The following is a 57,671-nucleotide window of genomic DNA, read 5'->3' as shown; positions in this document are numbered from 1 at the left end:
AATATGCTTTACGCTAGTCGTTTGTCATTGTATAATGTCTAGAGTAGTATGAGCATTTCTATTTATTCTCATTTGTTTACTAGTTTCTGTGGCATGTCCCATGTTGCAGACTTATTTTTTGAATACAATTCGCTCTTACTCTGGGAAGGGGGTGAATCGGCGAATGAGGGAAATGAGCTATCAATCTTCTAAGCAAGATTCTCAACAAACGAAGCAATTTAGAGGAGGAGACAAAAAGGTTATGAAGAAAAGATTGGCGCTGCTGCTTTCCGTAGCTATGGCGTTCTCCATGTTCGCTAACGTAGCTTTCGGTGCCGAAGCAGCTAAGACGACACAAGAAAAATTCAATGCGTTGAAAGAAGCTGGCATATTTGCCGGATTCCCAGGAACTGACGATGCAAAACTGGAGCAAAACACGACTCGCGCTGAGTTCGCGAGAGTAGTTGTTAAAGCTCTCGGCTTGAAAGAAGTAGAAGGCGTCTACTCTTACAAGGACAAAAACTACGGTCCTAAGCACTGGGCTGCTAAGTACATCGAAGCAGTTACTGCAGAAGGCTTGATGCAAGGTATCAACGCTTCCAAGCAACTGTTCGGTACGAACGACAACATCACGGTTCAAGAAGCAGCTAAAGTTCTCGTTCTTGGATATAAATACGATATCCCAGAAAACGCAGAAAACAGCGCTTCCGACTGGGCTAAGAAATACTTCCAAGCTGCAGTTGACGCAGGCCTGTTCTCCAAGGATGCAAATCCTAAAGCGAACGCAACTCGCGGTCAACTCGTAGAAGCGGTTTACGCTGCTGACGAAGCTGCTAAAGGACCTAAAGTTGAGTCCGCAAAAGTTATCGACGCGAAAAACGTTGAAGTAACTATGTCCGACAAGGAAGTAGTTAAAGTCGAACTGAAAGAAGAACTCAAAGCCAATGAAGAAAGAGAAATCAAGTTCGAATACAAAGGCAAAGAGTACACTACGAAGGTTACTTATGTTGTAACTTCGGCTCAAAAAATCGAGTCCGTTACAGCTGAAAACCTGAAAGAAGTAGTTGTTACTTTCGACGGCACTGTAGATCCTAAGTCCGCTGAGAAGAAACAAAACTACGAAGTTAAAGATGCTAAAAACATCGAAAGCGTAAAATTGTCTGAAGACAAAAAATCCGTAACGATTCTTCTTGCGGAAGAAGACTCTTCTACAATGAAGAACCAAAAAGAAATTGAATTGAAAGTTAAGGGCGTTCAAAACGAAGATAAGTCCAAAACTTTCGATCAAAAAATTAAATTCACGCCAACCGACGTGAAAACACCTGAAGTTAAAGAAGTTGTAGGCTTGGGTACAAAAGCATTTAAAGTTGTATTCTCTGAGCCAGTTAAGAAAACAAATATTTACACTTCCAGCAACTACAAAGTTGACGGAAAAGCAGTAAGCGCACGTGTGACTTACTCTTATCCAAACGTAGCTATTGTGGAAGCTAATTTGTCGGTAGGCGAGCATACATTGTCGGTTAGCAATGTTGAAGATTTCTCAGGTCTGAAAATTGCTCCAGTCGATTCGACATTCACTATTTCTGAAGATACAACTGCTCCAGAAGTAGTATCTGCAAAAGCCAAAGATCCAATGGAACTTGAAATCGAATTTAACGAAACGGTTAAATCGGTCGGCAAAGTTTATCATGGCAATTCCAGTAACACTGGCGTTGTAGATATCAAGGACAATGTAGTAACTGTAAAATTCACTAAAGAAAAAGCTTTGTATCTTGGTGAAAACACAGTTTACATTGAAGGTGTAACGGATTATAGCGATAATAAAGCTAACCGTGACGTTAAAGTTAATCCTTCCTTGGATGCAGAACGTCCAGAAGTTGAAAAAGTTGAAGTGAAAAACAATGAACACAAAATTGTTGTCACGTTCAGCAAAGAAGTGGACGCAAACACTGCGACTAACCGTGAAAACTATGTGTTGAAAAACAAAGATGGCAAGTTGTTCAAGCATCCTGGTCTTAATGCTGACGGCAACCCATCCAGAACACCAACTCTGGATGAGAAGGATAAGAAAAAAGTTACTATCGATTTGATCGAGGCTTTGGATGAAGGCGATTATACGTTTGAAGTCAAAAACGTTAGAGACACTGCATTTGTGACCAACACAATGCTTCCATACTCTAAGGTTATCAAAGCAGAACAAAACTTTACAGGCCTTCGTGTTTGGGCAACTCAAGAATCTAACGCAGAATATCTCTATGTCCAATTCCCTAAAGCAGTGAAGACGGATGGAGAAGGCGACGCTACAGTCAAGGCGAAGTATATGTATGATGGCAAGATCTTGGGAGATGATTTTGAGACTCCAGTTCTAACTCAACCAGACACAGTTCGTATTGAAGCGAAGCGTGGGACTTTTGGTTTCATTGACGGGAAACCAAAACAAGCTTCTGTAACAGTTAGCTATGTAAAAGATACGGACGGCGAATGGTTCAAACAAAACAATTCTTATACTTTAGAGGCAAAAAATCTTGGCGAAGCTCAAGTTAAGTTCGTCCCAGGTACAGCAGAAGTTGTTGACCGCGAAGAGATCAAAGTCAAGATGACTGGCAAACTGAGCAACACCATTTATGTAAGTGACTTCGAAGTTCAGGTAGATAACATGAAGTTTTACCCTACTTCTGCCACAATGAATGGTGTAACTCTTACCCTGAAGTTCGAGGATAAAAGATTGCCAGTAGATATGCACGGGGCTAAACTTGTAATTGTAAATGATCGTACTCAAGATCCTTTCGGAAACTCGATTTTTAAGGATACCATTAACATTACAAGTGAAATTAAGCCAGAAGTAAGAACTGTCAGTGTAATAAAAAGCCCATTTAGCGCTACAGATGACACATATTCAGCTGTTCTGTCTCTGGACTCCAAAGTATATGCTGACATTCAACGTCTTATGAAAGATGAGTACTTTACAATTACCTTTAAAAATGATAAGGGTACTCATGCAGCTACGGTTCTGGGAGTCACTGATTCCAAGGGTAACGAATTGAGCGAAGAAAAATTTGCAACCACAGAAGTCTACGTCAACTTTACAATCGGTGAACAAAAAGTTGAAAAGGGAACTCAATTCACCGTCAAACTCAAAGATGCTGGAGACATTCCAGTGTTGCATGACAGAGATAACCGTAACGTAAAAGGATTTGAAAAATACGGTTACCTGAACTAAACTAGCACGTAAAAAGAAAGCCCCATTCCGGGGCTTTCTTTTTACGTGAATTTAAACTCTTAAAAACACTTCCTTACAACACTGTAACCCGCTATTCCCTTAAAAAATCGCAACTTTCTCCTCAATAAATGCGTTATACTAGGTATAAGATTATTTTGGATACATAGGAGGAAGCAGATTGAATAAGAACAGAACGATAGCGGCTTTATTATCGTTATCCCTTGCTCTCGGTACGTTTTCCGTTATTGCTCCCGACACTCATGCTGCTGCTGCCAAGACAGCAACGAATAAATCACAACAATCGAAGGCAACGGCAAATAAAAAAGCGGCAGCTGTCTATACGCTCGATAAGTTAAGCCCGGTAAAAGTCACAGCCAAAAGCTCGGTGAAGTTAACTGACGTCAATTTGTACAAGCAAGAGGATGCCAATATTTTGACGTACACGATTACGTATACGAATAATGAGGCCAGAAGCATTCCATTAATCGACTATTGGACCAAAGTTCGTACAAAAAGCAACACGGTGTACCCAACGAATCTGACTACGAAAGATCAAGGGAAAAAGACAATTCCTGCCCAATCTTCACTTACCCTGACTTATTATGCCAAGGTTGCAAAGCATCTTACCGCGAATGACTTGATATTTGATGTTATTAAGTGGGATTTTAGCCAACCCAACTTTGAAAAGAAATTAGGTTCGTTTCAAATCCCGGCAAACTATGTAACGGCAACGCAAACAGGGAAAGATAAATCAATTCGGATGAATGACATTCCGATCAAAACAAGTGTAAGCCGAGTCAATATCTTTCCATCCGATGACTATCATTACGTTAATGTAGCTGTGAATGTGGAGAATGCCGGCTTCAAGATGCTTGAAAATCCAGCATATAAGTATGTAGTAAAAACAGCGAACGGAAACAGCTATCCGCTCGTTCCGGATAATTCTAGCAAAGAATATAAGCTTCAACCTGGTGAGAAAAAAACGTTGAACTTTATGACCATGATTCCAAATAAAGTTAAAGTGGATAAGCTCGAGATGCAAGTTCTGGAGGAAGATGAGACAGCCAAGATAACGCTTCCTGTTGGCACCTTCGTCCTCCCGAAATCGACAACAAATAGTTCCAGTGTAAAAGCGCATGATGAGAAAGTGATTACAATCGGTGAGTCTAAGGTTAGGACGAAGATAGCGTCAGCTTGGACGAACCAAAGCTATGACAAAAATGATGTCTCGGTTACCTTTATGTTCGAAAATTTATCGAATCGAGAAGTGACGGTACCAAAATATGAGTTTGAGATGAGAGGTCCAAAAGGATTTTCTGTACCGATTGTAACCAAATCAATGGAAAATATGGTACTGAAGCCAATGGAAAAACGGCCTATCACGTTGACGGCTGTCGTTTCTACAGAAATTGGTACAGAAGAGCTGAAGCTCCATATGAACCGACCATCCGATCCGGAGCAAAAAAACGTCGAGTTCAAATATCCGGAAGGAATCTATGCGCTTCCAGAATTGCAAACGATGCAAAATAAAATCGGAACAGAATATAATGTTCAGCATTCCAAAGGAACGTTGGGCGTATCCATTGATTCCTTGCAAAGACTTCCTTGGACAGACGGGGATATTGTATCCGCTAAAATGAAGATTCGCAATAAAGAATTCAAGACGATCCAATTGCCGGCGCTAGAAGGTGTCTTTAAATTGGATTCCGCAGACATCAGCGGCAAAACACAGGTGGTCAGTTCCAACGGTACCCTAATCATCGGGCCAAAAGAAGAAGTTGATGTCTATGTCGTCACAAAAATTCCTAGCTATTTGGATTTCACGCAAATTCAGATCGCCCTATTGGAAAAAATCGGGGAAACCGATGCCGCTCAATTGATCCAGTTCACGAATATTGGAAGCCTGGCTGAACTGCCTGTTGTAGAATATGGCACCTATCATAATTTGATGACGCAAGGCCGAAAAGCCGATATTATGGCGCGCAATAGCAAAGTTTATAAAGGCAATGTGGAGCAGGTTGTATACACGGATTTGGTCATGAAGAGTCTGGAGGAGCGTCAAACGACACTGTCACAATTGGTCGGTTATTACCGTACAAAAGACGGGCGTTATTATAAAGCGAACATTACGCAAGTTGAGGGACCAACAAGTCCAGATGGACGAAATATTGTTACGGTGTGGGCGAAAATGCCGAATTCCATTGACGCAAAAGAGATGCAGCTAGTTATCGGGGAAGGGATTACCGAAAACAAGTTGACACCTCCAAAAGGAGAGTCCGACGGTTACGTAAATGCCGTAGCGATGAATTTGGATATGCAGCAGCCTTCCTTCAAGAAAGACTTTAACAAACTTGATATGTTCCCGTACACCTTAACGATTTCAAATTTCTATGCCACGGCGAATAAATCGCCAAACTTGTCGGTTGAGTTCACGTATGACTTGACTCGTGAAGAGCAATATAATATGGGTGAATATGGGCATAAACTTGTGCTTGAGATTACCGATACGAGTGGACGGAAAGCTGAAACGACTCTCGAATTCAATAAAGATCTGCATGAAGGAAAAAACAAATCGTTCTCCACATCATTAACGGATGCATTCTTCGAACAGGTTGAAAACGGAGCGTTTCAAGTTTCTCTATACGATTTCTTCCAAGGCGAAAGAATTAAACTGGCCAGCTACAGCAGCAGATATAATATAAAAAATTTCCGTGAGTAATTTATTCCCGCAATCCCCTCTTACTGAGGGGATTTTTTTAGGTTGCCATAAATAATTTTTAGCATGAGCTGGCAAGTCGGGCAAGATTTCCTGCGGGTTGCTCGGCTCCTGATGAGCATAATAGGTATAACGATACCTGAAGGAGGAATCATTCCGTGGCGAGAAAAAAGCTGGTTCCTGACAGTAAAAATGCACTTTATCAAATGAAATATGAAATTGCTGCCGAATTCGGACTGCCTGTGGCTCATCAAGGGGCTTACTTGGGGATGGATACGGAATTTGCATCTGAACTGGGCAGCCTGCCCGCCCAACCTGCGGCCCATCGCGATGACTGGGGGCATCTAACCTCACGTGATGCAGGCTCCGTTGGCGGCGAGATTACGAAGCGTCTCGTGACCCATGCGTTGCGGCAAAAATAGGCAGAAGAACTTTTTGTTCATTCATTGACAGGACCCGACAAATCAAGTATTATGATTTTTCGAAGGCTGGTATAACAACCTTTTCCATGAAGGAAAAGGTTCGTTTTTTGTTTAGGCTGCTCACAAGGGAGCCATATTAAGGGTTAGGAGGTCGAGTCCTATGTCATTGAAAGGACGCCATCTGTTCACATCCGAGTCCGTAACCGAAGGACACCCGGATAAAATATGCGACCAGATTTCCGATGCGGTGTTGGACGCCTTTTTGGCAAACGATCCGAATGCTCGGGTTGCATGTGAAGTATCCGTTGCTACGGGATTGGTACTTGTAATCGGTGAAATCAGCACCAAGGCGGATTATGTGGATATTCCATCCATTGTGCGGAATACCATTAAGGAAATCGGTTATACACGTGCCAAGTATGGCTTCGATTATAGTACGTGTGCCGTTTTGACCTCGCTCAATGAGCAGTCCCCTGATATCGCCCAAGGGGTGAATGCAGCGATTGAAACTCGTAACGAAAGCGAAATGCAGCAAGAGACGGCGAATATCGGAGCGGGAGACCAAGGCTTGATGTTCGGCTTCGCTTCGAATGAGACGCCCGAATTGATGCCGCTGCCGATTGCGCTGTCTCACCGGATTGCACGCCGTCTGTCCGAGGTGCGCAAAGATGGTACGCTGCCTTACCTTCGTCCGGACGGTAAAACGCAAGTTACGATTGAATATATGGATGGCAAACCAGTGCGTGTAGACACAATCGTCGTATCGACGCAGCATGCGGAAGAAGCGACGCTGGAACAAATCCAGAAAGATATTCGTGAACACGTTATCGCGCCTGTCGTGCCGGCAGAATGGCTGGACGAGAAAACGAAATACTTTATCAATCCAACCGGACGCTTTGTTATTGGCGGCCCTCAAGGCGATGCCGGATTGACCGGACGCAAAATCATCGTCGATACGTACGGCGGCTATGCGCGCCATGGCGGCGGCGCATTTTCTGGCAAGGATCCAACCAAGGTAGACCGTTCTGCGGCGTATGCGGCCCGCTATGTGGCTAAAAACATCGTAGCGGCGGGTCTGGCTGATAAGTGCGAAATCCAGCTCGCGTATGCCATCGGCGTAGCGAATCCGGTATCGATTAGCGTAGATACGTACGGAACGGGCAAAGTAAGTGAAGAAAAGCTCGTTGAACTTATTAAAAATAACTTCGATTTGCGTCCAGCCGGTATTATCAATATGCTGGACCTGCGCCGTCCGATTTATAAGCAAACGGCTGCATACGGCCACTTCGGACGTACGGATGTCGATCTTCCGTGGGAACGCACCGACAAAGCCGATGCGCTCCGCGAGCAAGCCGGGGCATAATGGATATAAATACCTTCTTCTGCTATATAGGGCGGAAGAAGGTTTTTTGTTTTCGGAGATAACTTACCCTCTATTCTAAAAAAATTACCCTTTCTGTCCGACAAATAAAGTACAACTGTCTTTCGGAAGGAAAGGAGCAAACAGCAATGAAGAGATGGCTCTCGGCCTTACTTGCCATCGTGATACTGATAAGTGGAGCGATAGGATGGGGACCTGGGATCGTGCGCGCGGAAGCTGTCACAGATCCAAGCATTACAGCGACAGGGCAGGCTGTAGTCCCGCTTAACTCGCCTATCCAATTTTCGTTCACACAACCGATGGTGATGGTCAATGGATTTGTTACCGTCACGAAACGGGGCGGAGGAACACCGTGGAAGTTTTCGCAGGACGGCAAGGATAGCAGCGGCCTTGTGACCACGGCTGATAACCAGACCTTTACGCTGTCCGGTATGCCGCCTCTGGAGCGGGGGGCGACTTATGATGTTACCATTGATCGCCTTATGTTCTATACACAGTCGACTAACAAATTTAATGAGACGCAGTCCTGGTCATTTACGGTCAAGTCTGAACCGCAAGTGGAATCCTATTCTCCGCAAGGGAAGGAGGTTAGTGTCACCCCGAGTCTTGAAATTACCTTTAAGCAGCCGGTCAAAGCGGGCTCTGGATTGATCGAGATCATTTCATTAAGTACTGGTAAAATTGTTGCCGAAATTCGAGCTTCCGACTTTGAATTGAGAGCAAATGGGACAGTAGCGGCCTATACAATCAAGTATAAGCTGGATGCAGGAACCGCCTATTATATTAGAATGCCTGAAGGAGCTTTCATCGAATTGGATGGAACTCCGGTTGAGGGAATTTCAGATGCGGCGAAGTGGTATTTTGAGACGGCGCGCGGAACAGATACAACTCCGCCTTCGATCGTGAAAAGAGTCCCGGCCCCGGGCCCGGGAGCAGCCCAAACGATGCGGCTGGAGCTCACGTTTGATAAGCCAGCCTACCAAGGAAGCGGCGAAATTTTGATTAAATCGTCCGATGGGAAGATTAAACATAAAATTTTGGTTACTTCTTTAACAGGCGGCGGCACAACTATGCTTCAATCCAACGCACTGTCATTGGAACAGAATCAAACATATACGATTGAAATACCGGCGGGAGCCTTCCGCAATGCCGACGGTTATTTTACAACAAAAGCCGATTCTTGGAGCTTTCAGACGGTTCCCATTGACACGTCGGCTCCAACAATTACCACTTTTTACCCATCGCGGAATACAGCTGGGGTGTCGGTATCAAATGTAATTATCGCTACATTCAATAAACCGATTATATATACCGGTTCCGGAGTAGAACTGATTCGGCAGGGCAGTTCGATAAAGGAATCGATTGATGTCCGAATCAATAATGAAAAAGAGCTTTGGATTCTTCTGAAAGGCAATAACGGCAGATTGCAGGATAATACAGTCTATACCGTAAATATTGCACGCGGGGCCGTAAAGGATCGATCGGGTAATGAATTCCAGGGTCTCTCTAATGCATGGACATTTTCGACTGGAGCAACGGATCGCAATCCGCCGGCGGTTGAAGACATCAAAATGTATAATAGCTCGATCATACAAATTCGGTACAATAAAGCACTGGACTCGACCGCGAATCCCCCAGCGAATGAATTTACGGTCACGGTAAACAATCAGCAACGCCGGGTAGACAATGCGTATACGTCAGGCAATTATGTATATGTTTCTCTGGAGAGCGGCGTCTCCGTGGGGCAGGATGTCCGTATTAGTTATGCCGGGAAGTTCAAGCTTGTTCGAGATGTATTGGGCAATTCGGCTGCCGCCTTCAGCGCCCGTAATGTAGAAAATAAAGTCACTTCCTCTCTCACGAATGTAAGAGAGAGCTTTGTTACGAATGATAAATTAGTCATCATCTTGAATGAGTCGTTAAAGAGCGTATCCACAAACGCGTACAGCCAGTTCACCGTTACGTTCAATGGATCTGCTGTCGGTATCGATAAAATTACAAATAGCGGGTCGTACATCTACCTTACGCTGAATCGGTATGCCTCGGATGGTGAAGTGGTGAAGGTTAGCTACACGCCAGGCAGTTACCCGCTGGAGGATACGCGTGGAGGAAGAATTTCAGCCTTTGAGGGCGTCTTCGTGCGCAATACGCATGATAAGCAGCCTCCTCAGCTAACGGAGACAGGCGTTACGGGGAATCGGTTGACGCTGACCTATAATAAGGCGCTTGATATAAACTCTATCCCGTTGGTGAGCCATTTCTCGGTCCTAGTGAATGAGAAGGCACGGTATGTAACAAAGGTCGAAATTAAAGAGAACAAGGTGTTTCTTACGCTGCAATCGGCCGTACTCAAGACTGACATCGTGACGGTGTCCTATGTCCGGGGCTATCCGCAGCTAAAAGATCTGAACGGAAATTTCGCCGTGAACCTGAACCTTATCTCTGTCGGCAATACGACGGACAGCGACACGCCGATCGTGCAATCGGCGAATTGGACCTCGCCTTCGATCGTATTGACGTTCAACAAAACGCTGGAGAGCATGCAGTTCTCCTCTAACGGACCATTCTATGTCCGTGCCGGCAGTCAATTGGTGTCGGTCAGACAGGTGAATGTCAGCGGCACGAAGGTAACCATCGAGCTGTTAAATCCGCCAGCGAAGGCGGACGAGTTGACCGTAAGTTATAACGGAGGCGGTACGAGAGCCATCCGATCGACATCGGGCGTGGAGATTAAGACGTTCAGCAATATGAACGTGACGGTAAGCCTGGAGGACTTGGCAGGGGCCAATTTCGTCAAGCTGGCGAAAGATACCTCCTTTATCGACTCCATGTACGTGCTCGTGGATGATGCGGCGCAGAAGTCCTCCGACCGCGCCACCAGCGGGCAAGTGGTCAACCGCTATACGTTGGACGCGAACAAGCTGAAGACCGCCTTTCAGTTCGTGGCCACCTCGGGCGGCGCGGATAAGCAGCTGATGTATGAAGTGCCATCGGGAGAGACAGCGGCACGGGTGTCCATTCCGTTGAGCGCGTTCGATTCCGCCTATATCGCGAAGGACCCGGTGCTGTTCGCCATCAAGTATGGGAACACGCTGTATGGCATCACGATTAGCCGCGATACGATTATTCAGATCGTGCAGAGCTTGAAAGGCTCGATCTCGAACTCTTACTTGCTGATCGAGATTGAGCCCGCCCAATCGCAGCAGACCAACATCGTGAATGCGTTGAGCCGGGTACAGGCGACCGCGTTGGTGCAAGCGCATCAGTTTACGTTATATGGCTATTCCGGCAGCCAGGTCAGCGGATTGACCGAGTTGAATATGGAAGCCGTCATTAAAATAAGAACGACCGATACGGTTACGGCGAATCGGACCGCGATTGTCGAGTATCAGACGAGCAACAGCCAACTGGCCTATCTTCCGACGAAGCTGTACCGCTCCGGTACGGTCACGGTTGGCGTAACCAAGGTGAAGAAGAGCGTGATTGCCGCGTTGACAATCGGCAACAAAGTCTATATCGATGTGACGAGCCATTGGGCTAACAATGATATGACGGCCATGTCTGCCAAAATGATTATGGAAGGACGCAGCAGCACGAAGTTCGAGCCGAACAAGCCGATTACGCGGGAGGAATTCGCTGTTGCCATCTCGCGGGCTCTCGGACTGGAACCGAATGCGGAAGCGGCCAAGCGCTTCCCGGATGTGAGCAATTCCACGATCAACGGCGCCTATATCGGCGCAGCGATTAAGGCTGGCATTATCAGCGGGTTCCCGGACGGCACCTTCAAGCCGAACGACAGCATCACCCGGGAGCAATTGACGCAGATGATGGTACGGGCGTCGGAGGCGGCCGGACATAGTCTGCCGCGGACGACAACGACGGTGCTGAGCGTATTCAAAGACAGCAAGCACATTACGAGACTTGGGGCTCCTACTGTGGCTCAAGCCGTGCAATCAGGCCTGATTCAAGGCGTGAAGCGGGACAAATTCGATCCGAAAGGCTCGGCAACGAGAGCCCAAGCGGCGATCCTGCTGCGCCGGTTGTTGCTGTCGATCGATCATATTACGATCAACTTCTAATCTATTTTACAAAGCCCCATCCTTTGTCGGAAACAGAGGATGGGGCTTTTTGTCGTTATATGTCCCGGGAAATATAGGATATTTGGTTACAGAAACGCAACTTTTAGTAGAATAGAGTCGTCTATATGTAATAGAGTTTATAGGTTTAATGTCTTCACAGTTGTCAAATTACATACTAGCAAGGAAATGGGAGAGTAGAAACATGAAGAGAATCGAAGCATCCGATGGGCGGATGCCGAAGCGGCACGCGGGTGTCCGGGTAGCCGTTGTATTGGTGTTGTCGGGAGCGCTGTTGATGCAGCCGGCAGCAGGCTGGGGTTGGGGAACTCCGGCGGTCGTTGAAGCGAGCGGATCCGTTCAATCGCTCAAGAAGTTGAACGAGGAGATTATCACCTCGGGAGCGAAGCTCGTCACCTATCAATATAAGACGGTTCGCAATAGCAAGACGTATACGACCATTCTCAATATTATTGAGGCGGATCTGAAAAATCCGTACATCAAGCTCGATGTCATGACCGGCCAGAACGGCCAGACGGCGGTTGGCCAGACGGTAACGCGAATGACAAAGGAAACCGGGGCAGTGGCGGGCGTAAACGGAGACTACTGGATGATGAGCTCGGATCGCGTGCCGATGGGCGCCTCGATTGATGACGGGGTCCTGATCACGAGCCCTGCGGAGTTGCAGGGCATGTATGCCTTCGCGGTCAAGCAGGACGGCACGCCGACCATCGATCAATACCGGTTCGAAGGCAGCGTGCACCTGCCGGATGGCCAGACGTTCCCGCTCGCGGGCATTAACAAGATGAAATACAATAAAGAGCCGGGCGGCCAGCACAGCCATATCAACGCGTTGTATATTTATACGAGCGCTTGGAAGGGAACGGTCCGTCCGAATGACAGCTCGACGACTCCGACCGAGGCGCTGGTCCGGAACGGCGTGGTGGAACAAATATCGGAATCGGGCCCGCTGCCGATCGAGGTTCCGGAGGATGGCTACATTTTGCGCGGACACGGAACGGCGGCGCAGTTCATGCGGAGCAATCTGCAGGTCGGGGCAAGCGTGGAGGCGAACTATCATCTCATCGCGCGGAGCAATGGCCAGTCGGTCGATCCTTCCTCCTTCCAGATGATGATAAGCGGCCATACGTTGCTCGTCGACAATGGCAAGACCGTCAGCTTCACCCGCGATACGGGCGGAATCAGCGGCGGGTCGGCAACGGCGAGAACGGCAGTCGGCTATTCGAAGGACGGGCGCTATGCCTATCTCGTTACGGCTCAATCGAATAGCGTCAGCTCGGGATTGACATTGAAGGAATTCCAGCAGGCTTTGGCAGAGGCCGGCATCTGGCGTGCGGTCAACCTGGACGGGGGCGGCTCGACGACGATGGCCAACCGTCCGCTGGGCGAGACGGAGACGAAGCTGACCTTCGAGACGAAGGAAGGCGGCAATAATATTCGTTCGGTCGTCAACGGAATCGGCGTGTATACGACCGCTCCGAAGGGAGAAGTCAAGGGCATGACCCTGGCCGGAGACAAGACCCTGTTCATCGGCCAGCAAGCAACCTTTAGCTTGAAGGCTTATGACCAGTATTACAATCCGGTTGATGCCTCAACCGCTGACATCAAGTGGAGCTCCAGCAATGACAAGCTGAAATGGAACGGCTCCGCCTTCACGGCGATGAAGGCCGGAACCGCGGAGGTCACGGCGACGTCAGGAGGGGCGAAGACGACAGAGAAGGTACAGGTCATCGGGGCGGATCAGATCGACGAAATTCGCATAGGCGCTTCTTCGGCCCCGTTGGTTGCCGGCACGAAGGCTGCGCTGCCGGTCAAGGTGACGCTGCAGGATGGCAGTACCGCCACGCTGCCAACCAGCTCCGTGCAATGGGAGCTGCGCGGATTCAAGGGTACGGTCGCCGATGGCGTCCTTCAGGTCGATTCCGTGCCAGAGGGCGGAAAGATCGGGTACGCGATTGCGAGCTATGATGGCATGCGGGCGATGATTCCGCTTACTCCGGGAGCGGAGAAGAAGCTCGAAGACTTCAATGCGGTCAACTATCCGGTCGCGTTCTCGGGCCTGCCGAAGAACGCGACAACGGGCAAGGTGACGGTGGAAGGCGGGTTCGGCGGCCGCTCCGCTAATGATAAGGTGCTCAAGCTGACCTATGACATGACGTCCGGAACCGGCGACAAGTTCGCTTATGCCGAATTGAACGGCGGCAGCGGGGTTGCCTTGCCGGGCGGAACGAGCGGAATGAAGCTGGACGTCTATGGAGATAACAGCTTCAACAATTTGCGTATGGAGATTCACGACGGCTCCAAGGCGCACTATATCGGCATTGTGGAGTCGGTGAACTGGGAGGGCTGGAAGACGGTAGAGACCGATTTGGCCGCTCTGAATCTATCATCCGAAGCGAAGCTGAAGCGCATTTATTTATATAATCCAAAAGAGGATCAAGATGAACGGGTGCCGCAGGGCACGGTTGCGATCGATAATCTAATCGTCAAGCTTCCGGCCGGAACGGACGCGGTATTGAGCCGCCCGACAATGGAATTGACGGTAGGCAGCAAGACAGCCCAACTGAACGGGGAGAAGCAGCAGCTCGATGTCGCTCCGCTGGTCTTGAATAACGTCACTTACGTGCCGGTGCGCACGATTATTGACGCATTCGGCGGAGATACCGACTGGGATGGGAAGACGAGCCGGGTGACCGCGCTGCGCGGCAATTCGATGATCGATATGATCGTGGGGGAGAAGACGTTTACCCAGAACGGGAAAAAAAGTAAGTCCGATGTCGCTCCGATCGTCCGGCAAGGTCGTACTTTAGTCCCTCTGCGATTGGTGTCGGAACAATTAGGCCTATCTGTAAAATGGGATAAAAAAACGAAGTCCATTACTATCCGTTAATATGGTATGATAAAGGATGAATATCCAATTCATCCTCTAAAGTCAAGGAGACGGAGCGTTAGTGGACAATCAGGTCGGAAACATTGATCGCGTGATAAAAAACGCCATTAAAGTCATGGAAGAAAGCAAATATCAAATATTTGAAATATTGGATTCCTCCCGGAATGAAGCCGTCACGATGAGCCACGAGCTTCAGGAAGTGTTGAATCAGACGGCGGAAATTTGCGATAAAGTGGACGAGCTGGAACGGAAATATCGTCTGGCTCGTTTGCGTTTGACCGAGGTAAGCCGAGACTTTGTCCGCTACACGGAAGAGGATATTAAGCTAGCTTATGAGAAAGCAACGCAGTTGCAGCTGGAACTGATGATATACCGTGAGAAGGAAGGCTACCTGAAGACCCGCAGGGACGATCTGCAGAAGCGGCTGCGCGCCGTGGAGGGATCGATTGAACGTGCGGAGACGATTGGTTCCCAGATGAGCGTGGCGCTGGAGTATCTGTCCGGAGATCTGGGTCAAGTGACCCGCATTCTCGAATCGGCGAAGAATCGCCAGCTTCTTGGCCTGAAGATTATTCTGGCCCAGGAAGAGGAGCGCAAGCGGATCGCCCGGGAGATTCATGACGGTCCGGCTCAGTCATTAGCCAATCTAGTGCTGAGGACGGAAATTGTAGAAAGAATGATATCGAAGCAGGATTTTCAGTCGGTGAAGCACGAAATAGTAGATTTACGATCGCAAGTGCGATTCGGTCTGGAGGAAATTCGGAAGATTATATACAATTTGCGGCCGATGGCCCTCGATGATTTGGGGCTGGTGCCGACATTGCGCAAGTTCATTCATGATTATGAGGAGAAGAACCGGATTCGGACCTCCTTCGAGATTCGGGGGCATGAGCGCCGGTTGAAGTCGGCGATGGAGGCGGCCATATACAGGCTGGTACAGGAGGCGTTCACCAATGCGGCCAAGCATGGGCATCCGACGAACGTGACCTGTGAACTGACCTATGAGCCGGAGGAGGTGCGGGTTGTCGTTCGGGATAACGGATTCGGCTTCAAGCTGGATTCCTTGGAGGTCAAATCGAAGGAACATATGCATTTCGGTCTGCTTGGGATGAAGGAGCGTGTCGAACTGCTCGAAGGCCACATGGAGATCTATTCCGCCGAGAACCGCGGCACGCGAATCGTGATACAAATTCCGACAAATGTGGAGAAGAGAGAGGAGTAAATCTATGGAGCATCGAACACAGGAAAAGCCTAGCATCAAAGTACTCCTTGCTGACGATCATCAGCTTTTTCGCGAAGGTTTGAAACGGATTTTGAACATGGAGGACGATCTGGAAGTCATCGGGGAATGCGGCGACGGGATTCAGGTTGTGGAATTCTGCAACAAGGAAGTGCCGGACGTCGTCCTGATGGACATCAATATGCCGGTAGAGAACGGCGTCGTCGCCACCGAGCGTCTTCGCGATATTTTCCCGGATGTCAAAGTCATCATTCTATCCATTCATGACGACGAGAGCTATGTATTCGAGACGCTGCGCAAGGGCGCATCCGGCTATCTGCTCAAGGATATGGAGGCCGAGTCGCTGATCAACGCGATCCGATCGGTCGTAAGCGGCTATGCATTCATTCATCCGAAGGTGACGGGCAAGCTGATTCAACAGCTGCGCCGAATGACGATTCTGGACGGGCATGGCGTCGTGAGCAATCAATCCTCCCATGATTCGGGCGTGCGCTTCGTGGCGGCGGAAGATAACCCGCTTACTCGCCGTGAGGCCGAAGTGCTCCGCCTGATGGCGGAAGGCAAGAGCAACAAGATGATTGGAGAATACTTGTTCATCAGCGAGAAGACCGTCAAGAACCATGTCAGCAGCATTCTGCAAAAAATGGAGGTTGACGATCGGACGCAAGCGGTCATTAACTCCATTAAAAACGGTTGGGTCACGTTGTAATCGTTGGTGGTCATTACAGAGGACGCATTTCCAAGTCGAAGCTTCTCGGCACCGAAGCCGAGAAGGCTTGCCGGGCGCTGGAAGTGCGTCCTTTTTTCATGTTGGGGCAGATTCGCGATTCTCGTCCGTCACCCTGCCATCTCCTTCGGCATACAGTGTTACAAAGGGAGGTGGCCGCATGATCGCGATGCTATGTTGGATTATCGGATGCTATGGGATAGCGGTGGCGGCCGTTCATCTCGCGCATGGGTGGCAGAAGCTGGTGCGGGGCTCTCGTCCTGCGCCATGGATGCATGTTGTCATCGTAAGCGAGAATGATGAACGCCACATTGAATGGATGGTACGGGCCTTTGGTTTCTATACTTGGTTACGAGGGCGGCAACTGCATATGACACTGCTGGACTGCGGATCGACGGATGCAACGCTGGCAATCGCCGAGCGTGCGGTCCGGGGAGCGCGAATAAGCTGGAATGCGGTGGTCATAACGCCGGCGGAAGTGGATCGGGTCCTGGATGACCTGGAGTCGACACAGCCCGCCGAAGCTTTTGTCGTTGTCCGTTTGAATCGGGCGGAGGATCTGCGCAAGGTTCCTTTTATGTCTGGAAGCGCTATCTGAACAGGTTCTGTGCGGCAAAGGTTCGGCACAATCCGAAAGAATAAAGCCCGGACAGGGGCAAGGTTTTGCGTTGATTTCATTTTGCTTCGTGTGAACCCGATCCGGGCAATGTTTCATTCATCTTCATAGTTTTGATTACTATAAAATGGATATGTTTTGTAGTATACTAGTAGGTGCATTTTAAGGTACGCCCTATCGCCTCTCCAAGATATACTGACAAGCAGGGACTCATTCCGTGTTGCGTTGCTTTTGCAATCGATATAATCGAGCCGTATTGTTGGAGGATGCTTCTGTGAGCCTGTTGCCGCAGGCTTGCTTACATGGGAGGCATCTTTTTTTGTTTTATGAGAGGGATACGAGTGATATTTGGATAGAAAAATACATATTTTAGAAGGGGTTCCTTGCAGTTTGCTACTAGAACAAGTATAATAGCTAGAACATCTGACTAAATATCCAAATTAGTTCTGGGGTTCTGGGGAAAGATTTATTCGGCAAATGATTTATTACATTAACAGCTTAAGACAGGGTATGGTGAACAATGAATATATTGAAAATTTACATAACAGACCTTCGCAACATTATTAAAAATCCGGCTGCAATTATTGTTATTTTGGCGGTAGTTATTCTCCCTTCTTTATATGCCTGGTTCAATATTCTTCCGTCCTGGGATCCGTACGCCAATACGAAGGATGTCTCCGTGGCCGTTGTCAATCTGGATAAGGGTTCCGAGGTCCAGGATAAAAGCATCAACGTGGGCGAGAAGGTCATCGAGTCGTTAAAGGAGAACGATAAATTAGGATGGCGGTTCGTGGATAAAGAGGATGCGATGGAAGGCGTCAACCACGGAGACTATTATGCGGCCATCGTCATTCCGGAAGACTTCTCCGAGAGGTTAACCTCTGTCATTTCAAGTCACCCTGAGAAGGCCGAACTAGATTATTTTATTAATCAGAAGGTGAACGCAATTGCGCCGAAGGTGACATCGGCCGGGGCGACGGGGGTAACGTCAACGATCCGGAGCAATTTCGTGAAAGAGGCCAACGGCGCCATCTTTGAAATTTTCAATGAGATTGGCGTGGAACTGCAAGGGAACAAGCCTTCGATTTTGAAAATGAAGGACAATCTTTTCAAATTGGAAGAGAATATTCCGGAAATTGAAAGCATGATTCGGAAAGGCCAAGTCGATTTAATAAAAGCGAACGACATTATCAAAAAAGCGGAAACGGCGATTTCTTTAATCAAGGATTTCGAAAAAGAGAAAAAAGAGGCTGTTGATTCCGATGTGGAACGGTTCCTGGATAAGGGAGACGAAACCTTTGAGAAGACCATTCCGGTCGTCAAAAAGGATTTGCAGGCTTTGCAAAACACGATGACGGAAATGTCGGCGATGACCGATGCAATTAATTCGAACCTTGATCTCCGTGTCGTGGAACAGGAACTGAGCAAAAAAAGCGATGAACTGAATTCAGGGATATGGTCATTGCAGAAGCTGATTACGAGAATCGAGGGCGTCAATCATTCTCTAACCGCTGGCGGGGTCATGAATGACATTGTCTCCTCGCTGTATGATATGAAAAATAAATTGGAAGAATTAAATAACCAATTGGAAAGAGCTCGCCGCATCGTTGCCGACAATAAAGAGCTTGCCGTGGACAAGCTGAAGGAAATTCAACGAACGGCACTCAAAATTAATGATCTGATTGGCCAGTTCCGGACGGATCTGGATAATCGCATCGTCCCTGCGCTGACAAAGGCACTGGATGATATGGAGCAGGCCGGCAAGCGATACCGGGAGCAATTAACCCGCGTGCAAGACCTGATCAAAAAGGCGAAGGACCAGCTTGCGCAAGCAGATGGCAGCGCCCTTGCCGAGAAATGGAAGGAGATAGCGGGCTCTTTATCCGAAGCGGCCAGCCAACTTGAAAATAGCCTGGGATCGCTCGATAAGCTGATTGAGAAGGCAGAAGAGCTCTCGAAATTAACGGGTACGGATTATCAATGGCTCATAGACATGTTGAAAAACATGAAAACGAACGCGGGGAGCCTGCAAGAGCTGCTGGATAAAATCAATACGGAGCTTGAAAACAACAATGTGTCAGAGCTTGTGCGCCGTCTGATTGGAAACTTCCTGGACAAGGCCGAGGTTATGGCGGGCCAACTGGCTGACAGCTATGACAATGTCATCGCTCCCGGCTTTAAGTCAAACCGCGGCACGATCGAGAAGCTCATTAACGAGGCGCGCGACAAATCGGGCAAATTGCAGGATGCCGCTACTTCCGTCGTGAAGTTGACGGATAAATTATTGGCCAAAGATTTTAATAAAGTAGAAGATCGGCTTCGAAATGCGGCAGCGCGCACGAAGGATGGCCAAAATGCGATCAGCAAACTCATCGATGTCGCGGAAAACATGAAAAGGTCCGTGGATGACGGCGCGATTGAGGATGTGATTGCGAAGCTGCGGAATGTAGAGAGCCGAATGGAAGATATCTCGAAGGCGTTAGTTCGAGCCAGCGAATTTGCCGGCGAGGCGAACAAGCCGACGAAGGATACGCTGAATCAGATTAGCTCGGTCACGAAGGATGCGGCTGCCTCCCTCGATAATGCGGTTGAGACGATTGATAAGGATGTGGTCCCAGGTTTCCGCCGTTCGATGGAAAAATCGCGGCAAGGCCTGGAGTTCGTCCGGAAAATCGAAAACGAACTGTTCGCCGCGATTCCGAAAATCGAATCGGCCTTGGCCGAGGTGAAGGACAAGGTTCGCTTGGGCGAGACGGAATTAGACAAAGTGAACGGAGAGTTCCCTGAGCTTAGCAGAAAGGTCAGGGATATTGCCGCCAAAATTCGTTCTTTTGAAGAAACGGGCGATTTGGATGAAGTCATCAAGCTGCTGACCGGGGATGCGGAGCAAGAAAGTGATTTCTTCGCGGAGCCCGTGCTGCTGAAGGAGCATGACCTGTTCCCGATTCCGAATTATGGTTCGGCGATGTCGCCGTTCTTCACGACGTTGGCGTTGTGGGTCGGCGGACTGCTCCTGATTTCGATGCTGATTGTCGATATTGAGAATAAGCATGAGTACAAAAGCTATGAAGCTTATTTCGGCCGGCTGCTCACGTTTGTCACGTTAGGCATCGGGCAGGCGACGATTGTAACGCTGGGTGATATGTTTCTTTTGAAAACCTATGTACTTCATAAATTCTGGTTCGTCCTGTTTGGGATATACATCAGTATCATATTCGTCACGATCGTATATACGCTTGTGTCCGTCTTCGGGAATGTCGGGAAAGCATTATCCATCATACTGCTCGTATTCCAGTTGGCAAGCTCCGGCGGAACCTTTCCGATTCAGATGACACCGGCCTTCTTCCAGAAGCTGCACCCGTTTTTGCCGTTCACTCACGCCATCACGATTATGAGGGAAGCGGTCGGGGGCATTCTGTGGCCGGTCGTCACGAAGCATATGTTAATCCTGCTTATTTATATCGGGATTGCGTTCGTGCTGGGAGTCGGCTTGAAAAAGACGATTAATAAATCGAGCGATAAATTTTTGCAAAAGGCAAAGAAGAGCAAGCTGCTGTAAGTATTTCCAAATTAGGGTTGTCATTTGCCGCTGTATCGTATACAATCTAGGTAAATCATTGAATTTAGGCGTTGAGCATGAAGCACATGCCATCCCGTGACAACGGGTGGGGTGTGCTTTTTTGTTGTATGTTGGTACTGGACGGGATGAGACTGCGCTTCAACCGTACATACAGGCGCCGAGGAATTAAGGAAGGAGAGGGAACGGGTGCAAGTAAGAGTTTACGCCGTAAGAACGGAGACCGGATGGCATACGGGGATGACGTTGGACTGGCGCGTAGATGCAGGTTACTGGCTGTCGGAGGACGGAGGGAAGCGAAGAGGAATGAAGCTGGTCGTGCTCCAGCCTGCTCTGCCGATATTTATCGGGTTGGCGATGCTGGAGGACTTCGCCGAGTGCGAGGAGATGGATCAGTGGGGGAAGCGGGGGTGGACGAAATATTACCGCGATGCGCTGCATAGCTATCGTGAATTATTGTATCTGTTCACCGATTCCGATCGCCATGGGGAAGAGGAGTGGTTCACGGTGATGATCTTGGAAGCGCCGGGTACAGAACCGAACGCGCAGGCGGTCAAGGAATGTCGGCAGGAGGCGTATCGGGTGGCGGAAAGCGCGGCAGTGTACCGGATCGAAGAGAGAGTCACCCGGCGGGCGCCCGCACTTGATCGACTGCCTGAAGCGGGGGGCGCGCCGCGCGCTTCGCTGCAAGCGGACGCATGGCGGCTGGCTGAAGCGCTGCAGGGCAGGCTCGTCTCGGACGAAGAGCTTGTCTCCCTGATGGAAGAAAAGGGCTGGCACGAATGGATTCCGCTCAGGCATACATTCGTTCAACTGGGCTGCCTCCATGGCTGGCTGGAGGTTCGTGCCGGCATTATGCCGGTGGAGGAAGAGGGAAAGCGCTGGGCAAGCAAGGCGATGTCCCGCTGGCGAACAGCTTCTGCCGCGGTGTACCGGTGCAACCGATGCGGCAGCACGGAGGATATGACGGTATCGGCCTGCTCTTCCTGCGGCAGCATGGAATGCCGGACGTGCACGCACTGTCTGAACCTGGGACGCATTCGCTCCTGCTCGCTGCTCGTAGCAGGATCTTCCCTCCGCCCTCCGGCGGCAGCGTCCGGGACAGCGGCCCGAGAAGAAGATCTCGGACCGCGTCTCCCGAAGTGGGGGCTGGCCCCGGCCCAGGAGGCTGCCAGTACGGATGCCCTGCGGTATATCGCGTCGGTGCGGCGGGAGATAGATGTCGGACGTTCTCATGGTTCGGGACAACCCGTGACGGGTTCCTTTCTGCTCTGGGCCGTGACCGGGGCGGGGAAGACGGAGATGGTCTTACCTCTAACCAGACAAACCTTGATATAACAAGGGTTATAAGGCGTATTTATATACTGTGACCATATTTTGACCATACTTAGATGCTGTTGATGAGTTTATCAAACTTATCGACCGCATCCTTTTTTAATTGCTTGGTGACATGTAGGTAAACAGTTCGGGTGATCTTCTCGTCCTTTTGGCCAAGTCTTTCCATGATTTCAGTCAGTCCTACTCCAGCCTCGGCAAGAAGTGACGTATGTGTATGTCTTAGGGAATGCGGGGTAAGGGAGTCACTAAAGCCGGATATTTTGAGTAATCTTTTCAAACGCATATCAATAACTTTCTGCTTTTCAGGGTACCCATAGAACTTAGTTAGTTTTGCAAAGATGAAGTCTCCGTCGTAGTATTCCTTTCGGTATTGCATCTTCACTTTATTTTGAAGGGCCTTTAATTTTTTCAATTCCTCAACAACCATGTCGTTTACTAGTATCACTCTCTTTGAGGTGGTTGTTTTCGGGGTATTCAAGGTATATTTAACAGTGTTGTTTGTCTTGTTCCAGTAAGTCTTTGTTATGCTTATACTCTTCTCCTCGAAATTGACGTCTTTCCACTTTAAGGCACATAATTCCCCCACGCGCATGCCCGTATAAGCCAGGGTTAGGAAAACAGCATAATCTTTGTCCATCCCATGCTCTTTGGCTATCTGTAGAAACTGGACCAATTCGTTCTTCTCAAAATACTTCGGGAGCTCCTCTTCCTTTTCAAGTTCCTCTACAGTTTTAGTAAAAGCCGGGATTGTTGCCCCTTCAGTTGGATTAGCTTTGATTATATCTAATTCGTGGGCCTTTCCGAAAAGCATCTTGGCAGTGGCGTGGGTGCTTGTGATCGTCTCTTTTGAATAACCACTCTCTTTCAAAGATATTAAGTAGTTCTGATACATTTCCTTGGTAACATCTTTTAACATAATGTGTTGAAAAGACTTCAGTAATCTTCGAATGCATACTTCTCTTGATTGAACTGTGGAGACTTTAACATTCTTGGTGCTGCTATAAATTTTTAGCCACTTGGGGGCGAATTCGGAGAATGTAGTATCCTTTTCGCTAACAAATGTTCCGTTGGCTACCTGTAGCTCCACTATGGCGGCGTCCAGTTGGGCCTCCTTTTTTGAATTAAACCCCCTTTTGGTTGACGGTTTCTTCTTGCCGGTTAGGGGATCAATTGCTCCATAATACTTGTACATCCACTTGTAACCGTCTTTGGTTTTGTACTTCTGGAAACTTGCCATTTCGGTACCTCCTTTTTTATTCGAACAAACGTTCGGTAATTTGGATATGTTAAATCAGCCCTACAAATGATGAATGTTATTTGCAAGGTTCGGCTGATTTATTGTATTACTCTCTACATGCCTGTTAGTCGTAATAGTTCTTTGTGTACAGTTTCCGTGTACCCAAAGTTAAAGGCAACTCTGAAAATAGCTGCATTTTCTGGTTCTTTCCTGATTGATTCTTTCTTATAATCTTCAACGAATGCGATACTTTGTTCTCTAAGCAAATTTAATTTGTTAGTCAAATAATTGACTAGTCTCCAGTATAGGCATTCGTATGAAATTTTTGTTGATTTTGCGATCCTATAAAAGTTATATCGATAGCTAAGCATAAGGCTGATTACATCGTCAGGCAGTACTAATTCGGCTGCAAAAGCGTTTGCCTGGCGCTCGAATATCAAAATACTATTATCAAGCATGTCCTTGGCTTGATCTACAAATTGAGATTGCTTATTCCTGTGTAGATAATAATGTCCTAGTTCATGCGCAATTGTGAAATTTTGCTTTTCGGATGAATGATTAGAATTGTATGTTATTGTTGTTTCATATTCATCAATGACTAGCATGCCGCAAAATGATTCTTTTCTGAATGGAAATGCGTCCAAATGAATGTTGTTTTCTTCGACTAGTAAGGCTAGTGCAATATCTGCTCTAAAATCTAATATATTGTAGTTATTATTAAGATACAGTTTTTTGAACAATTTTCTTGCAACACTTATTGGATGACCAAGTACATCATTTTCAAGAATATTCATCAGATTACCCACTCCCATTATTGTCTCTTTTTAAGTATGCGAGCTTTTCTCATTTTGAAATATTCTTCCATATCCTCCGCAAGAACTTCTTTTTCATCTTCAGTTAAATCCGTACCAGTTGATCTTAGCCAAGCACTTATGCTTTGGGGGGTTTCTGTCTTAACTTCATTTGTGGGATCATCCGTAAGACCTAACAAGTAGTCGCTAGATACATTAAAAAAATTGGCTAGAATCGAGATCATTTCTGTGCTGGGATCTCTGCGCCCTGTTTCCCACATTGCAACCATGCTCGTTGAAACGTTAAGCGATTCAGCGAGCTTAAATTGGGTAAGATTTCGACTTCTCCTTAACTCGGCTATTCTAGCCCCTAAATTCGTATTCACAGTAAATTCACCTTCCAAAATTAATAAAATCACAAACAGTAAAAAAACATATTGACTAATCACAAATGGTGAAGTATGATTACACTACAATCACCAATAGTGAAGAGAAAGGAGGAGTTTTTCAATGAATGAAGCATTAGTTAGCGCTAGAAAGAAAGCCGGACTCACTATTTCAGAAGCTGCAAAAAGGATAGGCATTTCCCACGGGATGCTCGCTATGCTAGAAACACAGAAGCGCAAAGGAAGCGACGCAACCAAGATAAAGGTATCCAGCTTCTATAAGCAAAGTGTAGAAGAACTTTTCTATACCCATTAAATCACATATAGTGATTATTTGCAATATCCTTTTCTTTTATTCATCATATTTTGTAAAAATTTCACGATAAGGAGGGGATCAATTTGGAGCGATCGCCAGCATTCAAGGTCATTGTAGACCATGCATATGTCCAACGTCTTGCCAGAGAAGAGGTCAAACGCTTGGTTGAAGAAACTGGTGCGGGCACCTGGTGGGATTTGAAGAGGCTCGAAGCAGAGACATGCCGTAAGCGGGATTGGTTGATCGAGAACATTATGCTTAACCCGCGATTCAAGGAAGAGATGAAGTTAATCTCGAATGGCTGCGACAACGGCCGCTGGATGTTCAGGGCTGCAGGAATGAGGGCATTCTTGGACAAGCATTTTCAGGAGCTTAACGGCAAGCCTATGCGGGCTGGGTGAGCGCCTAAAACAATCGATGGGAGGACTATAGAAATGATGCAGTTGCCAGATGTACAGGATACGCCTGTCGTAAAAGAAATAATCGACTTTTGCCCGGCGTGCGGTAGAGCTATTGTTTTCGGTCAGGAAGCATGGGAGATCGGCCCGGCGCTGGTATGCTCTAGGGTTTCATGCATTCTCAAGCAGATAAAGGCCGAAAAGCGAAGAGCTGGAGGGGTTTCTCATTTTGTACCGCCTCAAAGATACATGAGATCGAAAAATGAGGCGGCGTTGAACTCAAAATGATTTTAACTAACCCAAGAACCTGAAAACTCAGTGCGAGCAATTCGCTGTCGATCTAATCGACCGCAGACTAAACCGAAGGGAGAGAAGATATGAGCAAACTTATCCTTAATACGGAATGCATGTTGTATGAGATGAATGGAAAAGCGCTATACAGCAGCCGTCAAGTAGCTAATGAGTTTGACAGGCAACACAGCCACGTCCTTCGTTCTATCGATGAAATAGCTCAATCCAAAATTGGACTGAGTAAAGAACTGATGATTTTGCTTGCTGGACAGACAATAGAACAATTTTACTCAGAGAATTTTTTTGAGGGCAAGTATAAGGATGCTTCAGGAAAGCGAAATAGGGAAGTTTTAATGACAAGAAAGGGATCTATGCTTATTGTCATGGGCTTTACTGGTGAAAAGGCTACTGTCGTTAAAATCGGCCTGTTAAACCGCTTCGAAGCTATGGAGCAATTTATTCAATCTCTTAATAACGCCAGACTCGAACACCCGGCATTTACACAAGCGATTATGGATTCAAAGGAAGTGCCAATGCATTACCATTTCAGCAACGAAAGCGACATGATTAATCGGATCGTGCTTGGGGTCAGCGCTAAGAAATTCCGAGAAGCCAACGGAATAGCTAAGGGCCAGTCAATTCGACCTTACCTGAAAACTGAACAGATCCAGGCTGTAGAAATGCTGCAGCGTGTGGACATTGGATTGTTGGTGGCCGGGCTAGAGTTCGATGATAGGAAGCGGACGCTGACTCAGTATTTTGAACGTTCGAGACTGAAGCGGATCGCGTAGCAAGGAGGTGGGCTATTTGAACTCGTCCCCTTTATTCAAAGTAATCGTAGACCAAGAATTTGTTCAGCGACTTGCTAAAGAAGAGGTCAAGCGCTTGGTTGAAGAAACTGGCGCAGGCACCTGGTGGGATTTGAAGCGGCTTGAAGCCGAAACATGCCGTAAGCGGGATTGGCTGATTGATAACATTCTGCTTAACCCGCGATTCAAGGCAGAGATGAAGTTAATCTCGAACGGTTGCGACAACGGCCGCTGGATGTTCAGGGCTGCAGGAATGAGGGCATTCTTGGACAAGCATTTTCAGGAGCTTAATGGCAAGCCTATGCGGGCTGGCGTTGGGTGACTAGTAGAAAGGGTGTAGCCTCAACCGACACCCCGGGAAGCTAATGACTAAATTAATTTGATATAGGAGGACTATAGAAATGATGCAGTTGCCAGATGTACAGGATACGCCTGTCGTAAAAGAAATAATCGACTTTTGCCCGGCGTGCGGTAGAGCTATTGTTTTCGGTCAGGATGCATGGGAAGTCGGCCCCGCTTTGGTATGCAATAGGGTTTCATGCATTCTCAAGCAGATAAAGGCCGAAAAGCGAAGAGCTGGAGGGGTCTCTCATTTTGTACCACCTCAAAGATACATGAGATCGAAAAATGAGGCGGCGTCTCAAAATTGAGTTGAACACAGAACTGCTATCCTTCTGACGGATAGCGGTAATGGCAAGGGGGCGGTAAATTACCGTGCCCACAAGTGGGTATGAACGGGGTGTGTCCAAACTTGGGCAGACCATCATCTTCAGTGTCATCAACTTTGAGGATACCACGGAAAGGAGAGAGGACATGAACAAAATAATTACTGTGCTTGGTGTAAGAGGATATATTGATGAAAACGGCACTGCCAAATTGAACTTAGAAGATGTGGCTCGTGGGCTGGGGTTCACAGATAACTCAAAAGGCACTGAGTATGTACGATGGAATACAGTTAAATCTCATTTGCAAAGCTTAGGCTTTTCGCAGGAAGTTGCGAAAGAGTTATACCGTAGAAAGGGGAGAGCAAATTGAACAAGGATCAATTCAATGAGTCCATGAACAACTGGATGGACAAGCAGGAGAAAGAAGCAAGCAGTATCTACCCGGTAGAACAAAAGATGGTTCCGTTTCACGGGGCTGAGATTTTGGGAGTTAGAGCAAATGATGGAAAGGTATATATAGGGGTTAAATGGGTCTGTCGTGGAATCGGGTTTGATAAGAATCATTCCGATACTCAAGTCAAAAAAATACAATCTGATGTCGTGCTGAATCAAGGCGCGTCAAATATGACGCTCCCTACCAATGGCGGATTACAGGAAGTATTAGTCATTGAACTTGATTTCCTTCCTTTATGGCTTGCTAAGATTTCAATCACTCCTAACATACAGGAACGACAACCAGAAGTTGCACGGCGTTTAATCGAATACCAACTACGTGCTAAGGATGTGCTTGCTGAAGCCTTCTTGCCGGATGTATTTAGACCGGAGAATCTAAGCCCTGAGCTGCAAGCCATTTTTATTCAAGATGTAAAGATTCAAAAGCTAGATGCTCGCGTTGATAATTTGGAGAACAAGACCACCATTGATTATGCGAAACAACAAGAGTTAAAGAAGGCTGGAAACGCTAGAGTCGTAAACATCATAGGCGGCAAGAAGTCAAACGCATACCGTGATAGAAGTCTGAGAAGCGAAGTGTATACGGCTCTATGGAACGATTATAAGGAGTACTTCAAAGTAAACTCCTATAGCAACACCTACCTAAAGGACTTTGAACGAGGATTAAAATATGTTCCTTTGTGGACTCCTTCAAATAATCTTTTGCGAAAAATTGAGGAAACAAATGGGCAAACATTGTTTTGATTACCATCCTATAAATAAATGGAAAAGGGGTTTTCACATGTCAAATATCCAATTGGAAGAATCAAATGCCGGAGAAATTATGCACTTGTTTGAGGTGATGAAGAAGTACAATGCAAAATGCAGTCTGGAATTGAATTTGGACAACCACAGCCAGCCTTTTATCGGAATTGCACAAGCAAATGTAACTACAGAGTACATTCAAGGTGAGAATGAAGGGGATACGGTAGTGATTCATCTTGACGGATGTGAATTTTCATTTGACCTTGCTTCACACTCGTTCGCAAAAAAAGTCACGGACTGTCAGATCCTAATCGCTATCATGAGTGACAATTATGCTGCGTGGTTCGACAGTACAGGATTGCCTCAAGAAGGCATTGATCTAGCGAAGAATTACGATGATACATGTGGAGAATTTGAAGATAAAGTAATCGAGTTGAACGTATTATCACCGAATTTTTATGAAGAACTAGACTACATGAAACAACTGATCGAGGAAGGTAGAGTCGTTAAGAACGTAAAAGTCTTGGGCGGCGGCGAGCAGGTGTTGACAGTAGGTTATATTGACGGTGAGCAGTCATGACTTTACATGAGTTGGCCCGCCTTTGGTTCAACCGTAGCCCAATGCAGCATGCAATTATCGTTCGGAACATTCGAAAAAATAAGCAGCAAGTAGCTGCGCAATAAAAGGAGAAATGAAACCATGGAATTGACTAAACAAGAACGCGCGTTGATTGAACTTGTAAGAGGACTATGCTTTGAGGATTTGTTGGATGCAACTGAAGGGATCAGAAAAGAAAGCGAAAAAGCTGCCGAACAGGCAATAATTGCTTCGAAAAATGGTGAGACAATCAACTCTGCCGACTTTAAAGAAAGAGCTGAAAACCTGTTGCATCTTGCTGATGTTCTGGGAGAGGCAAACAAGGACTTTCGTAATCATATCTGCCCGGAAGAAGAGTACATGAATTTTGCTATTGATATACGCCAGAATGTCGCGGAAAGATTTAAAACGTTGGCAGATCTCATGCATGACGGATGGGAATTTGATAAATTTTGCGACAATAGAGACAATGACGGGAATATTTACTTTACCCTTAGTCGGCCAGAAGAGATGGAATGACGAGACATTAACGAATCTCTTTAAACGATAGGGGGAGGAAGAAAACGATGCGGACCATTGATGAGATCATAAAGGACATGGAGGCGCTTGGGACTTCTCCAGAGACGATAGACAGGGATATTGCAGAGCTGGAGGACGAAGTAAGTCAATAGGTTAATAAAGCGCAGAGAGGCAAGCTTACGCTGCGGGATGCACGAGAAAATATGTGTATGTCATATGAAGAGGTATCGGAAAGAACGGGCGTGTCTGTAAAGCGGATCAAGAGGTACGAGGAAGACAGCCGGAGAATGCCACATCAGTTAATGGTAGTGTTCAGCGGACTTTATCGGTTATCTGTTAATCATCTGTACTTTGGCGTTACACCAAGCGTGGAAAATAAAAATCACCTTAACATGTCTTTGGCCGGACGTTAAGGCGAAAACACAAATTCAAGGTATCCCTTTGCGCAACATTATACATAATCATTTCATGTTGCGCAAGGGGAACCCATACGGGAGAGTGTCGATAATGGGGAATAATTCGGCAAATGTCGATTTTGAAACTGAAATGTTGGTAAGGGAAATTGCATTGAAAAGGTTCATGGAAGATAAAAAAACGCAAGAGGCTGATCCGTTAAAATCGCCGCATGTGGTGCAAGCAAAAGATGAAGCATATCAAGCTTTTGACAACCTTATGAAATCTGCGGACCAAGACCTTAAAATGCAACTGTTCGATTTGGAGGATAAGCTGAACGATTTAGCCGGCTTGGAGCATGAATTGGTATTCGTAAAAGGCTTCGTGAAAGGATATTTCCACCTAAGGCAAATCATGAAATCTCAGGAAGCAGCGCTTCTCTCGACTGCCGTTGAAGGGGGAGCTTCGAAATGACAGCGCAGCTGGAGCGAGCGGATACATTCGAGCTTCTCTACTTCATGGCCCCATATCCGAAGCGGGATACAGCAGAGTTCCAAGGCAAGTATCATCACCTTGGATTCAATTGGCGAGCGTATTCACTGAAAGGCGATCGCCAGGCTCTTATACATGCCTTGTGTGCCGCCCTACAGGCCAAAGGCGTTGATAAAGAGGAACGTTATGACTTCTATGCCCAGATCATGTACCGCATTCTGGATAAGGACGAGAGCGCAATGGAGCGTTTATTTGACGCTGCCTTTGGAGGAGGGGGGGGCAACTTGAAGGAAGAGCAATTACGCAAGGTTTTACAAAATAGATGGAGCAAATTAGAGGATCGGTCAAATGAATTATGCGCCTTCATGCAGGAAATGGAGGACATAGACACTGACGACAAAGAAGTTACAGGAACAACTATCTATAGGTTTATGAAGTTTGAGCACACATTAATAGACCAAGAGCAAACATTTATTGATAAATTGCTTGCATTAATTAATTCGAAATAGGCAGGTGGCAGGACATGGCGCGGCCAACAAAGGAAGGGCTTGATTACTTTCCGCTCGATGTAGACTTCTATCAAGATGACAAATTGACTGTGCCGCTCGGTAAATTTGGAATGGAAGGGCTAGGAATTATCGTTCGGTTAATGTCCGAGATTTATAAGAACGGATACTACTATTTATGGGGTGTTCGAGAACAATATGCATTCTCTTTTGGGATTAATGTTGACATTAATATAGTTAGTGGTGTCGTTAATGAATGTGCTGAATGGGGATTCTTTCATAAAGGGTTGTTAGAATCCCATCAAATTCTAACCTCTGCAGGCTTCCAAAAGCGCTATCTGGAAGCTGCAAAAAGACGTAAATTCATCACGTTTATAGAGGGGTATTTGCTGATAGATCCAGTGGTAGCACAGACCCAGGTCAATAGGCCTATAAAAGTGGTTAATTCTGACGGAAAAGAAGTAAATGTATACATTAACCCAAGTAAATGCGAATCAAGTGATACGGAAACACCACAAAGTAAAGTAAAGGAAAGTAAAGTAATTAAAAACCTTACTCGTCAACGGTATGACGAGGATGATCGCTACATGAAGATGGCACGGTATTTTCATGACAAAATCATGGAGCATGCCGAAGCAAACAAAGTTGCCCATTTGGTCAAAGAACCGAACTTTCAAAATTGGGCCGATGAGTTTCGTAAAATCATGGAACTGGATAAACGTGATCCGAAGGAGTTGCATGCGGTCATTGACTGGTGTACTGCAGATACGTTTTGGTCCCCCAATATCTTGAGCCCTAAAAAGCTCAGGGCAAAATACACGGAATTAGCGATGAAGATGCAAGTTAAGACCAAACCAGCAGTAAGCAGGGTGGGGGCGAACAAGGAACTTTTACAACGCAAAATGGCGGAGGTGCAAAATGACCGAAGAACAAACGATAAGACTCCTATCACTGATTTCTACGGCTTACCCGATGGTGGAGTTGACGGATGAGTATGTAGAGCTATGGACGATCATGTTACGAAGCGTTGATTTCAAAGATGCGGTTCAAGCCCTGAATAAACACATACAGACAAGCAAGTATGCGCCCACTATTGCGGAGATTGTCCAGGGTTGTAAATCCGATGCCGAAAGGAAGAAACGGGAGACGGCGGAGCGGGTGGCGCTAATGACTCAATGGGGGAATCAAGCATCATTACCGGCAGGGAGGCAGCATGAATGAATAACGGGATCGTGAACCATGAAGCTGAACAATTTGTGTTAGGAAGCATCCTGAAAAAAGCGGAGCTGCTGAGTGAGTGTAAGCTGAAGGTCGAAGATTTCTATAGCGCCGGCCATCAAGTCTTATACGAGGCAATGCTTGAGATGCAGGAGAATGAATGGCCGATCGAACCTATGTCAATCGTACAGCATCTTGGAGAACGGATTACAGACGTTGGCGGCGTCTCGTATCTCATGAAGTTAGGGGCGGCAGTACCTTCGCTTCGGACATTTGATTTTTACATCGAGCGAGTTAGGGAAGCCAGCCTTCGGCGGACTGCTGTTAAGACTCTACGGGAGTTGCTAAACGAGAGTGAGGCAGCCGAGAACGCCGAACAGTTAATAGCGACGATTCAGGAGAGCGCATCTGTTCTCCTGAAGGAAATCGCCCCTGAAAAGACGTTCCGGCCTATTGGGGAGATATTAACGGACCATGAAGACATGCTGATTGAGCGGCAGAGTAAAAAGGGGCTGACGGGCGTAAAAACGGCCAGTTCCGTGCTTGATAAGTTAACAGGAGGGTACCAGAACCAAGACCTGATTATAATAGCGGCTCGTCCATCGGTCGGGAAAACAGCGTTTATGCTGAACGATGCGAGGGAGGCTGCAAAATCGGGCACGGTGGACGCGGTTGGCATAATCAGCTTGGAAATGCCCGACTTACCTGTATCGGAGCGTGTGCTTGCAGCAGAGGGGAATATCGACGGTATGAAATTACGAACGGGATTCCTTGAAGATTACGACTGGAGCAAATACACAATGTCACGGGACATGATCGCAACTTTGCCGATTTACATTGATGACTCTCCAGGCGCGACAATCCAAGATATCAGGGCAAAGGTACAGGCCTTCAAGAAGAAACACGGTCGAATCATTATATACATCGACTATCTGCAATTGATTAAGGGCGGGAAGCGATTCGCCAACAAGACGGAAGAAGTCGGGTATATAAGCGGCCAGTTAAAACAGATTGCCCGCGAAAATGATTGTCCCATTGTCGTCATTAGCTCGCTGAGCCGAAACGTTGAGCAGCGGCAGGATAAGCGGCCAATGATGTCCGACCTTCGGGAATCCGGACAGATCGAGTTTGATGCAGATCAGATTATGTTTCTATACCGGGATGACTATTACGATGCGGAAACCGAGAAAAAGAACATTGTCGAAATCAATGTCGCCAAGGGCAGGAATACGGGAACCGGGATGTTCGAAATGCTTTATCTCAAGAATTATAGCAAATTCGTTGATTTGGGCACTATGGGACAGGGTGCGGGCTAATTGTTCTTTGAATAGGGCAAGAGACGAACGGAAGCGGGTATCCTAGCGATTTAAAATTCAGTCTAGTATAAATTATCATCCAGACATCAAAGAGGCTCTACGAGGCCGTAGAGCGCGCATGCGCACACGTGTTGAACCGAACATATATTCGTGAAAAGGTGGGGTATTCAATGAGTCGGATAAAAGTAAATGTTCAAAACGGAGCAGCCAGCGGACAGATTGAAATGGAGGACGCGAGCCATGAGCACAAGTCAGCCCTGATTCGCGGGTTCATGCGAATTTTCAGCAGCCTAGTACCAGGGCGAGCGACCGGGGGATCGGAGCCAACAACAACAAAAGCGAAAGCGGTCCGACGGGAACCTGATGTTCTGCTGCAAAAGGCAGAAGCGAAGCCGAGGACGGCACCGACTCCAGGGAGCGAACCACAAGAGCCGGCCGAGAACGTAAAAGAAATCGTCAAGCCGCCGCTGCTTCATTCTGAACGGACGCTTAATGTCCCGATTGGCGAAGCTGTAGCGGCTCCAGTAGACGAACCGGAATGGTGGAAGACCGGAATTAAATAAAAGGATGGCGTGCCTCATTACCGCTGCCGGTACTGGTGCAAAAATCCGAATTGCCGAGATAAAGGAAATGATTATATCCGTGGGGGCGAGATAGAGATCAAATGTCGCAAGTGTGGTGAAAAGTTAGCTGTACGGCTTGCTACGGGACAGTATGAGGATTTCAAAACGCTGCTCCCGGAGCGGGATCAATGGGGGAACTTCTATATTGCTGATCGTCTGGCGAATGAATAAATTACTCACCACAATTTTATGGGCAGTGGCAGGGAGGGTTATATTTCGCCCTCCTTGTCAAAAACGACATGAATTATTCCAAAAATATTCTGGAGTCAAAAGAACGGAGGGAAGCCAATGGCTAGGGAAGTAGTGCCGAAGAAAAATAAATGCACACAGTGTGGATTTATCAGCAATAAAACCAAGTTGATCAAAATGCCGGGGATTACATTTGCAGTTTGTTTTAAGTGCGGAGGCAGATTGATTGATAATCCACAGTGGTTAGATTGGTTACGAGAGCAGCGAGAACGGACTCGCCAGGAAGCGATAGAGAACAACGGTGGATACATCATGGGCGTTAAAATCAACTAATCAATTCTAGGGAGGGAAACAGAGCCATTATGGGAGTTTTAATCTCTGATAAGCAAGCATTTGCAATCATAATGATCATCTTAATTTTTGTTGAATCTATTGGCGTTGGACTAGGCATTTTGATGGGATACCTATTATGGGGTTAGGAGGGAAACAGATGAAGGATCGATTGCAATGCCCGGAGTGCAACGAATTTTGGGAAGATTGCCCTTGCTGCGGGTCCCGGTTCTGCCCGGTGTGCCGGACACTCGAAAGTGACATTGACGACGAGGAAGGAGAAGGGGAGTCATGAAATACACAGAAGAGCAGATCGAAGCCATGTCTGGAACAGAATTGGATACCTTAGCGGAAGAACTTGTCTTCGGGGCCAAGCCCGATCCAGGGATGAAAGGTTGGGTGAAAATTGGTGAACTATCCACTTACCCGAATAGCTATTCGAACAATATAGCAGCAGCAATGTTCCTACTGGAAACCATGATATCAAAAGGGGCAGAAGTCAATATTGGCTATTTCGAAGAATGGGACTGCTCCATAGACTACCCTATAGGCTGCAATTGGAGAATGACAGGGAAGACGGCAGCGGAGGCCGTCACAAGGACTTGTTGTCTGGCGGCAGCTATGACAGGAGGGCATAAAGGGTGAGTAAGGAAAAATTTAATCCCGACAGACTGAATCATCAACTAATCGTTGCTGGCTTGTGCGGAATGGTAGAGGATGAAGGATTAACGCCACATCAGACGTTAGAAGTTCTTGAAGATATCAAGCGGCAGACATTCAATGCGCTTATGCAAATTGCGGCAGAGAGACAGGAGCGGGAGGGGAAAGACAATGGGAGAACAGTTATCGTTTGACATTATCCCGGAAATAGATGAGGATGCAACCCTGTCCGCAGTCATTGGGGCGTTCAAACTCTATCGAGTAAGGAAGCATTGCAATCTAGAAGAAACGGAACCGGCCATAACGACATCCTATGAGCCGCGCTTTCACGGCAACACAAACGCGACAAGTGATCCAACAGCAAAGGCAGCAATAAGCAATGCGTATATGATCGAAATGTATAAATACTGCCGACGAATAGAGCAGGAAGTAGAGAAGCTGCAGCCAGAGGAAAAGTTGATTATTCAAGAACGGTACATGAAAGATTACGTCAAGGATTATCAGGTATATAACTTTCATTTCAACCCGCCAATAAGTCCTAACACGTATCGAGACATTCGCAGGCGGGCACTTATCAAATTGGGGCACGGCTTGGGGCTGATAAAATTCAGACAAAAAAAGTGCAAAAAAAAGCACGAAAAAAGTACGCCGTGAACGAAAAACCAGTTTATGATTGTATTATGGCAGTAGCGTCAAGGCGCTGCCCATGCGGACGTGCGCGAGGTAAAACAAGGCCGCCGACGAGTGGAGCTTTGTTCTCGGAGTCCGCCGGGCCGTGTACTCATAGTATGCGGTATGCCAAGGCCGGCCGGCTGAGCCCATAATCAGCGGCAACCAGAAAGCCCTACATATTATGTAGGGCAAGGCAGGGATAACCTAATCCGTCAATCTGACGGTTGTGGAAGGATTGGGCAATCCTGGTCGGTACGTACCCGCTCTGGTGGTTGCTTGATGGAGCGGGACATACCAAAATCTAAGGGCTAACTCTTTCATTCTTGGTTATACTGATACTATCTAGTAATCAGGGGTGAGATCATGCCGGGGATGACAGAGCAAGAGCTAATGGCACGCTATAAAGACCATGTAACAAATAAGGAGTACACGTTGGCCATTTCTAAAGATGGGGAGCCTTGCGAGATTGCAGGCAAGATTATAGAGGATCTAATCAATGTGGACGGCGCTCTAATGGCTGTAACCAGCATGGGATTGTTTCAACTAATTCCAGATGAAGAAATGACAATGATGTACGTAAGGAATGATCCTAGATTCGTTGCGGTGTCAGATGAAATAATAGTAAATCTCGGAAACGTAACTAAGGTTGAAAGTGACTCAAGACGTATCTGGATGCATGACCAATCAGTCGTTGGTGATGAGTCGTACTGGACAGACTTCATAAGCAAATACGACTTGTTCCAGCAAGGGAAAGTAAGCGGCTGAACATAGCAATGAATTAAGCACCTGAGAGGGTGCTTTTTTATTTCTGAAAGGAGATGATACACATGGCATTGACGGCCAAACAGAAGGCATTTGTCCAGGAGTACCTGATAGACCTCAATGCCACACAAGCGGCAATCAGGGCAGGATACAGCGCAAAAACGGCGCGGAAGATAGGACAAGAGAACCTAACAAAACCAGACATTCAGAAGGCTATACAGGAGGCTATGGACGCACGAGCAAAGCGGACGGAGATTACAGCAGACAGGGTGTTGCAGGAATTGGCTAAGATAGGCTTTGCTAATATAACTGACTACCTGAGGGTTAGTACGTCTGAAAGAGTGGTTGAACGCAATACGGTTACGGATGCTGAAGGCAATGAAACGATAGTGCCTATCTTCGATATGGTACAAAGCGTAGAACTATTTGATACAGACGGCATTGATCGCGTAAAAATGGATGCAGTGGCGGAGATTTGTGAAACCAAATACGGCATATCTTTAAAGCTGCATGATAAGGTGTCGGCGTTAGAGAAGATCGGGCGCCATTTGGGGATGTTCAAGGATAAGGTGGAACTGGCTGGACAGGATGGCGGACCGTTGCAAGTAATTTTTGATGCGGGGATGAGTAAGGATGAGTAATAAAATTGTCATTCCATACAAACCACAGCCTCGGCAGCAGGTGTACCATCAGACGGTAGCAGATGAGATACTGTACGGCGGAGCCGCTGGAGGTGGGAAGTCGGAAGCGACCATATGGGACGCACTGAAATACGCTGTCCAGTATCCCGGCAGCCGGCAGATTATATTCCGGCGTACTTACCCGGACTTGCAGCGGTCCATTATAGCACGTACACTGCAGGTCTACCCCAAAGAGTTATGCAAATACAATGCGTCCAAACATGAGTGGTCATTTATAAATGGTAGCGTCATAGAGTTGGCTTACTGGGACAATGACGCCAACTATATGAACTATCAAGGTGCAGAATACGACGTTATCCGCTGGGAAGAGCTGACCCAGTTTGAAGAAAAATGGTACAAGTACATGCTTTCCCGGCTGCGCGGTAGTAAGCCATATCCCCGCAGCGTCAAGAGTACGACCAACCCGGGAGGCGTGGGCCACACATGGGTGAAGAAGCGATTCGTATCCATTGGCCCAGCTGAGACGGTCTATCACATTCCAGAGACGGACGACGATGGAAATGCGCTGTATTGGCCCGAAGGTACACCGCAGGCCGGGGAACCTATTATACGCAGCAGGATATTCATCCCCGCGAATGTACATGACAATCAAGCCCTGGTCCAGTCAGATCCGGGCTATTTGGCCCGCCTATTGGCGTTGCCGGACGTGGAACGCAAGCAGCTCCTTGAGGGGGATTGGGACGTGTTCGCCGGGCAATATTTCAGTGAGTTCAGCCGCGCCGTGCACGTCGTAGAGCCGTTCGAAATACCTCGGGACTGGAAAAGGTACCGGGCACTTGATGAAGGGTATACTGACCCATTCGTGTGTTTGTGGATTGCCTTGGCTCCAGATGGCACGGGGTATCTGTATAGAGAATTGGCACAAACAAAGCTGCTGACAAGCGAACAGGTAGAGCGCGTACATCTAAATACGCCAGTGTCAGAGCGATTTGAGTACAACGTAGCTGATACAAGCTTTTGGAATAAGGCCAAAACGGAGAACATCACGCCAGCGGAGATATTCGCGACCAAAGGTGTGCCGCTTATACAGGCCAAAAAAGAGCGTGTCAACGGATGGAAAAGACTGAGGGAATGGTTGCACGTTGAAGAACGCATTGACCATGTGACAGGGGAGCGATACAAGACGGCGCGCCTGAAGATATTCTCCACCTGCATCAAGGCTATAGAGGCCATTCCGGCCATGATGCACGATGAAAAGCAGGTAGAGGACGTGGCGGCACACAGTCTCGACCATATACCGGATGCGTTAAGGTATTGGGTTATGAGTCAGCCGACGCCCGGGAATGGCGAATCCGCATGGTCAGCGACGCCGGAGGCATTGCCCGGGAGACGTTCTGACTTCGATGACGATGACGACGATGATACACCAACCATACAAGGATTTTGGTAAAGGGGGATAACAATGAAGTTAAGTCAATTGGAAGACTATTTAAGCCAGTTCAGGAAGGCTACAGTATCGTGTCAAGACGTTGGCTGTGTAGATGAAGTGATTATCCGGTCTGAAGGCGGCGCCGGAATTGTAGACGAGCATTTTCAGGAGATCCAAAAGGCAATTCAAGAACATGACGGGATGATCGTATACGTGAGAGCTATGCCACACCTAAGGGAAGTTCTTGATCCTGAAGGCGAATGCGACGGTTTGTATCGAATGAGAACAAGGCTGTTCTTTGGGGAACTTGGCAAGTGCATTACGATGGAGCAGTACGAGAACCTGAAACAGTTGGGCGCTTATCTTGGTTAGGACGGTGACATGATGGAATATGCACTTATAGCGGTGATCGTTCTGGTCATCATCTTTTTGTGTTTACGTATTGAGGCCCAGGATAAGATTATACGCGATTTGAATGACAGGCTGATGGCTAAGGACTTTGCAGATTACGCAGCTATAAAAATGGCGCGATATGAACCAATCGAAGATATCCACGTACGTAAGCCGATCAGTTGGTTTGATGATGGCACAATACCGGACGGTGACAAGATGTGAAGATACTGGATAAGTTTAAAGGTATATTTTCCGATGCGTCCAGCGAAAAGCAGGACAACACAAACCCGAACACGCTCGAACAGCAGGAACTATGGGATACCGTATATCAGGATTATCAGGTTTTTAAAGCTGCGCGGCAGCCGATGGAAAGCATCTGGCAGCAAGAGCAGCGTTTCTACATGGGGGACCATTGGCGCGGGCTTCGTAGTGAGGCTGTATCCAAACTACGACCGGATGCGGTGGAGAATGTGGCATTCAGTCAAATTGAATCCATCGTAGGCAAACTGACGGGATGGATGCCATACCCGGACTATACGGCGATGGAGCCGGCAGACGAGGAAAAGGCGCGGGACCTGAACGACTTTATGCCGTATGAGTTGCGCCAGATTAAATTCAGGCACAAACATACAAGGGCGGTCCGGCGTTGCGTCATACATGGACCGCTCATATACAAGACGATATTTGATCCAACCGTAGAGGGCGGCCGCGGTATGCATCGCTGGCAGGGGCGCAATGATATTCTTCCGGTTGATTTGGGCAGTTTCTTTCCCGATCCGCGTGTGACGGACTTTATCCACTTACAGGACATGTCGGCGATCATCATCCACACGCGGCGACCATTGGAATACTTCAAGAGACGATGGCCGAAGCAAGGCACAAAGGTGCTGCCTGATAACGTGTCAGCGGATGTCGAGATTTTCAGCACGGATACGTACGATGCAACGGGTGGCGAGTCATCCATGAGTACGGCCGTAAGCGAGAAGACATCGGGCCTGATTGAATACTGGTACAGAGGATTGCCTAAGTTGGTATCCAAGGAAGACAAGGAACTATTCCGGGAGTTGGCCGAAGAGAAGCTTTCGCAAGGCATTGACCCGTCCGAGATGTTTGCGAAGGCATCCGGCAGTATGGAGGGCGTGCATTGTATATATATCAGCACATCGGGCGTGTATCTGGAACACAAGGCGTATGTATACGATCACGGGCAGTACCCTTTCACAGCACGTACCTTATATCCTGAGGAAGGCAACCTGTGGGGCAAGGGCTTCATGCGTGACATGATTAAGCCGCAGATCTTTAAGAACAAATACGCTGAAATAGCAATTGCCACAATGGCCAAACAAGGAAACAGCGCAATCATGTACGAAGAAGGGGCCATCGCGAAGCCGAGAGTGTGGCAGGAACAAAGGAGCATGGAAGGTGCGATGTTACCCGTGCGTACAGGCTCCTTGAATGGGGTCAAAGAACTGCAGGGAGTAAACGTCCCGAGCACGGTATTTAACATGCTTAACTATTACGACGAGATGTTACAAAAGATACCGGGACAGTTTGATAGCTCTAATGGTCAAGCTGATTCCAGGGTAACATCGGGGGAGCAGGCAAAGGCTCTTATGGCTGCTGCGGGGACGCGCCTCAACACCGTGTCTGACCTGATAAGCGAGGCGCTTGTTGATGTGTTTACCCAGTATGTGGAGCTAATAGCCCAGTTTTATACCAATGAAAGAATCGCGCGCGTTACAGGTCGAAATGTGTCTATAAGTAGGGATTCAATTATAAGCCGGGTTGAATCTCAATATGAAGTTGGTGAGCAAATACCAGACCCGGAAACGGGCGAGATGATGCCGGATGTACGTCCGGTACAGGAAGAATTTGTACCCGAGTTTGACATCAACGTGCATATCGGGGTAGACAAGCCACAGGATCGCGAGTACTGGCTGCAGTTAGCATTCAATTTGTTAAATGCCAAGGACCCTATTACTGGCCTCCCGATGATTGATGCGGAGGCAGTCCGCTTTGTCATTCAAACGGGCCGCATGGAACCTATGGATGTCATCCAGCGGAGAATAGAGCAGGAGGCAGGACTACAGCAGCAGTTTGTACAGGCCCAGCAGCAGGCGCAGCAGCTTGAACAGGAGAACGCAGCATTGCAACAAGCGTTGGCTCAGATGACCGATCAGCGTGTACAGCAAGAACAGGCAGACAAACAATTCAATCAATCTATTCAGCAGCAAAAGATGGACATGGAAGCAATCAAGCTTATGCATGACATGTCCAATCAAATGAATATAGCGCAGCAGGGCAATGTCCCTATGTTGCCTTAGCAGGGCTATCACAGTGCAGTGGTAGCCCTTTTTATATCAGCTCCCACCCATAGGAGATTGGAGGAAAGAACATGTTAGATGTAGACGGAAACGCCACCCATAGCGAAGAAGTCACAGAGCAAGTGTCAGCCCACCCAGAGGCAGACGATCGGCAGTCCATGATGGATGCATACGCTGCGTTCGGACTGGACTATCCGGCGGAGGAATCGGAAGAAGTACAAGAGCAAGAGCGAGAAGGCGAGCCACAGGACGAGCATCCCCCCACAGATGATGAACCTGTAGAGCGGCAAGAACGCAAGGGGATCACCGTCAAGCACAACAAGGAAGAAGTGTTTATCGATGAAGAGAAGATCCCAGAATACGCCCGCAAAGGACTCAATTACGACAAGATTGAGGGGCGGGCAAAACAGTACGAGCAGGCGCTAGACCGGATTGCAAAGCAGCAGGGATTCAAAGACCACGCGGATTTGGTTGCGAACCTTGACCGTATCGAGCAACAGGCGATCCAGCGTCAACAAGAACAGTTCGACACGCTCAAGCAGCAGATTCGCGAGGATGCGGAAAATGCCGGCCTTGACCCGGAGTTGGTTGATCAGTACCTCGAAAACCATCCGGCGTTACAGCAGGCGCGCGAGGTACTGGAGAAGGACAAGCTAGCAAGTGAGCTGCGAAAGCAAGAAGAAGAGAGTCGGCGCCAGACGGAATCTTGGGAAGCTCTATTTCGGAAGTATCCGCAATTGCTCGAGCAGACGAATGAAGACGGAAGCGCGGCCTGGATGACGCCGGAGTTGGAGAGCCGCATTCGCCGTGGCTATGACCCGATTGACGCCTATGAATTGGTGTACCGGGATAACATTATTGCCGACGAGCGCAGGCGCGCAGAGCAGGCCACGCTGAAACAACAGCGGCTAAATAAGCGCGCTGACGTGTTGAAAGATTCGGGCGCGAAACTGGAACCGCAAGCGCCGGAGGAACTGATGGCAGGATTTGCGTTGTTTGGCATTGATCCAAAGAAAGCGCAAAAGTATGCAAAGAACTTTGAATAGGAGGAACAGACATGCCACAAGGATTTAAGTATGTGTACAACGATTACGGCAAGGACCCAACGAGGGTGACATCGATTATAATGACCGACAATGAAGCTGGATATGCGGGGGAGGCCGTGAAGGTCGTAAACGGGCGAGCTACAAAGGCTGGGCCAACCGATGCAATTGCCGGCTTTCTGACATCAAACATCGCAGCAGGAAAGGATAGCCCATGTGAGATCATCCTTGCTCGCGAAGGAGATTGGTACGATGCACCATTCGTAGGTACGCCAGATGCCGGGTTTGTGTCCGGGGCCGATGCGGTAGCCGTGGCTGCCGATGGTCTAGCTGCTGATGCTGCCGTTGTAGCCGATGGCCCACTAGCAGTACTTACGGTAAACGACAATAACAAGACGTGCCGCGTGAAAGTTAAGAAGCGGCAATTTTCATAAGGGGGAATTGACACATGCAAACTAAACTTCGTTGGGATCCGCGAGTACTGGAACCAATCTTTAAGGAACTGTACTCATTGGAGCAGAAAGACAAGAAAGACTATATTCCGATGCTGTACAACGTTACGACATCGAACAAAGATATGGAGAGTTACGAAGGCATCGGCGCAGAGGGCCTGATGGAAGAATGGAGCTATTCGAACAATCAGGTCTATTACGAAGATGTAGATGAGTTGTGGCAGAAGGTCATCAAAAACCGGAAGTTCTCAGACGGACGAATCATTGAAAAGGATTTTGTCGATGACCTTAAATTGACTGAGATTAAGCGTAGAATTGCTTCCTTGGCGGATGCTGTATACAAGACGCAGCAGTTGCAGGGTGTTGAGTTCCTGAATAATGCATTTGTCGGCACAGGGCCTAACTGGCGCGGCCGGATGGATAACTATTTGGGTCCAGATGGAAAGCCGTTGTGTGCTGCCGATCATCCATATAGCCCGACGAACGACACCGATGTACAGTCCAACCTTGGGAACAAGCCGCTTACAATTGATTCGTGGGATGAAACGGCCGTTGCTATGCAGGAATGGAAAGACGATCGCGGCAATCCGCTGGCTGTCATTCCTGACACGCTGATTGTCGCTCCGTACAATGCCCGGGCAGCATTCAAGATCGCTGGGCTGCCTGACGCCGACCTGCCAAAATATGAGCCGGGCAGCAATAACTTCGATTCGAACATGTACATGGGCAACATCAAAGTTATTGTCAATCCGTTCATTTCGCCGAAGTACCGCAAAAACTGGTTCGCAGTAGATTCCGCCCGAATGAAACGGTTCAACATCTGGCAATGGAGACGGAAAGTTGAAAACGGCACAATGACCGATTTCGATACAGAAGTAGCCAAATATAAAGCTATCGGCCGTTGGGCGTATGGATATACGAACTATTCGTTCATCTACGGCCACAAGGTAGAATAGGGGGGCTCCGGCTCCCTTATTTTCTTGTATGGAGGGATATATATCATGTATCGTGATGAACTTGACGCCTTAAACGCGCTCGTAGAAGCGCAACGACAGACAAATGAATTGCTTGCCGATCTACTGCAGCGCGTAGGCGAAAAGGAAGGTGATTCGGGTGCTGTTAAAAGAGGTCGTGGAGGAAATACAGGAAAAGGCACCAAATAACTATCTTTCCCCGCGCTCAATCGTTCGAAAGGTAACACAGGTTCGGGACCGGCTGATCCGTCTGTACGGGTCCGCGCAGCAGCAGGCGGATGTGGTATGTACTGCAATCGACCTGCATAAAGGCCAGGCCAAGTACATCCCGCCATGCCCGCCCGGAAATGTGGTGGACGTGGATATCTTGGATACGGCCTATGGTGGTAGTGGAGAGTGGCGCAGAATACCGCTCAGACAGTTCAACGAGCTCTCGCCTCACACGCCGTATTATTACTTTACCGCGGGCATGATCGGCCTCGTACCAGAGCCAACCCAAGATGCTGCGACCGGTTTGAAAATCTTTCACGTACCAGTCCTACAAGAATTGACGTTGGGCGATATGGATAAGCCAACAGGGTTTGATCCTGATTATGATATGGTCCTTGTCTATGGGGTACTACGAGAGATTAGTGGCAACGATGAGCACGAAATGAAGTATCAGCAACTATTGAATGATTATCAAACGGCGAATAGCGGATGGGAACGCTACGCCGTCAAAGAAAGGTGGTAATGTCATGAGCCGTTACCCATGGCGCAATACAAGCGAAGACATTGCCGGTCAGGTTGAGTCCCAATGGGAAACACCATTAGGGGCACAGGCAAAGGCAGACAAGGCAGAGGCAAACGCCAAGGCGTACTCAGACGAGAAACTGAATGCGCATATCGGAACTGGTGGCGCGGCTCATGCCAATGCTGTACCTAATGGACTGGCCGGATTTATGACAGGGCTCGATAAGGCTAAGTTGGATGGAATAGAGGAAAGGGCTAATCATTATGTCCATCCGGCAACGCATCCGCCTTCCATCATCGCGCAGGATGCAAATAATCGGTTTGTGTCTGACACAGAAAAAGCAGCTTGGAACGCTAAGGCGAGCACAGATGAGGCGACAGCAACAACCAAGGGGTTGATGCCCGCCAGCGATAAGGCCAAACTTGACGAGAGCACGGCGTCCGCAACCCCGGGAACACTCGTGCAGCGTGACGCATCGGGAAGGTTTAAAGCAGCAACTCCATCAGCAAAAACCGACGTTGCCCGAAAATCAGAGGTCGATACCGTCCAGGATGATCTTGACGCACACAAAGCGGATGCCAACATACACGTCACAAAGGATGACCACGACAAACTGAATGGCATACAAGCAGGGGCGGAGGTCAATCAGAACGCTTTCTCAGCCGTCAAGGTAACCGGTCAGGGGGATGTAACCGCTAAGACAAAGACTGACGCCCTACGGATTGCTGGCGGCACAGGGATTACAATAACAACGGACCCTAGCACGAGTGAGGTTAAAGTTACAGCCACAGGAAACGCAACGCCCGGGCCGCACGCAGAAACACACCTCCCAGGCGGAACGGACGTGATCCCATATGCGACTTCAACAACGGGCGGCTTGATGTCGCCAGAACATGTAAATGGAATAGGGGAACTAGATGGGTCACTGACTTCGCACAAGAACGCCACGCTTGTCCACGGCGCAACTGAAGAGGCGACCGCCAATAGGATCATTAGACGAGATAGTGCGGGACAAGCAAAGGTTGGGGCCCCTACAGAGGATGAGCACATCGCTCGAAAAGTAGATTGTGACGCTGCCGAGACCAATGCAAAGGCATATGCTGCACCTTTGATACACACGCATGATGCCTCTGATATCATTTCTGGAACAATTGTGGCCGCTCGTTTACCATCTGCCTCGACTGGAGCCAAGGGCGTTGTTCAACTTTCGGATGCTCTCAACAGTACATCATCAACGTTGGCTGCCACAGCAAACGCCGTCAAAAAAGCCTACGACGAAGCTCTAGCGGCAAAGCAATCTGGAGTTGATGCCAAGCAACAGACGGTGGACGCCATCAACTCCTTGGGAGGATCTGCGTCCACAAGTGATAGCTGGGCGGTACTGGCCAACAAAATTAGAGGCATCCGGCAAGCCGCAGGCGGGCTGGACATCTCTGAAGCATTCCTATCGAAGTATAACCGTCAAGCAGGCAATAACAACGGTAAAGGGTTTATCAACAGCAATGACAATTTCCTCTTTGTCGTACAAACCGGGATAGTAACAGCACCTAATATGGTACTGCGGGAAGTTAATCAACAGGGAACTGTCGTGAGAGATACGCCGTTAGCAGCCGATGCAGGAGAGAACTCCATGAATTTGCAAGACAAGCAAGGCGCTGTTGGCGAGAATGTGGCGATATTTGCCACATACGGCGGATCTACTGATTACTATCTTTATGTCTATAACCTCGATGGTACAAGGATATCAAAAAATAAGGTAACAAATGCAGATGCTGCTTACGCAATTGATGTGTGCAGAGATGGGGCAAATATATTTATCATAAATGGTCGTGACCCTATCTCTATACTATCTGATACGGGCACAAAACTCTTCCAATTGGCGAGTGGCAAAGTAGACAGTATCCTGGGTACAGGAGCTTGGCTCAGCAAGACAAAGGCATTTGTGGCAGTTTATACAGATGACGGCTACAATAAACTGGCCATAATAACGCGTAACGGAACATCCTTCAGCGCAGTCATGGGGGTGTGGAAGTTACGGTAGGGCGGGCAATGGACTTCTTGGCCGCTCATGCATACCGATGATGGGAGGAATGAATATGATAGGGTTAAAGATTACTAATGTTGTGGGGGTTAACGGCGGTGACTACGATTACAAGGGGCTAGACATCCATAAATTCCTTCCCGGGACTCAGGTGTACCTCGCTGGTACAAGAGATTTTTACGTCATCACGGAACAGGATGACATCCCAGAGCACAAAGATATTACGCTCATTACAACCGAAGAATATGAGGCAGTCTATGAGGAAGATCGTAACAAGCGGTACGAGCCGGGGCCGATTGAGAAGCTCCAGGAAGAGAATGCAGAGCTTCGAAAGCAGATAGACGCAATGCAACTCGCCCTCATGGGCATTATGGATACAGGAGGTAATGCTTAATGAAGAGTCCATTCTATGCGTTTTTGGTGGATTGCTGGCGCAAGGGATTCGCGGATGAGAAGAAGCTGCAATCCTACGTACCGCGGTATATATCAGAAGAAGAGTTTCAAGAAATCATAGAAACGAAGCAATAAGCGCCTGCCCTATGGTAAGGCGCAATTTTTATATAGGTAGGTGGTAGTTTGAACCTCCGCGAAATCATTACCGAAGCTGATATCTTAGTGCCGAATGAGGTGCCTACCGCGGACAAGGTGATATGGCTTAATGCGCTGAATCATGACTTTTTCAACGTTGTGAAAATACCAAAAATGGCATGGTTTGATTCGGTGGCCGGACAGAACGTATACTCACTGCCTGCCGATGTCCGCATGAAGAATACGGATATGTGCATGGTGGGCATGATCCAATACCGGAGCATTCAAACAGAGGATGTGGCGCCGCTGCAGAATAGCTATATGATCGACGACGAGACACATACGCTTGTACTCACTCCTGCACCGTACCAATCGGACATGCAGGGGATTGTACGGTATCGTCGTATAGCTACCACAACCTTCAGCAGCGCTACCCTTGCAGCCGCACCGGACACCCCAGAAGAATATCACTGGACGTTCATTCCGGGGCTATGCGCATTCATAGCTAATACGCAGGATGACAGCGTAAAGGCGGCTAACTATGAGGCCCAGTACAAGGCTGCATGGAACGTAGCAGCCCAGAACTATCAAGTGGGTGAATCTATATGAAGCCGGTTCAGTATTCAACACCGAATTACCAGCCGCTGCCGGGCATCATGCAACCCATTTCCATACGAGAGTTTCGCGGAGTTAGCACCTTCGATCCCCTGACACTAGAAGATAGCTTTTTTACCGACACGGTAAATATGACAACGGATGATTACCCGGCCATCGTGACAAGGCCTGGTTATTCTAGGATCGGAGACATGGGCACCAAGGTTCTGGGCATAGGTGTGTGGAAGGATAAGGAGTTACATGCAATTCATAATGATGGGACTTGGTGGCGATGGAGGTTTAATAGTACTAGTTGGGACAAACTCGCCAGCGGGTTAAATACATCGGCTGATTGGTCCTTTACGAGTTTCCAGGGTAACTTGGATGATATCAATTTGATAGCAAGTAATGGCGTCGATCCTATCAAGCGCTATGACGGAAAAACGGTCCAGAATTTGAGTGGAGCCCCGGACAAGGGAAATTACATCACAACGTACCAGAATCGCCTCTGGTGCGCTGTAGGGAAGGAGCTACATGCATGTGCGCTTGACCGTCCCACTGAGTGGCAGAAGTTCGAAGGACTTGAGGATGACAGTTATGTGAAAGACATGGAAAGCAGCCGCGGCGAAGACATCAATATGCTAACCGGCAGCCTAACGAAGCTTACGATTGGAATGCCGAATAGCCTTCATGAATTGTACGGCGGGCTACCATCCGATTTCAACACGCGCTTGATTACGGAAGACATGGGCCTCATCAACAACAAGTCCGCTGTGACGCAAGAGGGATTCATGAGGTTCATGCACCGGACCGGCATTTACGAATACGGCGGCGGCGTGCTGCCAAATAAGACGTTCTCGGACGTGATTGGTAAACTCATTTCCGACATCACACCTGAAAGCGTGGCCGGCTCAGATGGCACAAAGCTGTATTTCCTGCTGCCGCCTGATCAACTGCTTGTATTCGATCCGCGCCCGGGCGTCCAGGCATGGAGCATCTGGCGCGGGATCCCGGCAACACATTTTGTCACGATGCAGAATCAGCTTTATATTGGCGATGCAGAGGGCCGTGTATTGCGTCTGGGAGACACGACGGATCACGGCAATGCTATTCCATGGTCGGTAACGACGAAGCCGTTTACTGGCGTGTCAGCGGCCATGAAGCAACGCTGGTATAAGATGTGGCTGGTGGTTGAACTAATCGGCAGCATGGACGTGCATCTTTCGCCATCTATCTCCGGGGATGACTGGGTACATGTTCAATCCATATCAGGTGGATCGGCGCCTCAAGTGCGTAGGGTTATTATACCGGTAGCGAAGTTCGCGCGTGAGAATTGGATCCGGGTACGCTTTTCGGGGACTGGCTGGGCACGTATTCACGAGTTCACCAGACAGACTCGACAACTGCCGCTATATTAAGGGGGAATGTACTATGGCAATGTGGAGTGACATGCCGAGGATTTCGGCGCCGCCGAATACAAAGGAAGTAGACGTACTATTGAGCTATACCAAGAATTTAGCGGACATTACGGCCCGCATGGCTAAGGATCTGGAGTTCATTATCAACGGGAATGTCGATTCGAAAAACATCCGGGCTGAATCAATTGAGACGCGAAACCTGAAGGCCAACTCTATTACAACGGATAAGATCAACGCAGGCGCAGTAATTGCAGAAAAAATTGACGTCAAGGAACTGTCTGCAATCTCGGCTAACCTGGGCCATATCGTGGCAGGGCTAATTGAATCCATCCAGATCTACGGTTCCTATATCGCTACAAGGCAGAGTGGATACCCTCGCTGTGAAATGTCGAATACAGAAAATATGTTCGCGGCACAGGGGGATAGTGGTCGCTCTATTAAAATGGTGGCATACGGACCATTAGGGGTGCCGCTCTTGTCCTTTACCAATAACCAAGCAATGACCTTATTGAGTCATAGAAGTGCTGGGTTTTATATAGAGGCCGGATCATCTGATGTTAATATAAACGGGGCCAATATTTTTTTGATTCCAGCAGGAAAAGTAGTTGTGCAAAGTTGGGATGATATTTACAGCGAAGATGATCGACAAACTTTAAAAGAAGCATTGGGTAAATGAAAGTAAATCCTTTTTGTACCTACGGCGAACATGATATAATTACCAAAAACAATGATTGTGAGGGATGACGATGAAAAAATTTATTTCTGGAGTCATTGTTGGCGCATTAATCATGCTTTCGCCTCAAGTATATGGTGCAGCGTCTTCTGTGATAGGCAAAAAAATTGATGGAGAAATGATTGTAAAAATCGACGGCAAGCAAGCAGGAACTGCAGCCGTGGTTGAAGGGAAGAGCTATTTGCCTGTTCGGGATGTTGCGAAAGAATTGGGGTTGAATATTAAAGTGGAAAACAAGGAAGTAGTAATTACATCTACGGACAATGACAAAATAGCGGAAGAAGTAAAAAAACAAATCGATGCAATGAAAAAAGAAGAAGAGATTGAAAAATTAAAGCAAGAAAGACAGAGTATCAAAAACAAATTGGAACAGGATAACTCAAATATTGAATTATCAATTACCTATCTCCAGAAAGCTAAAGAAAAATATGATGATATTGTTTCCAGAACTAATGACCAACAATTAATTGACCCATATAAGAAAGCTTATGAAAGTTCAAAAACTGGGCACGACAATCTTTTGAAACGAATTGAGGACAGCGAAAAAGAACTTGAACGCATCGACAATAGACTGAAGGAATTAGGAGCCGAATAAGGCTCCTTTTTCTTTTGAATGTTCATATGAAAACCACCCAACAATGCGGGGTGGTTTTGTTCATTACTTCTTGTGCTTTGTAGGATCTACAAGTTTATACCCTTCGCCTGATTTTTGCGTTGGAGGGAGTGGGTTGCCTTTTGTGGATGTGACTTCCCTGCCCTTACTGCCTCCGCGCGGCCCTACTACTTCATACTGGCCGGATCTAGGAGTTGTAGTTCCTGGCTTTAAAGGCTTCGTCATTGTGTTCACCTCCTTCTATATCCAAATATAACCGATGAAAGGAGATTATTCTATGGTAAACGACATTAAAATTGGGTGTTACACATATCATGTCGAAGAAGTGGAGTGCGTAAATAAATTCACTCCCCGTGCTGGAGAAATTGATTACTTCGCCAGGAAAATAAGAATTGACAAAGACATGGACGAGGCGCAGAAAAGAGAAACGTTAATGCATGAAATTATTCATGGGCTGGAAGACTTCATGTGTTTCGAATTAGAGGAAGAACAAGTTATGAAGCTTGGCAAAGGTTTAGCTATGGTATTCAAGGACAACGCCGAGATACTAAAACGGTTTACGATTTGATAGGGGGGAGGCAAAATGGCAATAACCGTACAAGGGTCTATCGTCAAGAAAGACGAACCGAAAAGCGTTATAGCGCAAGCGGCAAACAACGTTCGGGGCCAAACGAACAACGGCCAGACTCCATATTCCCAGCCAAACTACGGGCCTGGCCGAATTAATCAGACGCTTGGGTACATGCAGGATTTGATCATGGGGCAGGGCCAGCAGGGCGGGAGTCAGACGTTTCAATTTTCCGGGCCGCAGCCGTTTACCTACAATGCCGATTCCGATCCGGCATATCAGGCCGCACTCTCTACAGCGCGCCGGAACATCGCGGATCAGCAGGCCAATACCAATGCATTCCTGCGCGCAGGCGGACAGGGCAAGTCCTCGTACTCCGAAACGGTAGCCAACCAGATCGGGGCCCGCGAGATGTCGAGGGTATCAGATACGGTCATCCCGCAGCTTGTACAGCAGGCGTATCAGCGTTACTCGGATCAGGCTGCTCGTGATCTGCAACTCCAACAGATGAATTACGGCGCGCAGCAGGAGGCTGAGCGTAACCGCATCAATGACTTGGCTAATCTGTTTGCACGTCAGTATCAGTATGACGTACAGCGTCCAATGGACGAGGCGCAACTGACTGGCGTCTATTTACCCAGCGAGGCCCGGGAGGCGGTGACTGGTTCGGGACAACAATCGAAACAGGCCGACGGTATCCGGGCACAACTCGCATCGCTGGGCATTAATCCTGATTTATACGGCGCCAACGTTAATAGCGCGCAGGCCCCAATGGGTATCCGCACGCTGGCGGGGCAGCAGATGGACCTGGCAAAGATACAAGCGGAAAACGACATCGCGCTAAACTGGGATCGTATGGCGCTCGCCAAACGCCAAGCGAACAACGACGCTGCGCTTGCGTGGAGCCAGTTGAGCGGCCACATGCTCTATCCGCAGCAGGACTGGACAGGCTACCAGCGGCAAGTTAAGCGCGGAGATCAGCCATTAACATTGGGCGGTATGCAGCAGCAATTGGCCCAACAACAACAGCAATTCAACCAGAAACAACAACTCTTCCAGAACCAACTACAGGAACGCCAATTCAACGAAAACGTGCGGCAGTTTGGCCTAGAGTATGCGTTACGGCAGCTTGGACAACAGCAGCAGTACCAGATGGGACAAGACAGGCTTGCTCTTGATGAGGCGCGATTCGGTTATGACATGGCGACGGCCGGAAACAGGACGACTCAACCGAATTACACGATGGATCCTAAGACGCTTGTGAATATGCTGACCGAGCAGTTCGGGGTTCGAGATAAACAAAACCCAGATAGACCGTACATTCCAAAGAATATGTCCGATACCGAAAGAGCAGAAATCGGACGTGTCATAGCATCAGCTAATATGTCATTAGCTGATAAGGCATATGTAGCGCAATTGATGGGAGTACGGCTCCCAAACTGACGAGCCCCGCCGGCGGAAATGCTAGCGGGGCTTCGTTGAATAGTTCGCTTGGCGGTGTGCTGCAAGGTACAGGCGATCTGTTTGTTAAGTATGGCAACAAGTATGGGATAGACCCAGCTTTATTGGCCGCGATCAGTATTCATGAGACAGGGAACGGTACATCTTCGGCCGCCCGCAACAAGTACAACCTGGGCGGCATGATGGACCCATCATCGAATTGGACAAAGCTCATGTCATTTAAGAGCATTGAAGAGGGAATTGACGCAATGGCCCGGAACTTGAAAAAGAACTACATCGACCAAGGTATTACTTCAATCGAAGGTATTGGGAAGAAGTACGCTCCAGTAGGGGCAAAGAATGACCCGCGTGGTCAAAATAAACACTGGATTCCAGGAGTAACAAGCTATTACAACAAACTGAGGGGATGAGGCTATGGCATCGCAGAAAGACCAGATCAAAATGTACCGCGATATCTACCGTCAAAACAGGGATGATGTGGGCGGGTATATTCAACAGTCGCAGCCTCAGCCCCAACAGCTTGATCCCGAGATGCAAAAATGGGCACAGTTTTTCGATGACTTGAATGCCGGAATAGACCCATACCAGAGAGAGGCGCGCGCTGCACTACCAAAAGAGTTGACTGCGTTGAATCCACTTGAAGGCTCGAGTTTGCTGCAACCTCCAAGGCAGCCTAGCAAGTTGGAAAAGTTGGGGAATAGTATTGTCTCCCCGGCGCGGCCAAAAGAGACGCAAGCGGACATCAACCGCAGACGCAGGGCGGAAATACAGCCAAGAAACGGATTCGAAGCCGCCGTTAAATCTGTTGCCGATCCGGTTGCGAATTTCATCGACAGCTTGTTATATGAAAACGTCGCGGGTCAGTTTGTTACCCGTGCCGGACACTCGGCGGCGGGGATGGTCGGGCCGACTGTAACCCCGAAGCCAGAGACAGGATCGAAGATCGCGGATGTTGTGGCCGATATAGGCGGTGGCATCGCGGGATTTGGTCTGAATGCTGCCACAGGCGGCGCCCCGGGGACGAACCTGTTAAGTGGTCCATATCGCGCCGCAGATGCCGCCTTGCTCTCTCCTGGAGGACAGAAGCTTACGCAGGCAGCGGCGAATCAGATCGGGAAAGTATTTAAGCCTGAGACTGCGCAGAAGTTGGCGGAAACAGGACTGCGGGGTGCTGCCGCTGGAGCAATCCAAAACGTAGCTCAGTCGGGGATGCGTGGGGAAACTGATGCTCAAGACATCGCACTAGCGGCCGGCCTTGGTGCCGGTCTGGGTGCGTTGGGGGATGTCGCCGCCTATGGTATAGGCCAGGGTATCAAGACCCTAATGAAGAAGAACGGCATTCCAGAAAAGGAGATAGCAGAAATTTTGGCTTTGCCGCCTTCTGGCAAAGAAACGCGTATGGCAGCCGCTGCGGAACGGTCTCGGCTGCCGGTAGGTGAGGAGCCGATAATCAGCCCTCCGCAAACGAAGGCGATAGCAGAAAACGTAAGCGCTGGCCGTCCAGAGCTGCAGCAGATCGACAATGCCATGAACGATCTGCAAATGAAGCACGAACAAGCGATCATTGACGAGTATAAGGCTCTCAAAGAATCTGTTGCTCAACTCGGCGAGAGTCGGCCGACGAACAAAGAGTTATATGAGGTGGCGCGCGAGCGAGTAGGCAGAACTGGATTTGACGAGCCGCCGCGTCCTAATGATAACATTCCAGAGTTTTTGCGACTTCGACGAAATCAAGAGGCCGCGGCACCGACTCCAGAGCCGCTGAATCCTCCAACCGAGCCATCCCCAAAACATACCCTGAAGGAACAACTAGACGCATCCCTAGAAGAGATGCAGCAGCCTATGGGTATATCGGCATTCGGGAAGGCGGGTACGCCTTACGAGCGTGCATCTCTTGAGGATACGATGTCACAGATACGCTCCAGGTCACAAAAAGAACTTGACGTCAGAACGAAGAAGGATACGTTTTATCAGAACTTTGTCGATGATGTCCACGCGTTCAACAGATTCGACAAGTTTGCGGAGAAGGTGCTGGGCCGTCGGTTGAAGGCATCCGAGAGGGTGCATACATCTGCCCTGAACGCGCGCGGGGCGGATATGATTGCGAGCCAGATAGTCAAGGAAGGGCTAGTTGATAAGAATGGGCAAGTCGTCGGCCGCTCCCTGAAGGAACGGTTGGCTGGGCTGCCGTTGAACCGGTACGCAGAATTCGAGGACTACCTTCTAAATCGGCACGCCATCACGCGCGCAGAACGCGGCGAGAAAGTATTCGGCGAAAAGGTCAAATGGAATCCCGAGATAGCTGAAGGGAAAATAGCACAATACGAACAGAAGTATCCGATGTTCAACCAGATAGCAGAAGACTTGTATGACTATCAACGAACAATGGTACAAAAATGGTTGGTCGATACGGGGATGATCTCGCAGGAACAAGCAAATGCCTGGTTTGAAGCGAATCCTTTTTACGTACCCAACAAACGGTATTTCTCTAACATCGAGAAAGGCGGCGCCGGATACCGAGCAAAGAAAGGGTACGCCAACCAGTCAGTGCCCGTAAAGAAATTCAATAAGAAAGGCTCGACGCGTCAGATCATTTCGCCGATTGAAAGTATCATCGAGAATACGGATGCCTTTGTAAAGGCTGCAAAGCGGAACGAGGTCATGCAGAAATTTGTCCAACGTTTGAATCAAGATCCTGAAGCATACCAAGACTGGGCGGAGATTGTGCAGTCTTTTTCCGATGTTCGGGACCTGAAGAAGATGCTGGATGACGGAATCGGTTCGCTGCTGGACGATGTTGCGAAAGACTACGATAAAGCGTTCAAGCAGACCAATCTTGATACGGATGATATTGTTCGCGTGCTTGTAGACGGGGAACCGGTGCATGTGCAGATCAAGGACAAGGACTTGCTTCGATCTGCAATGGCGCTGGGACCGGAACGGTCGGCGTGGCTGCTCGATCAGGTAGGCAAGCTCACGAACATGTTCAAGACGTTCACGACGGGGGTTAACCCCTATTTCGTGGCGCGAAACATTACGCGAGACCTAGGTGATTCGTGGGTATTCTCGAAATCAACGGGGAATCCGTTGGCCTTCGTGAACGACTTCCTGAAGGCTGCAATAGACATTTTCGGAAACAAACAGGCGTGGAAGGAATACAAAAACATCGGCGGTGGGCATACATCACAGGTAGCAAGCAGAAACATGCTTATGCGAAGTAAGATGGATGTTCTACCGAAAACATATTATTCGCGACTTCGGACAGGCCCGCGCTGGCTATGGTCCAAATTAGAGGACGCTTTGTCCGCTACGGAGTCCATGAGTCGGCTGGCAGAGTTTAAACGATTACGAGGTTCAAGCACACCGGAAGAGTTGCAGAAGGCACTATACGAGGCTCAGGAAGTGGCTGTTAATTTCAAGCGCCGTGGTGCGCTGACCAAAGAAATAGACAAGGTATTTCCTTACTTCAATGCTGCCGTACAGGGCTTGGATCGATTCGTGCGCTCTTTTAAAGACGACCCAGTGAAAGCTCTTGTTAAAGCCACACTAGCGATGACTGTACCGACAGCGGTGCTTTACGCAATGAACAGAGATAACCCGAGGTATCAAGAACTGCCAGAGAACACGAAGGATAATTTCTTCCTTATCCCGATAGATGGAGGGGAGAAATTTATTCGCATTGCTAAACCTCGGGAATTTGGCGTGTTGTTTTCAGGCTTACCAGAAAGGCTGATGCGACAATTTGCAGATGAAGATCCAGATGCATGGGATGAGTTTGCATCATTACTTGTGAAGACATTTTCTCTCCCTGGACTGGAAGGTGGGCTGACAGCCAAGGGTGGACTTCCACAAAAAGCGCTGGGTACGCTGCGGGACACGATTGGCGGTCCATTCGTCGACCTAGCGATGAACCAAAACTTCGCGGGATCTCCTATCGTGCCTGGGTATCTTGAGCGCTTGTCGCCGGAATTACAATACGACGAGAAGACAAGCGGCCTAGCGCGTAAAACTGCTGAGCTTATGGGCGGATCGCCAAAGCAATATGACTACATCATGCAGCAGTATCTAGGAGGGATAGGAAAAGCCATACTTCCGGGGGCGGCGCCTGCGGGCAATCCACTCAAGGAATTGAGTGCTCAATTTGTGACTGACCCTACTTACAGCAACAAACTCTCTACACGGTTTTACGACGTCAAGGACAAATTGGATCAAGCATACGCTGATCGCGGTGTAAAAGGCGAGCTTCCAGAGTGGTATTCCGATGGGGCGCGCAAGCGCTTGAACAAGTTATCTGAATCAATGTCTAACACACGGAAAGTCATGAAGGCAATCGAGGCAGACAGAAACCTAAGTCAGAAGGAGAAGGAAGAGCAGCTTCGTGAACTGCGCGAAGAAATCAACGAATTGGCACGCATCGGCATCGAACTGACGAAGGATTTGAAAATACCGAAATCATAATGCCCTCGGATATCCGGGGGCTATTTTATTGAGGGGGAAATTACATGGAAAAAGTAGTTATGGCATTGAGTCAAATTGTAGGAGACTACGCGCCGAAGCAACTAGCGGCTGGTGGAGCGGCTGGGATGTTTGGTGTTCTCGTCGCGCTGTATGGAGATTGGACGTCATTGCTAACGATATTACTCATTGTTGTGGCTATTGATTACGTGACGGGTGTCATGGCTGCTGGGGCCGAAGGCAAGTTGAAAAGCAGCATCGGCATGATCGGCATTGCGCGGAAGATATTTATCTTCATGGTTGTGGCGGTGGCTCACCAGGTGGATACTGTCTTGGGCGATCAACACATGCTTCGTGATGCGGCGATTTTCTTTTATATGGCTAATGAATTGCTATCGATAATCGAAAATGGCGGCCGCTTGGGCGTACCGATGCCGAAAGTCTTTATCAAGGCCGTGGAAGTTCTGAAAGCAAAGGGAGGGGAGGAAAAAGATGAGCATGTATAACTATATCGTTGATCACATTCCGCGTAACACGCCGTATGATCGGCGTCCTGGGAACAAGATGGACGCGACAACGCTGACAATTCATAACACAGGAAATCCGTCGTCTACCGCTCGGAACGAGCGCGGATGGCTCACGAACCCGTCAAACAAGCGGACAGCATCATATCACATTGTTGTGGATGAACACGAAGCAA

Annotated in this window: 57 protein-coding genes (1 of these 57 running past the window's edge); 54 read left to right on the top strand and 3 right to left on the bottom strand. The window is 48.2% G+C overall.

Going from position 1 to position 57,671, the window contains the following annotated elements; genetic code table 11:
- The first annotated feature begins 163 nt into the window (after positions 1 to 163).
- The 11 genes from L6439_RS25895 to L6439_RS25845 all read left to right on the top strand — a co-directional run bounded on the left by L6439_RS25895 (position 164) and on the right by L6439_RS25845 (position 22,203).
- Positions 164 to 3,199, top strand: a complete 3,036-nt coding sequence (locus L6439_RS25895; RefSeq protein WP_213469884.1) for an S-layer homology domain-containing protein — start codon at positions 164 to 166, stop codon at positions 3,197 to 3,199.
- A 178-nt stretch (positions 3,200 to 3,377) separates the two neighbouring features.
- Positions 3,378 to 5,918 (top strand): hypothetical protein, encoded by a 2,541-nt coding sequence (locus L6439_RS25890; RefSeq protein WP_213469886.1) that lies wholly within the window; start codon positions 3,378 to 3,380, stop codon positions 5,916 to 5,918.
- Positions 5,919 to 6,073: 155 nt separating this feature from the next.
- Positions 6,074 to 6,337, top strand: a complete 264-nt coding sequence (locus L6439_RS25885) for an alpha/beta-type small acid-soluble spore protein (RefSeq protein WP_168179137.1) — start codon at positions 6,074 to 6,076, stop codon at positions 6,335 to 6,337.
- Positions 6,338 to 6,497: 160 nt separating this feature from the next.
- The gene (metK, locus tag L6439_RS25880) at positions 6,498 to 7,700 is read left to right on the top strand and encodes a methionine adenosyltransferase (protein WP_213469888.1); all 1,203 of its coding nucleotides are present in this window, start codon (positions 6,498 to 6,500) and stop codon (positions 7,698 to 7,700) included.
- Between the two features lie 146 nt (positions 7,701 to 7,846).
- Complete coding sequence (locus L6439_RS25875) at positions 7,847 to 11,797, top strand: SwmB domain-containing protein (protein WP_213469890.1); 3,951 nt, start codon at positions 7,847 to 7,849, stop codon at positions 11,795 to 11,797.
- 202 nt (positions 11,798 to 11,999) lie between these two features.
- Positions 12,000 to 14,705, top strand: a complete 2,706-nt coding sequence (locus L6439_RS25870) for a stalk domain-containing protein (RefSeq protein ID WP_213469893.1) — start codon at positions 12,000 to 12,002, stop codon at positions 14,703 to 14,705.
- Positions 14,706 to 14,820: 115 nt separating this feature from the next.
- Complete coding sequence (locus L6439_RS25865; protein ID WP_206765715.1) at positions 14,821 to 15,927, top strand: sensor histidine kinase; 1,107 nt, start codon at positions 14,821 to 14,823, stop codon at positions 15,925 to 15,927.
- A gap of 4 nt (positions 15,928 to 15,931) precedes the next feature.
- Positions 15,932 to 16,654, top strand: a complete 723-nt coding sequence (locus tag L6439_RS25860) for a response regulator (RefSeq protein ID WP_006674801.1) — start codon at positions 15,932 to 15,934, stop codon at positions 16,652 to 16,654.
- A 178-nt stretch (positions 16,655 to 16,832) separates the two neighbouring features.
- Positions 16,833 to 17,270, top strand: coding sequence for a glycosyltransferase (locus tag L6439_RS25855; RefSeq protein WP_213469896.1), 438 nt, complete (start codon positions 16,833 to 16,835; stop codon positions 17,268 to 17,270).
- 538 nt (positions 17,271 to 17,808) lie between these two features.
- Positions 17,809 to 20,847, top strand: a complete 3,039-nt coding sequence (locus tag L6439_RS25850; protein WP_213469898.1) for a YhgE/Pip domain-containing protein — start codon at positions 17,809 to 17,811, stop codon at positions 20,845 to 20,847.
- Between the two features lie 207 nt (positions 20,848 to 21,054).
- Positions 21,055 to 22,203, top strand: coding sequence for a hypothetical protein (locus L6439_RS25845; protein ID WP_213469900.1), 1,149 nt, complete (start codon positions 21,055 to 21,057; stop codon positions 22,201 to 22,203).
- A gap of 49 nt (positions 22,204 to 22,252) precedes the next feature.
- On the opposite strand, the gene L6439_RS25840 is transcribed toward L6439_RS25845, so the two are convergent.
- The 3 genes from L6439_RS25840 to L6439_RS25830 form a co-directional block, all read right to left on the bottom strand.
- Complete coding sequence (locus L6439_RS25840) at positions 22,253 to 23,440, bottom strand: site-specific integrase (RefSeq protein ID WP_213469902.1); 1,188 nt, start codon at positions 23,438 to 23,440, stop codon at positions 22,253 to 22,255.
- A gap of 113 nt (positions 23,441 to 23,553) precedes the next feature.
- The gene (locus L6439_RS25835; protein ID WP_213469904.1) at positions 23,554 to 24,234 is read right to left on the bottom strand and encodes an ImmA/IrrE family metallo-endopeptidase; all 681 of its coding nucleotides are present in this window, start codon (positions 24,232 to 24,234) and stop codon (positions 23,554 to 23,556) included.
- Between the two features lie 17 nt (positions 24,235 to 24,251).
- The gene (locus L6439_RS25830) at positions 24,252 to 24,617 is read right to left on the bottom strand and encodes a helix-turn-helix domain-containing protein (protein WP_213469906.1); all 366 of its coding nucleotides are present in this window, start codon (positions 24,615 to 24,617) and stop codon (positions 24,252 to 24,254) included.
- Between the two features lie 124 nt (positions 24,618 to 24,741).
- Between L6439_RS25830 and L6439_RS25825 the strand changes: the two genes are divergently transcribed.
- From L6439_RS25825 to L6439_RS25620, 43 genes are all read left to right on the top strand, one after another.
- The gene (locus tag L6439_RS25825) at positions 24,742 to 24,933 is read left to right on the top strand and encodes a helix-turn-helix transcriptional regulator (RefSeq protein ID WP_213469908.1); all 192 of its coding nucleotides are present in this window, start codon (positions 24,742 to 24,744) and stop codon (positions 24,931 to 24,933) included.
- Positions 24,934 to 25,016: 83 nt separating this feature from the next.
- Positions 25,017 to 25,334, top strand: a complete 318-nt coding sequence (locus L6439_RS25820; protein WP_213469910.1) for a DUF771 domain-containing protein — start codon at positions 25,017 to 25,019, stop codon at positions 25,332 to 25,334.
- Positions 25,335 to 25,367: 33 nt separating this feature from the next.
- The gene (locus L6439_RS25815) at positions 25,368 to 25,619 is read left to right on the top strand and encodes a hypothetical protein (protein WP_213469912.1); all 252 of its coding nucleotides are present in this window, start codon (positions 25,368 to 25,370) and stop codon (positions 25,617 to 25,619) included.
- 89 nt (positions 25,620 to 25,708) lie between these two features.
- On the top strand, positions 25,709 to 26,413 hold the full coding sequence (locus L6439_RS25810; RefSeq protein WP_213469914.1) for a Rha family transcriptional regulator: 705 nt from the start codon (positions 25,709 to 25,711) through the stop codon (positions 26,411 to 26,413).
- A gap of 16 nt (positions 26,414 to 26,429) precedes the next feature.
- On the top strand, positions 26,430 to 26,753 hold the full coding sequence (locus tag L6439_RS25805) for a DUF771 domain-containing protein (RefSeq protein ID WP_213469916.1): 324 nt from the start codon (positions 26,430 to 26,432) through the stop codon (positions 26,751 to 26,753).
- A gap of 491 nt (positions 26,754 to 27,244) precedes the next feature.
- Positions 27,245 to 27,466 carry a hypothetical protein gene (locus tag L6439_RS25800; RefSeq protein ID WP_213469918.1) on the top strand — a complete coding sequence of 74 codons (222 nt, stop codon included), beginning with the start codon at positions 27,245 to 27,247 and terminating at the stop codon, positions 27,464 to 27,466.
- The gene (locus L6439_RS25795; RefSeq protein WP_213469920.1) at positions 27,463 to 28,293 is read left to right on the top strand and encodes an ORF6C domain-containing protein; all 831 of its coding nucleotides are present in this window, start codon (positions 27,463 to 27,465) and stop codon (positions 28,291 to 28,293) included. The genes L6439_RS25800 and L6439_RS25795 overlap by 4 nt, the downstream gene beginning before the upstream one ends.
- A gap of 37 nt (positions 28,294 to 28,330) precedes the next feature.
- Positions 28,331 to 28,873 carry a hypothetical protein gene (locus tag L6439_RS25790; protein ID WP_213469921.1) on the top strand — a complete coding sequence of 181 codons (543 nt, stop codon included), beginning with the start codon at positions 28,331 to 28,333 and terminating at the stop codon, positions 28,871 to 28,873.
- A gap of 120 nt (positions 28,874 to 28,993) precedes the next feature.
- On the top strand, positions 28,994 to 29,410 hold the full coding sequence (locus L6439_RS25785) for a hypothetical protein (protein WP_213469922.1): 417 nt from the start codon (positions 28,994 to 28,996) through the stop codon (positions 29,408 to 29,410).
- A gap of 203 nt (positions 29,411 to 29,613) precedes the next feature.
- Positions 29,614 to 29,823 (top strand): helix-turn-helix domain-containing protein, encoded by a 210-nt coding sequence (locus L6439_RS25780; RefSeq protein ID WP_331253370.1) that lies wholly within the window; start codon positions 29,614 to 29,616, stop codon positions 29,821 to 29,823.
- A gap of 94 nt (positions 29,824 to 29,917) precedes the next feature.
- Entirely contained in the window at positions 29,918 to 30,277 is a 360-nt protein-coding gene (locus L6439_RS25775) for a hypothetical protein (protein WP_213469923.1), read from the top strand.
- Entirely contained in the window at positions 30,274 to 30,804 is a 531-nt protein-coding gene (locus L6439_RS25770) for a hypothetical protein (protein ID WP_237096651.1), read from the top strand. Before L6439_RS25775 ends, L6439_RS25770 begins: the two co-directional genes overlap by 4 nt.
- A gap of 14 nt (positions 30,805 to 30,818) precedes the next feature.
- Complete coding sequence (locus tag L6439_RS25765) at positions 30,819 to 31,793, top strand: DUF4373 domain-containing protein (protein WP_213469924.1); 975 nt, start codon at positions 30,819 to 30,821, stop codon at positions 31,791 to 31,793.
- A 225-nt stretch (positions 31,794 to 32,018) separates the two neighbouring features.
- The gene (dnaB, locus tag L6439_RS25760) at positions 32,019 to 33,335 is read left to right on the top strand and encodes a replicative DNA helicase (RefSeq protein WP_213469928.1); all 1,317 of its coding nucleotides are present in this window, start codon (positions 32,019 to 32,021) and stop codon (positions 33,333 to 33,335) included.
- A 170-nt stretch (positions 33,336 to 33,505) separates the two neighbouring features.
- Positions 33,506 to 33,898, top strand: a complete 393-nt coding sequence (locus L6439_RS25755) for a hypothetical protein (RefSeq protein ID WP_213469930.1) — start codon at positions 33,506 to 33,508, stop codon at positions 33,896 to 33,898.
- A 348-nt stretch (positions 33,899 to 34,246) separates the two neighbouring features.
- Positions 34,247 to 34,480 (top strand): hypothetical protein, encoded by a 234-nt coding sequence (locus L6439_RS25750; RefSeq protein ID WP_213469932.1) that lies wholly within the window; start codon positions 34,247 to 34,249, stop codon positions 34,478 to 34,480.
- 288 nt (positions 34,481 to 34,768) lie between these two features.
- The gene (locus L6439_RS25745; RefSeq protein ID WP_213469935.1) at positions 34,769 to 35,122 is read left to right on the top strand and encodes a BC1872 family protein; all 354 of its coding nucleotides are present in this window, start codon (positions 34,769 to 34,771) and stop codon (positions 35,120 to 35,122) included.
- Positions 35,119 to 35,331 (top strand): hypothetical protein, encoded by a 213-nt coding sequence (locus L6439_RS25740; protein WP_213469954.1) that lies wholly within the window; start codon positions 35,119 to 35,121, stop codon positions 35,329 to 35,331. Before L6439_RS25745 ends, L6439_RS25740 begins: the two co-directional genes overlap by 4 nt.
- Positions 35,309 to 35,791 (top strand): ArpU family phage packaging/lysis transcriptional regulator, encoded by a 483-nt coding sequence (locus L6439_RS25735; RefSeq protein WP_213469936.1) that lies wholly within the window; start codon positions 35,309 to 35,311, stop codon positions 35,789 to 35,791. The genes L6439_RS25740 and L6439_RS25735 overlap by 23 nt, the downstream gene beginning before the upstream one ends.
- A 381-nt stretch (positions 35,792 to 36,172) precedes the next feature.
- Positions 36,173 to 36,574, top strand: a complete 402-nt coding sequence (locus L6439_RS25730) for a hypothetical protein (RefSeq protein WP_213469938.1) — start codon at positions 36,173 to 36,175, stop codon at positions 36,572 to 36,574.
- Positions 36,575 to 36,636: 62 nt separating this feature from the next.
- On the top strand, positions 36,637 to 37,212 hold the full coding sequence (locus L6439_RS25725) for a terminase small subunit (RefSeq protein ID WP_237096650.1): 576 nt from the start codon (positions 36,637 to 36,639) through the stop codon (positions 37,210 to 37,212).
- Positions 37,205 to 38,662, top strand: coding sequence for a phage terminase large subunit (locus L6439_RS25720; protein ID WP_213471754.1), 1,458 nt, complete (start codon positions 37,205 to 37,207; stop codon positions 38,660 to 38,662). Before L6439_RS25725 ends, L6439_RS25720 begins: the two co-directional genes overlap by 8 nt.
- Before the next feature lie 12 nt (positions 38,663 to 38,674).
- Positions 38,675 to 39,013: a hypothetical protein gene (locus tag L6439_RS25715; RefSeq protein WP_213471755.1), complete on the top strand. Its 339-nt coding sequence runs from the start codon at positions 38,675 to 38,677 to the stop codon at positions 39,011 to 39,013.
- A gap of 9 nt (positions 39,014 to 39,022) precedes the next feature.
- A complete protein-coding gene (locus tag L6439_RS25710) occupies positions 39,023 to 39,256 on the top strand; it encodes a hypothetical protein (protein WP_213471756.1) in 234 nt (77 codons plus the stop codon).
- Positions 39,253 to 41,358, top strand: a complete 2,106-nt coding sequence (locus L6439_RS25705; protein WP_213471757.1) for a portal protein — start codon at positions 39,253 to 39,255, stop codon at positions 41,356 to 41,358. Before L6439_RS25710 ends, L6439_RS25705 begins: the two co-directional genes overlap by 4 nt.
- Positions 41,359 to 41,429: 71 nt before the next feature.
- A complete protein-coding gene (locus L6439_RS25700; protein ID WP_213471758.1) occupies positions 41,430 to 42,404 on the top strand; it encodes a hypothetical protein in 975 nt (324 codons plus the stop codon).
- An 11-nt stretch (positions 42,405 to 42,415) separates the two neighbouring features.
- Entirely contained in the window at positions 42,416 to 42,835 is a 420-nt protein-coding gene (locus L6439_RS25695; RefSeq protein WP_213471759.1) for a hypothetical protein, read from the top strand.
- Between the two features lie 14 nt (positions 42,836 to 42,849).
- A complete protein-coding gene (locus L6439_RS25690) occupies positions 42,850 to 43,809 on the top strand; it encodes a Mu-like prophage major head subunit gpT family protein (RefSeq protein WP_213471760.1) in 960 nt (319 codons plus the stop codon).
- Between the two features lie 45 nt (positions 43,810 to 43,854).
- The gene (locus tag L6439_RS25685) at positions 43,855 to 44,016 is read left to right on the top strand and encodes a hypothetical protein (RefSeq protein WP_213471761.1); all 162 of its coding nucleotides are present in this window, start codon (positions 43,855 to 43,857) and stop codon (positions 44,014 to 44,016) included.
- On the top strand, positions 43,967 to 44,560 hold the full coding sequence (locus L6439_RS25680; RefSeq protein ID WP_213471762.1) for a phage adaptor protein: 594 nt from the start codon (positions 43,967 to 43,969) through the stop codon (positions 44,558 to 44,560). Before L6439_RS25685 ends, L6439_RS25680 begins: the two co-directional genes overlap by 50 nt.
- 4 nt (positions 44,561 to 44,564) lie before the next feature.
- Positions 44,565 to 46,601: a tail fiber protein gene (locus tag L6439_RS25675; RefSeq protein WP_237096649.1), complete on the top strand. Its 2,037-nt coding sequence runs from the start codon at positions 44,565 to 44,567 to the stop codon at positions 46,599 to 46,601.
- Between the two features lie 55 nt (positions 46,602 to 46,656).
- Positions 46,657 to 46,995, top strand: a complete 339-nt coding sequence (locus L6439_RS25670) for a hypothetical protein (RefSeq protein WP_213471763.1) — start codon at positions 46,657 to 46,659, stop codon at positions 46,993 to 46,995.
- On the top strand, positions 46,995 to 47,129 hold the full coding sequence (locus L6439_RS29395) for a hypothetical protein (RefSeq protein ID WP_269155951.1): 135 nt from the start codon (positions 46,995 to 46,997) through the stop codon (positions 47,127 to 47,129). Before L6439_RS25670 ends, L6439_RS29395 begins: the two co-directional genes overlap by 1 nt.
- Before the next feature lie 48 nt (positions 47,130 to 47,177).
- On the top strand, positions 47,178 to 47,738 hold the full coding sequence (locus tag L6439_RS25665) for a phage adaptor protein (protein ID WP_213471764.1): 561 nt from the start codon (positions 47,178 to 47,180) through the stop codon (positions 47,736 to 47,738).
- Positions 47,735 to 49,141, top strand: coding sequence for a hypothetical protein (locus L6439_RS25660; RefSeq protein ID WP_213471765.1), 1,407 nt, complete (start codon positions 47,735 to 47,737; stop codon positions 49,139 to 49,141). The genes L6439_RS25665 and L6439_RS25660 overlap by 4 nt, the downstream gene beginning before the upstream one ends.
- Positions 49,142 to 49,154: 13 nt before the next feature.
- Complete coding sequence (locus L6439_RS25655; protein ID WP_237096648.1) at positions 49,155 to 49,817, top strand: hypothetical protein; 663 nt, start codon at positions 49,155 to 49,157, stop codon at positions 49,815 to 49,817.
- Positions 49,818 to 49,887: 70 nt separating this feature from the next.
- A complete protein-coding gene (locus tag L6439_RS25650) occupies positions 49,888 to 50,469 on the top strand; it encodes a hypothetical protein (protein ID WP_213471786.1) in 582 nt (193 codons plus the stop codon).
- Between the two features lie 295 nt (positions 50,470 to 50,764).
- Positions 50,765 to 51,055 (top strand): hypothetical protein, encoded by a 291-nt coding sequence (locus tag L6439_RS25645; protein WP_213471796.1) that lies wholly within the window; start codon positions 50,765 to 50,767, stop codon positions 51,053 to 51,055.
- Positions 51,056 to 51,070: 15 nt separating this feature from the next.
- Positions 51,071 to 52,498, top strand: coding sequence for a hypothetical protein (locus L6439_RS25640; RefSeq protein WP_213471776.1), 1,428 nt, complete (start codon positions 51,071 to 51,073; stop codon positions 52,496 to 52,498).
- Positions 52,499 to 52,533: 35 nt separating this feature from the next.
- Positions 52,534 to 52,926 carry a glucosaminidase domain-containing protein gene (locus L6439_RS25635; RefSeq protein ID WP_237096647.1) on the top strand — a complete coding sequence of 131 codons (393 nt, stop codon included), beginning with the start codon at positions 52,534 to 52,536 and terminating at the stop codon, positions 52,924 to 52,926.
- A 4-nt stretch (positions 52,927 to 52,930) separates the two neighbouring features.
- Positions 52,931 to 56,974, top strand: coding sequence for an LPD38 domain-containing protein (locus L6439_RS25630; RefSeq protein WP_237096646.1), 4,044 nt, complete (start codon positions 52,931 to 52,933; stop codon positions 56,972 to 56,974).
- A 44-nt stretch (positions 56,975 to 57,018) separates the two neighbouring features.
- Positions 57,019 to 57,477, top strand: a complete 459-nt coding sequence (locus L6439_RS25625; protein ID WP_213471785.1) for a phage holin family protein — start codon at positions 57,019 to 57,021, stop codon at positions 57,475 to 57,477.
- On the top strand, positions 57,464 to 57,671 hold the beginning of the coding sequence (locus L6439_RS25620; RefSeq protein ID WP_213471784.1) for an N-acetylmuramoyl-L-alanine amidase. The gene runs 482 nt beyond the window's last position; the window shows 208 of its 690 coding nt (coding positions 1-208); the start codon lies at positions 57,464 to 57,466; the stop codon falls past the right edge of the window. The genes L6439_RS25625 and L6439_RS25620 overlap by 14 nt, the downstream gene beginning before the upstream one ends.

Origin of the sequence: Paenibacillus dendritiformis, assembly GCF_021654795.1 — a bacterium.
Lineage (GTDB): Bacteria > Bacillota > Bacilli > Paenibacillales > Paenibacillaceae > Paenibacillus_B.
The sequence above is the reverse complement of the archived record's forward strand: the minus strand, read 5'-3'. Positions and strand labels throughout refer to the sequence as shown.

Excerpts from the sequence above, each read along its gene's own strand:
- L6439_RS25895 (WP_213469884.1), top strand. The coding sequence starts at position 164 with ATGAGGGAAATGAGCTATCAATCTTCTAAGCAAGATTCTCAACAAACG.
- metK (WP_213469888.1), top strand. The coding sequence starts at position 6,498 with ATGTCATTGAAAGGACGCCATCTGTTCACATCCGAGTCCGTAACCGAA.
- L6439_RS25875 (WP_213469890.1), top strand. The coding sequence starts at position 7,847 with ATGAAGAGATGGCTCTCGGCCTTACTTGCCATCGTGATACTGATAAGT.
- L6439_RS25870 (WP_213469893.1), top strand. The coding sequence starts at position 12,000 with ATGAAGAGAATCGAAGCATCCGATGGGCGGATGCCGAAGCGGCACGCG.
- L6439_RS25865 (WP_206765715.1), top strand. The coding sequence starts at position 14,821 with ATGGAAGAAAGCAAATATCAAATATTTGAAATATTGGATTCCTCCCGG.
- L6439_RS25860 (WP_006674801.1), top strand. The coding sequence starts at position 15,932 with ATGGAGCATCGAACACAGGAAAAGCCTAGCATCAAAGTACTCCTTGCT.
- L6439_RS25855 (WP_213469896.1), top strand. The coding sequence starts at position 16,833 with ATGATCGCGATGCTATGTTGGATTATCGGATGCTATGGGATAGCGGTG.
- L6439_RS25850 (WP_213469898.1), top strand. The coding sequence starts at position 17,809 with ATGAATATATTGAAAATTTACATAACAGACCTTCGCAACATTATTAAA.
- L6439_RS25840 (WP_213469902.1), bottom strand. The coding sequence starts at position 23,440 with ATGGCAAGTTTCCAGAAGTACAAAACCAAAGACGGTTACAAGTGGATG.
- L6439_RS25835 (WP_213469904.1), bottom strand. The coding sequence starts at position 24,234 with ATGAATATTCTTGAAAATGATGTACTTGGTCATCCAATAAGTGTTGCA.
- L6439_RS25825 (WP_213469908.1), top strand. The coding sequence starts at position 24,742 with ATGAATGAAGCATTAGTTAGCGCTAGAAAGAAAGCCGGACTCACTATT.
- L6439_RS25815 (WP_213469912.1), top strand. The coding sequence starts at position 25,368 with ATGATGCAGTTGCCAGATGTACAGGATACGCCTGTCGTAAAAGAAATA.
- L6439_RS25810 (WP_213469914.1), top strand. The coding sequence starts at position 25,709 with ATGAGCAAACTTATCCTTAATACGGAATGCATGTTGTATGAGATGAAT.
- L6439_RS25800 (WP_213469918.1), top strand. The coding sequence starts at position 27,245 with ATGAACAAAATAATTACTGTGCTTGGTGTAAGAGGATATATTGATGAA.
- L6439_RS25790 (WP_213469921.1), top strand. The coding sequence starts at position 28,331 with ATGTCAAATATCCAATTGGAAGAATCAAATGCCGGAGAAATTATGCAC.
- L6439_RS25785 (WP_213469922.1), top strand. The coding sequence starts at position 28,994 with ATGGAATTGACTAAACAAGAACGCGCGTTGATTGAACTTGTAAGAGGA.
- L6439_RS25780 (WP_331253370.1), top strand. The coding sequence starts at position 29,614 with ATGTGTATGTCATATGAAGAGGTATCGGAAAGAACGGGCGTGTCTGTA.
- L6439_RS25775 (WP_213469923.1), top strand. The coding sequence starts at position 29,918 with ATGGGGAATAATTCGGCAAATGTCGATTTTGAAACTGAAATGTTGGTA.
- L6439_RS25770 (WP_237096651.1), top strand. The coding sequence starts at position 30,274 with ATGACAGCGCAGCTGGAGCGAGCGGATACATTCGAGCTTCTCTACTTC.
- L6439_RS25765 (WP_213469924.1), top strand. The coding sequence starts at position 30,819 with ATGGCGCGGCCAACAAAGGAAGGGCTTGATTACTTTCCGCTCGATGTA.
- dnaB (WP_213469928.1), top strand. The coding sequence starts at position 32,019 with ATGAATAACGGGATCGTGAACCATGAAGCTGAACAATTTGTGTTAGGA.
- L6439_RS25755 (WP_213469930.1), top strand. The coding sequence starts at position 33,506 with ATGAGTCGGATAAAAGTAAATGTTCAAAACGGAGCAGCCAGCGGACAG.
- L6439_RS25750 (WP_213469932.1), top strand. The coding sequence starts at position 34,247 with ATGGCTAGGGAAGTAGTGCCGAAGAAAAATAAATGCACACAGTGTGGA.
- L6439_RS25745 (WP_213469935.1), top strand. The coding sequence starts at position 34,769 with ATGAAATACACAGAAGAGCAGATCGAAGCCATGTCTGGAACAGAATTG.
- L6439_RS25735 (WP_213469936.1), top strand. The coding sequence starts at position 35,309 with ATGGGAGAACAGTTATCGTTTGACATTATCCCGGAAATAGATGAGGAT.
- L6439_RS25730 (WP_213469938.1), top strand. The coding sequence starts at position 36,173 with ATGCCGGGGATGACAGAGCAAGAGCTAATGGCACGCTATAAAGACCAT.
- L6439_RS25725 (WP_237096650.1), top strand. The coding sequence starts at position 36,637 with ATGGCATTGACGGCCAAACAGAAGGCATTTGTCCAGGAGTACCTGATA.
- L6439_RS25720 (WP_213471754.1), top strand. The coding sequence starts at position 37,205 with ATGAGTAATAAAATTGTCATTCCATACAAACCACAGCCTCGGCAGCAG.
- L6439_RS25715 (WP_213471755.1), top strand. The coding sequence starts at position 38,675 with ATGAAGTTAAGTCAATTGGAAGACTATTTAAGCCAGTTCAGGAAGGCT.
- L6439_RS25710 (WP_213471756.1), top strand. The coding sequence starts at position 39,023 with ATGATGGAATATGCACTTATAGCGGTGATCGTTCTGGTCATCATCTTT.
- L6439_RS25700 (WP_213471758.1), top strand. The coding sequence starts at position 41,430 with ATGTTAGATGTAGACGGAAACGCCACCCATAGCGAAGAAGTCACAGAG.
- L6439_RS25695 (WP_213471759.1), top strand. The coding sequence starts at position 42,416 with ATGCCACAAGGATTTAAGTATGTGTACAACGATTACGGCAAGGACCCA.
- L6439_RS25690 (WP_213471760.1), top strand. The coding sequence starts at position 42,850 with ATGCAAACTAAACTTCGTTGGGATCCGCGAGTACTGGAACCAATCTTT.
- L6439_RS25685 (WP_213471761.1), top strand. The coding sequence starts at position 43,855 with ATGTATCGTGATGAACTTGACGCCTTAAACGCGCTCGTAGAAGCGCAA.
- L6439_RS25675 (WP_237096649.1), top strand. The coding sequence starts at position 44,565 with ATGAGCCGTTACCCATGGCGCAATACAAGCGAAGACATTGCCGGTCAG.
- L6439_RS25670 (WP_213471763.1), top strand. The coding sequence starts at position 46,657 with ATGATAGGGTTAAAGATTACTAATGTTGTGGGGGTTAACGGCGGTGAC.
- L6439_RS29395 (WP_269155951.1), top strand. The coding sequence starts at position 46,995 with ATGAAGAGTCCATTCTATGCGTTTTTGGTGGATTGCTGGCGCAAGGGA.
- L6439_RS25660 (WP_213471765.1), top strand. The coding sequence starts at position 47,735 with ATGAAGCCGGTTCAGTATTCAACACCGAATTACCAGCCGCTGCCGGGC.
- L6439_RS25655 (WP_237096648.1), top strand. The coding sequence starts at position 49,155 with ATGGCAATGTGGAGTGACATGCCGAGGATTTCGGCGCCGCCGAATACA.
- L6439_RS25650 (WP_213471786.1), top strand. The coding sequence starts at position 49,888 with ATGAAAAAATTTATTTCTGGAGTCATTGTTGGCGCATTAATCATGCTT.
- L6439_RS25645 (WP_213471796.1), top strand. The coding sequence starts at position 50,765 with ATGGTAAACGACATTAAAATTGGGTGTTACACATATCATGTCGAAGAA.
- L6439_RS25640 (WP_213471776.1), top strand. The coding sequence starts at position 51,071 with ATGGCAATAACCGTACAAGGGTCTATCGTCAAGAAAGACGAACCGAAA.
- L6439_RS25630 (WP_237096646.1), top strand. The coding sequence starts at position 52,931 with ATGGCATCGCAGAAAGACCAGATCAAAATGTACCGCGATATCTACCGT.
- L6439_RS25625 (WP_213471785.1), top strand. The coding sequence starts at position 57,019 with ATGGAAAAAGTAGTTATGGCATTGAGTCAAATTGTAGGAGACTACGCG.